Origin of the sequence: Prevotella pectinovora (genome assembly GCF_000834015.1) — a bacterium.
Classification (GTDB): domain Bacteria; phylum Bacteroidota; class Bacteroidia; order Bacteroidales; family Bacteroidaceae; genus Prevotella; species Prevotella pectinovora.
Window position 1 is genome coordinate 57,672 of sequence record NZ_JXQI01000010.1, and the last position, 46,989, is coordinate 104,660.

At 48.4% G+C, this 46,989-nt stretch carries 31 protein-coding genes, 2 tRNA genes and 3 pseudogenes (1 of these 36 cut by a window edge); 18 read left to right on the forward strand and 18 right to left on the reverse strand.

The window, feature by feature from the left end; all coding sequences use genetic code 11:
- The 4 genes from ST42_RS00940 to ST42_RS00955 form a co-directional block, all read left to right on the forward strand.
- On the forward strand, positions 1-347 hold the 3' portion of the coding sequence (locus tag ST42_RS00940; protein ID WP_044071909.1) for a hypothetical protein. It extends 184 nt beyond the left edge of the window; 347 of the gene's 531 nt are visible here — the last part of the coding sequence; its start codon lies beyond the left edge, outside the window; it ends in the stop codon at positions 345-347.
- Between the two features lie 447 nt (positions 348-794).
- On the forward strand, positions 795-1,382 hold the full coding sequence (locus tag ST42_RS00945) for a hypothetical protein (RefSeq protein WP_044071911.1): 588 nt from the start codon (positions 795-797) through the stop codon (positions 1,380-1,382).
- A 251-nt stretch (positions 1,383-1,633) separates the two neighbouring features.
- A complete protein-coding gene (locus tag ST42_RS00950; RefSeq protein WP_231556849.1) occupies positions 1,634-1,963 on the forward strand; it encodes a DUF6804 family protein in 330 nt (109 codons plus the stop codon).
- Positions 1,964-2,280: 317 nt separating this feature from the next.
- Positions 2,281-4,248, forward strand: a complete 1,968-nt coding sequence (locus ST42_RS00955) for a tetratricopeptide repeat protein (RefSeq protein ID WP_044071913.1) — start codon at positions 2,281-2,283, stop codon at positions 4,246-4,248.
- Between the two features lie 156 nt (positions 4,249-4,404).
- Here ST42_RS00955 and ST42_RS00960 read toward each other — a convergent pair whose 3' ends face one another.
- Positions 4,405-5,088, reverse strand: coding sequence for a hypothetical protein (locus ST42_RS00960; RefSeq protein ID WP_044071915.1), 684 nt, complete (start codon positions 5,086-5,088; stop codon positions 4,405-4,407).
- A gap of 771 nt (positions 5,089-5,859) precedes the next feature.
- Between ST42_RS00960 and ruvA the strand changes: the two genes are divergently transcribed.
- From ruvA to recA, 4 genes and pseudogenes are all read left to right on the forward strand, one after another.
- Positions 5,860-6,465 (forward strand): Holliday junction branch migration protein RuvA, encoded by a 606-nt coding sequence (ruvA, locus tag ST42_RS00970; protein ID WP_044071918.1) that lies wholly within the window; start codon positions 5,860-5,862, stop codon positions 6,463-6,465.
- Positions 6,466-6,684: 219 nt separating this feature from the next.
- Positions 6,685-14,067 (forward strand): annotated as a pseudogene (gene sov / locus ST42_RS00975) (T9SS outer membrane translocon Sov/SprA); the annotation flags it as partial.
- A gap of 42 nt (positions 14,068-14,109) precedes the next feature.
- Positions 14,110-15,582, forward strand: coding sequence for an alkaline phosphatase family protein (locus tag ST42_RS00980; RefSeq protein ID WP_044071921.1), 1,473 nt, complete (start codon positions 14,110-14,112; stop codon positions 15,580-15,582).
- Between the two features lie 164 nt (positions 15,583-15,746).
- Positions 15,747-16,772, forward strand: a complete 1,026-nt coding sequence (gene recA / locus ST42_RS00985; RefSeq protein ID WP_022315813.1) for a recombinase RecA — start codon at positions 15,747-15,749, stop codon at positions 16,770-16,772.
- Positions 16,773-16,898: 126 nt separating this feature from the next.
- Here recA and ST42_RS00990 read toward each other — a convergent pair whose 3' ends face one another.
- The 3 genes from ST42_RS00990 to ST42_RS01005 all read right to left on the reverse strand — a co-directional run bounded on the left by ST42_RS00990 (position 16,899) and on the right by ST42_RS01005 (position 22,128).
- The gene (locus ST42_RS00990) at positions 16,899-18,152 is read right to left on the reverse strand and encodes a pectate lyase family protein (protein ID WP_044071922.1); all 1,254 of its coding nucleotides are present in this window, start codon (positions 18,150-18,152) and stop codon (positions 16,899-16,901) included.
- 46 nt (positions 18,153-18,198) lie between these two features.
- The gene (locus ST42_RS00995; RefSeq protein WP_022315811.1) at positions 18,199-19,557 is read right to left on the reverse strand and encodes an NAD(P)-dependent oxidoreductase; all 1,359 of its coding nucleotides are present in this window, start codon (positions 19,555-19,557) and stop codon (positions 18,199-18,201) included.
- Positions 19,558-20,715: 1,158 nt separating this feature from the next.
- Complete coding sequence (locus tag ST42_RS01005) at positions 20,716-22,128, reverse strand: glycoside hydrolase family 28 protein (RefSeq protein WP_044071923.1); 1,413 nt, start codon at positions 22,126-22,128, stop codon at positions 20,716-20,718.
- A 558-nt stretch (positions 22,129-22,686) separates the two neighbouring features.
- Between ST42_RS01005 and ST42_RS01010 the strand changes: the two genes are divergently transcribed.
- The 4 genes and pseudogenes from ST42_RS01010 (at position 22,687) to ST42_RS13950 (ending at position 27,603) form a co-directional block, all read left to right on the forward strand.
- The gene (locus ST42_RS01010) at positions 22,687-23,319 is read left to right on the forward strand and encodes an HD family phosphohydrolase (protein WP_044065960.1); all 633 of its coding nucleotides are present in this window, start codon (positions 22,687-22,689) and stop codon (positions 23,317-23,319) included.
- Positions 23,320-23,462: 143 nt separating this feature from the next.
- The gene (locus ST42_RS01015) at positions 23,463-26,075 is read left to right on the forward strand and encodes a transglutaminase-like domain-containing protein (RefSeq protein WP_044071942.1); all 2,613 of its coding nucleotides are present in this window, start codon (positions 23,463-23,465) and stop codon (positions 26,073-26,075) included.
- A 36-nt stretch (positions 26,076-26,111) separates the two neighbouring features.
- A pseudogene (locus ST42_RS13355) lies at positions 26,112-27,021 on the forward strand (ATP-binding protein).
- A gap of 402 nt (positions 27,022-27,423) precedes the next feature.
- Positions 27,424-27,603, forward strand: coding sequence for a hypothetical protein (locus tag ST42_RS13950; RefSeq protein WP_197068895.1), 180 nt, complete (start codon positions 27,424-27,426; stop codon positions 27,601-27,603).
- A 669-nt stretch (positions 27,604-28,272) separates the two neighbouring features.
- Here the strand turns inward: ST42_RS13950 and ST42_RS01025 are convergent.
- From ST42_RS01025 to rsfS, 3 genes are all read right to left on the reverse strand, one after another.
- A complete protein-coding gene (locus ST42_RS01025; RefSeq protein ID WP_022317176.1) occupies positions 28,273-29,157 on the reverse strand; it encodes a phosphatidate cytidylyltransferase in 885 nt (294 codons plus the stop codon).
- Positions 29,158-29,162: 5 nt separating this feature from the next.
- Entirely contained in the window at positions 29,163-31,214 is a 2,052-nt protein-coding gene (gene ftsH / locus ST42_RS01030) for an ATP-dependent zinc metalloprotease FtsH (protein WP_044071943.1), read from the reverse strand.
- 96 nt (positions 31,215-31,310) lie between these two features.
- A complete protein-coding gene (rsfS, locus tag ST42_RS01035) occupies positions 31,311-31,676 on the reverse strand; it encodes a ribosome silencing factor (RefSeq protein ID WP_022317174.1) in 366 nt (121 codons plus the stop codon).
- 279 nt (positions 31,677-31,955) lie between these two features.
- On the opposite strand from rsfS, the gene ST42_RS01040 reads away from it, so the two are divergent.
- Positions 31,956-32,026 (forward strand) — tRNA-Gln (locus ST42_RS01040).
- Positions 32,027-32,108: 82 nt separating this feature from the next.
- The gene (locus ST42_RS01045) at positions 32,109-33,245 is read left to right on the forward strand and encodes a CobW family GTP-binding protein (protein ID WP_044071924.1); all 1,137 of its coding nucleotides are present in this window, start codon (positions 32,109-32,111) and stop codon (positions 33,243-33,245) included.
- A 186-nt stretch (positions 33,246-33,431) separates the two neighbouring features.
- Here ST42_RS01045 and ST42_RS01050 read toward each other — a convergent pair whose 3' ends face one another.
- Positions 33,432-35,987, reverse strand: a complete 2,556-nt coding sequence (locus ST42_RS01050; RefSeq protein ID WP_044071926.1) for an endonuclease MutS2 — start codon at positions 35,985-35,987, stop codon at positions 33,432-33,434.
- A 119-nt stretch (positions 35,988-36,106) separates the two neighbouring features.
- On the opposite strand from ST42_RS01050, the gene ST42_RS01055 reads away from it, so the two are divergent.
- The 4 genes and pseudogenes from ST42_RS01055 to ST42_RS13955 form a co-directional block, all read left to right on the forward strand.
- Positions 36,107-36,191: transfer RNA gene (locus tag ST42_RS01055), tRNA-Ser, on the forward strand.
- 337 nt (positions 36,192-36,528) lie between these two features.
- Complete coding sequence (locus tag ST42_RS01060; protein ID WP_042519240.1) at positions 36,529-37,047, forward strand: LITAF-like zinc ribbon domain-containing protein; 519 nt, start codon at positions 36,529-36,531, stop codon at positions 37,045-37,047.
- 413 nt (positions 37,048-37,460) lie between these two features.
- The gene (locus ST42_RS01065; protein WP_042519242.1) at positions 37,461-38,228 is read left to right on the forward strand and encodes a type IV toxin-antitoxin system AbiEi family antitoxin domain-containing protein; all 768 of its coding nucleotides are present in this window, start codon (positions 37,461-37,463) and stop codon (positions 38,226-38,228) included.
- Positions 38,218-38,340, forward strand: a pseudogene (locus tag ST42_RS13955) (nucleotidyl transferase AbiEii/AbiGii toxin family protein); the annotation flags it as partial. The gene ST42_RS01065 and the pseudogene ST42_RS13955, both read left to right, overlap by 11 nt.
- Before the next feature lie 395 nt (positions 38,341-38,735).
- On the opposite strand, the gene ST42_RS01070 reads toward ST42_RS13955, so the two are convergent.
- From ST42_RS01070 to ST42_RS01115, 10 genes are all read right to left on the reverse strand, one after another.
- Positions 38,736-39,935, reverse strand: a complete 1,200-nt coding sequence (locus ST42_RS01070; protein ID WP_231556850.1) for a WG repeat-containing protein — start codon at positions 39,933-39,935, stop codon at positions 38,736-38,738.
- A complete protein-coding gene (locus tag ST42_RS01075) occupies positions 39,932-40,657 on the reverse strand; it encodes a vWA domain-containing protein (protein WP_156132512.1) in 726 nt (241 codons plus the stop codon). The genes ST42_RS01070 and ST42_RS01075 overlap by 4 nt, the downstream gene beginning before the upstream one ends.
- Before the next feature lie 21 nt (positions 40,658-40,678).
- Positions 40,679-41,074: a YbjN domain-containing protein gene (locus ST42_RS01080; RefSeq protein WP_042519244.1), complete on the reverse strand. Its 396-nt coding sequence runs from the start codon at positions 41,072-41,074 to the stop codon at positions 40,679-40,681.
- Between the two features lie 12 nt (positions 41,075-41,086).
- Positions 41,087-41,509, reverse strand: coding sequence for a hypothetical protein (locus ST42_RS01085; protein ID WP_042519246.1), 423 nt, complete (start codon positions 41,507-41,509; stop codon positions 41,087-41,089).
- Positions 41,510-41,539: 30 nt separating this feature from the next.
- Complete coding sequence (locus ST42_RS01090; protein ID WP_158214712.1) at positions 41,540-42,526, reverse strand: AAA family ATPase; 987 nt, start codon at positions 42,524-42,526, stop codon at positions 41,540-41,542.
- Positions 42,527-42,695: 169 nt separating this feature from the next.
- Positions 42,696-43,178: an arsenate reductase/protein-tyrosine-phosphatase family protein gene (locus ST42_RS01095; RefSeq protein ID WP_052485486.1), complete on the reverse strand. Its 483-nt coding sequence runs from the start codon at positions 43,176-43,178 to the stop codon at positions 42,696-42,698.
- The gene (locus ST42_RS01100) at positions 43,175-44,332 is read right to left on the reverse strand and encodes an ADP-ribosylglycohydrolase family protein (protein ID WP_231556851.1); all 1,158 of its coding nucleotides are present in this window, start codon (positions 44,330-44,332) and stop codon (positions 43,175-43,177) included. The genes ST42_RS01095 and ST42_RS01100 overlap by 4 nt, the downstream gene beginning before the upstream one ends.
- A gap of 221 nt (positions 44,333-44,553) precedes the next feature.
- Positions 44,554-44,967 (reverse strand): protein-tyrosine phosphatase family protein, encoded by a 414-nt coding sequence (locus ST42_RS01105; protein ID WP_042519247.1) that lies wholly within the window; start codon positions 44,965-44,967, stop codon positions 44,554-44,556.
- 19 nt (positions 44,968-44,986) lie between these two features.
- Entirely contained in the window at positions 44,987-45,931 is a 945-nt protein-coding gene (locus ST42_RS01110; protein ID WP_042519251.1) for a hypothetical protein, read from the reverse strand.
- Positions 45,928-46,776 (reverse strand): hypothetical protein, encoded by an 849-nt coding sequence (locus tag ST42_RS01115; protein WP_044071931.1) that lies wholly within the window; start codon positions 46,774-46,776, stop codon positions 45,928-45,930. Before ST42_RS01115 ends, ST42_RS01110 begins: the two co-directional genes overlap by 4 nt.
- Between the last annotated feature and the right edge of the window lie 213 nt (positions 46,777-46,989).

Here is a 46,989-nt window from a genome sequence, read left to right on the forward strand (position 1 = left end):
CTGTTGTGGGGAAACTTATGGCAGTATTCAGTGGAGATGATTTTCAAATCAGACTTGCAATATTGATAATATTTTTTATAATTGTCATTGCCGTGGTTATCTTGGGAGGGTTGACATCCACGCTGATAAAGGTTGTGAGCGGATCCAGAGTGATGACCATACTGTCGGGGACAGTACTTCTCTTCAGTTTCATCAATATGGTCAGCGTCTTGTTCTTCGAAGATAATTATAATCCAGACCTGCGTGGTTTCTGGTATAATGCCTTGTCCGTATGTCTGCTCGTCATTCTGTTCCTCATTGATTGCTATATCATATATTTCTGTTGGAACGATGAGGAATATGATTAGGAATCGGACAATTCTGAATAACTCAAACAGATAAAATGTTTATTGGTTATGTGTAGATTTATTAGGTATATAGTCTTATATATATTAGTTTCATGCCTCGTAGGATGGCTGTTATGTAATATAGACCCAGACAAGACTTACACTTGGTATTCTGGTATCTGGCACGGTATGTTCTTCATTTCAAACTTTATCCGGAGCTGGTTTACAGATGCTTTGTATAAAGCAGAGTCTTACACTGCGACATATAATGTGTTCTGGTGGATCTTTACAGGCCTTTCTGTGTTCTCTTTTTTCTTTGGCGACGATGCCAGAAGAAGATCATTATGATGCGGTTTGTGGAATTCCGTCATGCTTCACAAAAAGTGTGATGAATGGAATAATAAAGAGAAATAATTGGGGTTATTATAAAAAAAGTGATTGGTTATGGCAGTGAGTTCAGGAAATGAAATGAAGAATGGACTTCAGCGTTGGAACATTGTCCGGCAACGGGGTGTGTTTGTAGGTGCGTTTATGCTTGTGCTTGCCGTGTTCATTATGGCAGGCACGTCGAGAGCAGACAGAATGAGACCTGCGCCCATAAAGAAGTCAAAGACGCAGAACAATGATGTACGTCGGCAACGCACAGATGGTAACATAGTGTTTTGTGTGCCGAAAGGATTCAGCTGCAAAGACAGTGTGTTTGCGGGTTGCAGGTTGTTTTTGCTTTTAGGCGAATCCGAAACTGAAGTTACGTTAAACAGTGGCTTTGACAGTGATGACTCGCCCGAACACATTAATTCCATCTACAGGGATTTGGGTGGTGAAGAAATGGAAGGATATGAGTCTGCTGTCGTTGCAGATGTAACGAAGTCGGACAAGAGGGTCACCAAGTGTATAAGGGTGAGGAAATACACAGGTCAAGGCATTGTCGTGTATTGGAGATTTGCCGTATTGTTTGACAAGGCAACTGGAAAGATGTGTCTTGTCTCGGCATACGACAAGGGAAAAGGTGACTATCTGGAACCCTTGCTTGAGTCGGTGCGCTTCAATCCGTGACGGGGGATGCAGAGGGCTTTCCCCTTAATATAAAGATGTCGTTGTGTAATTGTTACGCAAAAGAAAGTTAAATGGATAATGCTTTGCGTATATTTTACACATGTATCTTTGCTGCTATGAAAATCCTTCCTATATTTGCATCGGAAATTCTAATGAGCAAAGAATATGAAGAATCTGTTGATGTCAGCCGCTATCGGCGATCAATAAAAGGAATTTGGAATATTGTGGAGTGATAGGATAACCAGTTTTCAATGAATAAATTTAAACTGACATACAATATGAAACAACTCAACATCATCCTTGCAGTTCTGTTGCTGCTCTGTCTGTTCAAGATGCCTTACGGCTATTATACGCTGATGAGGCTGGCGGCAACGGTGGGGTTCGCCTATATGGCGTACAGGTATTATGAAATGAAGAAGGAGGCACTGGTGTGGACCTTCGGTGCATTGGCCCTGCTGTTCCAGCCATTGGTAAAGATAGCGTTGGGCAGGGACGTATGGAATATCGTGGATGTCGCTGTGGCGGTCCTGCTGATAGTGCTCACCTTTGCGGTAAATAAAAAGACGATTGAAAAAAACTGATTCTTGATACTGAACCGAAAATGCGCAATGACTTAATGCCTAAGTCACGCTTAAGTTCCTCGGCTTTAGACGATATCAGCAATATGTATTCTTTTGTTGTTTTCATCGGATGGAATATATAACCTGACGCAAAGTTAATTATTGTATGGTAAAAGACAAGGAAAACAATGACAAACTCTATCAGTCACCTTGTTTTTATCATATAGAAGCAGAAAACTAAATCACCAAATCTTTTCGCAGCAATACAAATTATGATTACATTTGCATAAACACTATTGACTACCGACTAAATTCAATACATTTTGTTATACAGCTATATGGAAAAAAACAAGCCTCCCCTCACTCCAGAGGAGGAGAAAGCGAAGGAGGAGCGTGCAAAAAAGGAACGCCGCAACGAGATTATCCTGACGGCAATAATCCACACCCTGCTGCTGCCCGTTTTGCTGGTGATAGCAATCCTTATGCTTATCTATCTCGGCATAGTGACGGGTTGGGAGAAAATACAGGAATGGAAGGAGAACGGGTGGAAATTCCGGAATAGAGATGCCGAGGAAGAATGGCCGCCACGCCGGAAGCTCATCTCGCATACAGAGATAGAATGCAGGAACGAGTTGCCTGTGCTGTTCGACAAATACTATGTGGTATATGTGGAGACGGAATACAACGAGCCTCTCAACTCCTTCATCAGAAACAATATAGAATATATCCGCAAGGAATTCTCAGAGAAATACTACCATTTCGTTTATATTCCCGAACTGAAAAACATTTCTGACGAAGACCTTGCCTATGCTTTCCCTCTCGACGCAGCATTGATGACCGACGAGATGAGAGACGGCATACGCGGCATCACCACCGAACAGTTCACCCGGATGTTCGCCCCTCTAATCGGTATGGACCTTACCGGCGGCAAGGCGGGGCTGTTGAGCCTTGGCTGTTACAATGGAGACTTTGGATGCGGATTATATGATGACGTCAATTATTCAAAATCCACCTTCTTCTATATAGACCTGCAGACCTGTTGTCCCGATAAAATCAAGGAGGCGTTCGAGGAATATTTCAGGTTCTACTGCGGAGAAAAACATGCCCCGTTCAGTGTGCGCCCAAGGGATGAATACCCTCTCGACGACAGGCAGGAATCCGAATTACACGGAAATCAGAGCGACGCTTCAGACTATTCTTTTTATTACGACCAAAAGAAAATGCAAGATGTAGCCGAAGAAATCAGAGAGAGGGTTGAGATACTGAAGCAGGGAGGATATATCGAACTCCTGCTGCATACGCTTGGCGAAGACCTCATGAAGCAGATAAACGACTCACGGAAGACTGCCACTCCGCTGATGCACATCACCGTATCCGACGACCTGCGGATATTCATTCCTGAACTTGACAACCGCGAGGTGAAGATGCCGTCCCTCGCCCGTGCCCTGTATGTGTTCTATCTCCGTCACAAGGAGGGAGTGGAATTCAAGTTCCTCTCAGAGTTCACCGAGGAGATCTTCTCGCTCTACCGTCTCGCCAGCAACCGCCTTGACGATGCCCGGTTGCGTGCCACGGTGGACAGTCTCGTTAATCCCATAGACAATAAGATAAACGAATGTACGAGCAGAATCAAATCGGCGTTCCTCAGAGTGATGGACGAATATGCGGCGCGCAACTACTATCTGCAGATGCGCAACAGGGAATTCACGAGGGAAGATTCCAAAGACAAGAATCTGTTGAGGCTATACAGAGACTACGCTAAATACATCTCTCTGCCGCGTAGTCTGGTCAGCTATTCCGCCGCCGTCATGCGGGTGCCCGTAGTCAAGGGCAGCAATACCCAAGAGCGGTGTCTCAGAGAAGAAGAGTTCTGGCGTAGAAATCATAGAATGCGCGATGCTGTCAGTGATGTTGAAAAATTCAATAAAAAGAAATACTTGAGCAGGAAAAAACGCGAGACAGAGAAGCAGCGCCTGCGCCAGAAAGTGGTGGAGGCATCTATGGCTGTGCTCGAAATGGAACCGAAGAATTTTCTCGCCCATTTCAATCTCGGCGATATGTATTGCAATGCCGTAGACTATGAAAAGTCTATCCGCGAGAACACTTTGATTATCGAGCATGACGCCTACACATGGAACGCCTCGTATATCAACCGCGCCCAGGCTTATCTCTACGCTGGAGAATACGACAAGGGACTTGCCGACATCGACAGCTATTTCAAGTCTCTGCGCCGATGGAAGGAGGCTGATAAGGAAGCGGAGAGAATCAGAAAACTGCTGCTTGCCAAGAAGAAACCGCTCTTGTAAGCCCCAACTGCCAAATGGCCGAGTGGGGAGTGAAGATGTCAAATGAAAAAGTGATACTTTCCTGTAAAGCGTCCAGGAAAGTATCACTAAAAAATCATCGATGCGTCGGAGCATCGCCGCGTTTTGCTTTATCCGCAAAACATCACATTATCCTTCTTATCTAATCACCTTTACTGATTTCTTTGTTCCGTCTGCAAATTTTGTGGTCATGATGTAGATGCCGGTTGAAGGAGACTTCACCTTGCGTCCGCAGAGATCGGTGTATTCCATGCTCTTGGCATTCGCTGCCTCGGTAGCGCTGATGCCGTCGAGTTCTCCGTATCTCACGATGTTAGACCTGTATACCGTATCACCGTCCTTGTAGAGAGCCTGCACTCCGAAGCTCGTGTAGTCAGACTTGTAGAAATACATAGAGCGCTTGTTGCCATAGCAGAAGATGTCCCATTTGTCGCTGTAGCCGTAAGGCATGTCGGTAATCTCGTCTTCCGGCAGTTTGGTGTATTCGCTCTTGCGGAAAGTGAAGAGGTCGTTGTCGAAGTATATGTTGTAGTATAGTTTGGCAGGGTCGAGGTCGCCGCCGTCGGCAGAGTATGTCATCAGGTATTTCGTCACCTCAGCGTCGGCAGGAGGTGTGGCTATTGTCATTGTCTCAGGACTCATCTGGTTGATATGGTCGCCGAATCCCGTCCATGCACCCGTCTCGTCGCCCACAGCCATATACACCTTTGCCGTGTCCACACGTATCAGCGAGTCGTTGCGCAATACATATTTAATGGTCTGCGAGGTTTCGTCGGGAGTCATCGTCAGTCCCTCCTGTCCGTCCACGTCCACTTCTTCCATTTATGTTGATCGATATGAGTAAAAGTTGCCAATATCGCTGATTTTCAGTAAAACCAGGAATTTCCAAAAAAACTGTCAGACCATCTGGTTTTTGATTGTAACATTCTGACAAACAGACAATTGGCTGCCTGACGATTGTCAGGCAATTGTCTGGATGGTTTGCTGATGAGAGGAATTGTCAGATGTGAGGTATTGCATGCGTTGGCAGAAGTCTGAAAACAGGAATGTGAGTATTACAACATTAACTTATTGGGCAGACCTCTGACAGAAATTCTGCCCATCCGGGGCAAGCACGTTGCCCATGATGGGAAAGCAGCGTGCCCCAGTTGGGCAAGCGTCGTGCCCATTTATGGACATATAACCATTTGTGTTCAAGTGTATTCATTCGTCATTGAAATTCGTGTAGAAAAATGTAGTGCTGCTTTAAAAGTTCGTGTAGAAAAGTGTGGTATTGTTGCAAAAGTTCGTGTAGAAAAGTGTATCTTTGCATTGTTTTTATGTTATGAAAGCATTTTGAATTATCAACGGAATCTAAAAAAAACTATGCGATATGGAAAGATAATTTCCATGTCGCCTTACAGAGAACAGGACTGGATGAAGAATATCCCATTATATGCAGTGGAGGAGAGCTTCTGACTCATGTCTTTGAAGCGCATTTTGAAGTAATCGTCATTGTCAGGTTCGCATAATAATTAATATTGGACACCTCTTTATACAATAATAATGGGAGAAGAGCGTTATAAAGTCGTATATACACCACATTTTTGATTTATGATAGAATACGTTAGAGGCGAGCTTGCCGAGCTCACGCCAGCCTATGCTGTTGTTGAGGCTCATGGAGTGGGCTACGGACTGAGCATTTCGCTTAACACCTATAGCGGCATACAGAACAAGAAGGAAGTGAAACTGTATGTCGTCGAGAGCATACGAGAGGATGCGTATGCCCTCTTCGGATTTTCCACCAAGCAAGAGCGGGAGATGTTCCTGCTCCTCATCACTGTGTCGGGAGTAGGAGCCAACACCGCCCGCATGATTCTCTCCGCCATGTCGCCGACAGAACTGTGCAACGTCATCTCTTCGGGCAACGAGAAGATGCTGAAGACCGTGAAAGGTATCGGACTGCGTACGGCACAGCGCATCATAGTTGACCTGAGAGACAAGATTGCCGTGGAAGGAATAGCAGACCAGATGCCGGCAGCAGGTGTTGCGGCGGCATCTGCCATGAACAACGAGGTGAGAGACGAGGCTATAGGCGCCCTCACCATGCTCGGCTTCTCGCCGGCACCGTCGGCAAAGGTGGTTTCGGCAATCCTTACAGACAATCCACAGCTGCCTGTAGAACAGGTCGTGAAATTGGCACTCAAGCAGATAAAGTAAATGACAAACATAAAGAAATTCCTTGGCATCATCATCGTGCTGGTGAGCATCAACGTGCTCGCTCTCAATGTCGTGCCGCAACTTCAGGACGACCGCACGCGCCAGCAGGCCCAGCAGAAAGACAAGCGCAAAGGGCCAGCCACGCTGAAGCGAGGCGGAAAGGCGTCTGCCGACTCCCTGAAGAAAGAACTCTCGGGACTCTCGCTCCTCACTATAGAAGACGACTCCATTCCTGACTCGCTGCTCCATCCCAGATGGAAGGTGCAGCGCAGCGTTCCTGTGACCATCGACGATGTGGACAAACGCACCGCCGACCTCAGTTTTCCGGAGAACATCAAGCAAGACGTGGTATACAACGACACCCTCGACCGCTATTTCATCGGTTCGAGAATGGGTGGCGGCTATCTCTCCACGCCAATCATCATGACTCCCGACGAATACCGCAAATGGAGCGAGAGGCAGGAGATGAACCGCTTCTTCCGTGGCAAGAACGACGAGATAGTGAAGGCTAAGGGAAAAGAGAAATTCTCGTTCTCCGACATGCACTTCAGTCTCGGACCGGCAGAGAAGATCTTCGGACCCGGCGGCGTGCGCATCAAGACGCAGGGAACGGCAGAGCTGAAGCTCGGAGCCACGATGAAAGAAATCGACAATCCGTCGCTCCCTATCCGCAACCGCAAGACAACGACGATGAACTTCGACGAGAAGATAAACCTCAACGTGAACGGTAAGGTGGGCGACAAGGTGAACATGAACCTCAACTACAACACCGATGCCACCTTCGACTTCGACTCGCAGAACCTCAAACTCAAATATGAAGGCAAGGAAGACGAGATAATAAAACTCGTGGAGGCAGGCAACGTGTCGTTCCCGAGCAACTCCTCGCTCGTCAAGGGAGCATCCTCGCTTTTCGGTATCAGAACCGACATGCAGTTCGGCAAACTCAAGCTGCAGACAGTAATCTCTCAGAAGAAGTCGTCGAGCAAGAGCGTGTCGTCGAAAGGCGGAGTGCAGCTCACACCATTCGAAATCGATGCTTCAGACTATGAGGAGAACCGACACTTCTTCCTCTCGCGCTATTTCCGCGAGAAGTATGACGCGGCAATGAAGACCCTGCCCAACCTCACCACCGGAATCACCATAAACCGTGTGGAGATATGGGTGACAAACAAGCAGGGAAATACCACCAATACCCGTAACATCGTGGCACTCACCGACCTCGGTGAAAACACACGGGTGAGCAACCCTATGTGGGGACTCACCGGTTCGCCGGTTCCGTCGAACAACGCCAACAGTGAGTATTCTACAATCGTGAACTCCTACTCCGCAGCGCGAGACATCGACCAGACGAGCACCGTGCTCGACGGTATCCCTGGCTTCGTGGGAGGCGCCGACTATGAGAAGCTGCAGAGCGCCCGTCTGCTCAGCTCCTCAGAATACTCCGTCAACCAAGCCCTCGGATACGTGTCGCTCAAGTCCTCACTGCAGACCGACCAGGTGCTCGCCGTGGCATACGAATATACTGCCGGCGGACAGACATACCAGGTGGGAGAGTTTGCGTCAGACATGAAAGATGTGCAGCAGGCAATCTTCGTGAAGGCGCTCAAGAACACCAGCAACAATCCAAGACAGGGAAACTGGGACCTCATGATGAAGAACGTGTATTATCTCGCCTCGTCGGTAGAGAAAGACAAGTTCAGACTCGACGTGAAATACCAGAGCGACACCACGGGAGTCTATCTCTCGTATATTCCGGAGCAGCAGGTGAAAGACCTCACCATGATAAAGCTGCTTGGCGCCGACCGACTCGACAACAACAACAAGGTGCACAGCAACGGATACTTCGACTTTGTTGAAGGATACACCGTGAGCAACGGACGAGTGTTCTTCCCGGAGGCAGAGCCGTTCGGAAGATACCTCTATAACCAGCTCGTGGCAAAGGGCGTCTCTCCTGAGAAAGCTGCAAAATACAGTTATACAGAACTTTACGATTCCACCAAGACCGTAGCCAAGCAGATTGCCGAGAAAGACAAATACAGACTCACGGGACAGTTCCGTGGCACCTCGGCAAACGTCATCTCCCTCGGAGCATACAACGTGCCGCAGGGCTCTGTAGTCGTTACGGCAGGTGGCGTGACCCTCTCCGAAGGTTCAGACTATAGCGTGGACTATTCGGCAGGAGAGGTGACAATCCTCAACCAGAGCATCATCGACGCCGGAACGGCAGTCAACGTGTCGCTCGAGAGCAATACCGACTACGCACAGCAACGGAAGACGATGCTCGGACTGAACTGGGAATACGACTTCACCAAGAACTTCCAGCTCAGCGGTACCTTCCAGCACCTGTCTGAACAGGCGCTCACCACAAAGGTGTCGATGGGATCGGAACCGCTCAACAACACCCTCTGGGGTCTCAACATCAACTGGAAGAAGGAGAGCCAGTGGCTCACCAACGTGCTCGACAAGATACCGTTCCTCCACTGCACCCAGCCGTCGCAGATATCCTTCACGGGAGAGTTTGCCCAGCTCATCGCAGGACAGGCAAGCGGCACACAAGACAACGCCTCGTATATCGACGACTTCGAGAACACGAAGAACACCATCGACGTGAGTACACCGTCGTCGTGGATAATATCAAGCGTGCCGACCATGTTCCCCAACTACAACGACAAGACGACGTTGCAGAGCGGTTTCCAGCGTGCCCTGCTCGCATGGTATAACATCGACCCTCTGTTCACCCGCCGTAGCAGTTCGCTCACACCGGGACACATCAAGAGCGACCTCCATCAGCTCTCAAACCACTACGTCAGAGAGGTGTATGTCAGGGAGCTGTTCCCAAACCGCGACCAGAGCAGCTACAACGGCGCAACGGCAACATTGCCGATACTCAACCTCGCCTTCTATCCGTCAGAGCGCGGACCTTATAACTTCAACCCCAACCTGAACAGCGACGGTACGCTGCCCGTGCCGGCTGTAAACTGGGGTGGTATGATGAGGCGTCTCGACACCAGCGACTTCGAGACGGCAAACATCGAATACATTGAGTTCTGGATGCTCGACCCATTCATCTATTCCAACAAGCAGCCAGACGCCGCACAGTATGGTGGCGACTTCTACATCAACCTCGGAGAGGTGAGTGAGGACGTGCTGCGCGACGGAAAGAAATTCTATGAGAGCGGTATGCCGGTAGACGGCTCGAGCAGCTTCACCACTACACAGTGGGGAAAGATTCCAACACAGTCCACCGTGACATATTCCTTCGCCACATCAGCCGGCGCAAGGGCAAAGCAGGATGTGGGATTCAACGGACTGACCGACGATGAGGAGCAGAACTTCGCTCCATACCGCACATTCCTCGATGCCGTGCAGGCAAGAGTGACCGGAGCGGCACGCGACTCGATATTGGCAGACCCGGCAAACGACAACTACCACTACTTCCGCGGATCTGACTACGACAAGGCACGCACGCCTATCCTCGCACGCTACAAGCGCATCAACAATCCGCAGGGCAACTCGCCTGACAGCGACTCAAGGAGCGAGAGCTACGACACGTCATACAAGACTACCCCCGACGTGGAGGACATCAACCAGGACTATACGCTGAACGAATACGAGAAATATTATCAGTATCGTGTGAGCATCCGTCCTCAAGACCTCGTGGTGGGACAGAACTACATCGTGGACAAGCGTGAGACATCAGTGAAACTGCGCAACGATACCACGGAAACAGTGACGTGGTATCAGTTCCGCATACCTGTTGACGACTACGAACGCAACGTAGGCGGAATAACAGACTTCACCTCCATACGATTCATGCGTATGTTCCTCACCGACTTCCAGAAGCCTATCGTTTTGAGATTCGGAAGCCTCGACCTCGTGAGGGGAGAGTGGCGTATCTATGAGCAGTCGCTCAGTACCGGCAGCGAGTCGGGCAAGATGGCAGTCAGCGCCGTGAACATCGAGGAGAACAACGACCGAGTGCCGGTGAACTACGTGTTGCCTCCTGGCATCCGTCGAGAGCAAGACCCTACGCAGCCTCAGCTCACAGAGAGCAACGAGCAGTCGCTCGACATACAGGTGACAAACCTCTCTAACGGTGAGGCAAAGGCAGTATACAAGAACACGAACCTCGACCTCAGACAGTATAAGCGTCTGCAGATGTTCGTGCATGCCAACGCCTTCGAACAGAACTCTACAAACCTGCAGGACAACCAGTTGGCAGTGTTCGTGAGATTCGGTTCCGACTACAAGAGCAACTACTACGAATATGAGATTCCGCTGAAGCTCACCGCTCCAGGACATTACGACCGTTACTCCGGTGCCGACTGCAAACTCGTGTGGCCGGAGGAGAATATGCTCGATATCCCCCTGAGCGCTTTCACCCAGCTCAAGAAAGACCGCAACAAGGCGAAAGCCATCGGACAGGCTTCTTACAGCTATCCGTTCACGGCATACGACAGCGACAAACCGAACAACAAGATTACCATCGTTGGTAACCCTACGCTCGGCGAGGTGAGAACGATGATCATCGGTGTGAGAAACCTTGCTTCCGAACAGAAGTCAGGAGAAATCTGGGTGAATGAGCTCAGACTGAAGGAATACAACAACTCCGGCGGATGGGCGGCACAGGGCAACCTCAACGTGCAGCTCTCTGATGTGGGTAGCGTTAACGTGCAGGGAAAATATGTCACCGAAGGATTCGGCGGACTCGAAGACGGTGTGGCACAGAGAGCGCAGGACAACTACAAGTCGTATAGCGTGACCACGAACTTTGAGCTCGGAAAGTTCTTCCCCGACAAGGCTAAGGTCTCTATACCTCTTTATTACTCCGTGACCAAAGAGGAGACACGACCCAAGTATAACCCGCTCGACACGGATATGCTCCTCGACGACGCTCTCGACGCGATGGAGAAGCATGAGAAAGACTCGATAGAAAGCATCGCCGTGACGAAGACCACGAATACCAACTTCTCACTGTCCAACATGAAGGTGGGCATAGCCACGAAGAAGCATCCAATGCCTTACGACCCGGCAAACTTCTCGTTCAGCTACAGCCACAGCCACAGGCATACAAGCGGCGAGACTACGATTTATGAGAACGAGGACAACTGGCGCGGTTCGATGAACTACAGCTACACGCCGGTATACAAGGCATTCGAACCGTTCAAGAAAATCAAGAGCCGCAGCAAATGGTATGACATACTGAAGCGCTTCGGTCTGAACTGGTTGCCGCAGAACATCACCTTCAACACCGAGATGCTCAGAAACTATTATGAGCTGCAGGAGAGGGATATGGAGAGTCTGGAGAACAGTGAGCTGCCTTTGACATTCAGCGAGCAGTTCCTCTGGAACAGGGAATTCTCCATACGTTGGGACCTCACCAAGAACCTCCACATGAGTTTCAACAGTGCCACTCATGCAGAAATCGAGGAACCATACACTCCTGTAAACAAAGACCTCTATCCAGACCAGTATACGGCTTGGAAAGACTCCGTGTGGACAAGTATCAAGCACTTCGGCCGTCCGCTCGACTACAACCAGAACTTCACGGCGTCGTATCAGGTGCCGATAAACCTTATCCCTGTCTTCGACTGGATTACTGCCGACGCCAACTACAACGCAACGTATAACTGGACGAGAGGAACGGACCAGGAAGACGGACAGTCGCTCGGAAACGTGATATCCAACAACAGGACGCTGAACATCAACGGAGCATTGAACTTCGAGAAACTCTATAACCACATCCCGTTCCTGAAGAAGGCTAACGAGAGGTTCAACAAGCGCACCAACAATGCTACGAAGAAGAAGCGTGACGGAGCTAAATCGCCTAAGGAGGCCAATGAGGCAAGGAGAAATCTCAAGGAAGCGAAGGAACTGCCGAAGAACAAGAAGTCTTTTGAAAAGGAGATAACGCTCCTGCCGGATACCACAATGACCGTGAACCACGGCAAGAAGAGCAAGCGACTCATCGTGTCGGCAAAGACAAAAGACGGAAAGATGATTAAGCTGAAGTATAAGACCATCGACAACAACAAGATAAAAATCACGTCGAAGGTGGACTCTGCCACAACGGTGAAGCTGCTCGTCACGCCAAAGGAACCGCTCGAAGACAAGAGCTGGTATAAGACCATGCAGGTGGTGGCAAGAGGACTGATGCTCGTCAGAAACTTCAACCTGTCGTACCGCAACCAGTATGGCCTGTCGCTTCCGGGCTTCCTGCCGGAGGTGGGCAACGTGTTCGGACAGCGCCGCGGCGACATCATGTCGCCAGGACTCGACTTCGCCTTCGGATTCGTTGACGACTCCTATGTGCAGAAGAGTGCAGAGCGTGGATGGCTGCTGATGGCAGACAGTGTGGCAACGCCGGCTACATCATCGAAGACCGAGGACCTGCAGCTGAGGATGACGCTCGAACCGGTGAAGGACCTGAAGATAGACCTCAACGCATCGCGCACGATGACTACGGCGAAGAGCGTGCAGTATATGTATCAGGGAATGCCGACAACGCAGAGCGGTACGTTCACGATGACTACGATAAGTCTTGGATCTGCCTTCGAGAGCATGGGCGACGCCAACAACGGATACCACTCGGCATCGTTCGAGAAGTTCTGCAACTCGCTTGAGGGCTTCCGCCAGAGAGTGGAGAACCAGTATCAGAATGCCGTATATCCGGCAGGTTCCACATTGGCAGGCAATACCTTCAATCCGGAGAACGGAACAGTGAGCAAATACAGTGCTGACGTGATGATTCCTGCCTTCCTCTCGACATATACCAGCATGGGCGGAAAATCTCTCGACATCTTCCCTACGCTGTCGAGACTCCTGCCAAACTGGAGTGTGAGATACAGCGGACTCGTCAGACTGCCATGGTTCAGCGAGGTGTTCAAGAGCTTCAATATCAACCATGCCTACAAGAGCGTGTATGCAGTAGGCTCCTACAGTTCGTTCAGCACCTATCAGGAGTTTATGAACGGTCTCGGATTCGTCACCGACGCCACTACCGGCAACCCTACGCCAAGCAGCATGTTCAACGTGTCTACGGTGAGCATCAACGAGTCGTTCTCGCCATTGCTCGGTGTTGACATGACGTTCCACAACAACCTCACGGCAAAGCTGGAATACAGGCAGACACGAGTGCTGAGCCTCAGTATGACGAGTGTGCAGCTCAACGAGTCGTCGAGCAACGACTGGGTGATAGGAATGGGATACAAGGTGAACAACTTCGACTTCTTCGGACTCCTTGGCAACGGCAACAAGGCGCGCAAGGTGAAGGGAAAGAAGACGGGCACCGACGAGAAGAATAGCAACAATAACTCCCGAAACAACAGGAGCGGTTTCAATACCGACCTCAACCTGCGTCTCGACCTCTCGTTCCGTAAGCAGGCCGCTATATGCAGAGACATCGCCTCGATGACAAGTTCGGCAAGCAGTGGAAACTCAGCGTTCAAACTCTCGTTTGCCGCCGACTATACACTGTCGCGTCTGCTGACGATGAGTTTCTACTACGACCGTCAGACTAACACGCCGCTGCTCTCAAGCAGCAGCTATCCGACGACGACACAGGACTTCGGACTTAGTCTGAAGTTCTCGCTGACGAGATAAAATGAATATGTAAATAGTGAAAACAACTTTAATAGCAATAATATGAAGAAACTATTTTTATCAGCTGTTCTTATCATGGCAGCCTTGGCGACATTCGCCCAGAGCAGACCGAAACTTATAGTAGGAATCGTTGTAGACCAGATGCGTTGGGACTATCTCCACCGCTATTACGACCTCTATGGAGAAGGCGGATTCAAGCGGATCATGAACGAAGGCTTCGACTGTGAGAACACGATGATAAACTACATCCCAGCCATCACTGCCGTAGGACACACCTCTATATATACAGGTTCTGTACCGGCAATCCACGGCATACAGGGAAACTCATTTCTCATCAACGGCAAGTTCACCTATTGCACCGCCGATACCACAGTGGCTGGCGTAGGCACTAAGACAAAAGCCGGACAGATGTCGCCTCGCAACATGTTCTGCACCACTATCGGCGACGAGCTCAAGGTGGCAACGGATTTCAAGTCGCGTGTCATCGGGGTGGCGATAAAAGACCGTGCCGCCATCCTTCCCGCCGGTCATGCCGCTGACGCCGCCTACTGGATTGACGGCAAGCAGAGCAAGTTCGTGTCGAGCACATATTATATGAAGCAGCTTCCGGCATGGGTGGAGAAATACAACAAGACGGTGAGCAAATATACCGAAGACCAGATAAACCTCTCGCCAGCGGGAAACGAGGTGACGATGGATATGGCAAAGAACGTCATCACCAATGAGAAACTCGGACAGCAGGGCGAAACCGACATGATATGCATCAGCTTCTCGTCGACAGACAAGATAGGACACAAGTATGGTACCCACTGCCAGCTGATACAAGACCAGTTCGTTGACCTCGACAAGCGTCTTGCCGACTTCATGAAATATCTCGACACCACTATCGGCAAGGGAGAATATCTGCTCTTCCTGACTGCCGACCACGGAGCGGCAAACGGCATATTGATGAACCAGGAGCATGGCATCCCCTCTGGTGGCTTCTCTTACAAAAAGGAAATCAAGGAGCTGAACGCTTATTTCAGACAGAAATATGGTGTGGACGCAGACTTCACACGCTATATCATGGCATACAACGTGGCGCTCGACCATGATGCCATCGAGAAGGCAGGACTGGAGCTGAGCAAGGTGAAGAAGGATGTCATCGACTATTTCATGAAGAAAGACTATGTGGCTTATGCCGTGGATATGGAGCATGTAGCTGATGCCACAGTGCCGCCATACATCAAGGAGAAGATGCTCAACGGCTACAATGCCAAGCGTAATGGCGATGTGCAGCTGATTCTGCAGCCGGGATGGTATGATGTATATGGCGACAAGATAGAGGCAGGCACCACACACTCCGCATGGAATCCCTATGATGCCCACATCCCGTTCCTCATGATGGGGTGGGGAGTGAAGCATGGCAAGACAAGCCATCCTACCTACATCACCGATATCGCTGCCACCATCTGCAACCTCGTGCATATCCAGATGCCAAACGGTTGTATCGGCAATGCCGTAGAGATGAAATAACCCCCAAACGATCTGATGCCCCATTTGGGTGTAAGGGGAAAGCTCTGCTGGCGGTGACTTTTTGTGGAATGCCACATTTTAATGACTACTTTTTGTGTAGACAGAAATTTAATGACTATATTTGCATGACGTAAATATGCAATACTATAAATATAAATAAGAAAATGGCAAAGACAGACGAAAATATGGCGGCAGCACAGGAGGGCAAGTTGAAAGCCCTGCAGGCTGCCATGGCAAAGATAGAGAAAGACTTCGGAAAGGGGTCGATAATGAAGCTTGGCGACGAGAAGATAGAGAACGTGGAGGTTATACCTACGGGAAGTATCGCCCTGAATGCAGCCCTTGGCGTAGGCGGTTATCCTAAAGGACGAATAATCGAAATCTACGGTCCGGAAAGCAGCGGTAAGACTACCCTCGCCATCCATGCCATTGCAGAATGCCAGAAGGCCGGCGGCATTGCGGCTTTCATCGATGCAGAGCATGCCTTCGACCGCTTCTATGCCGAGAAACTCGGTGTGGACATCGACAACCTGTGGATTTCGCAGCCTGACAATGGCGAGCAGGCTCTTGAGATTGCCGACCAGCTTATCCGTTCTTCTGCAATAGACATCCTCGTGGTTGACTCCGTGGCTGCCTTGACTCCAAAGAAGGAGATAGAGGGCGATATGGGCGACAACAATGTGGGTCTGCAGGCACGACTGATGAGCCAGGCTCTCAGAAAGCTCACCTCTACCATCAGCAAGACAAACACCACTTGTATTTTCATCAACCAGTTGAGAGAGAAGATCGGCGTGATGTTCGGCAACCCTGAGACTACTACCGGTGGTAACGCCCTGAAGTTCTATGCCAGTGTGCGCCTCGACATCCGTCGCGTCACGGCAATCAAGGACGGTGACCAGGTTATCGGAAACATGACCCGTGTGAAGGTGGTGAAGAACAAGGTGGCTCCTCCATTCCGCAAGGCTGAGTTTGAGATAATGTTTGGTGAGGGCATCTCTAAGGTCGGCGAGATTCTCGACCTCGGTGTGGAATACGGCATCATACAGAAGAGCGGCTCTTGGTTCTCATACAATGGCAGCCGTCTGGCTCAGGGCCGCGATGCCAGCAAGGCTCTGCTCAGAGATAATCCTGAACTGTGTGATGAACTCGAGGCACAGATTATGGAGAAACTCAACGACAGGAAGGAATAAGCCCCAACAGTTGAAAATGGTCTGATGACCGTTTGGGGGTGAGACCGGGTATAAAAAGACTGGAGATTATGTCAATTGATTATGGCATAATCTCCAGTCTTTTTGTCTTGGATAATATCTGGTTCGTTATTTTCTTATCTTCCTGTTCACCGTCCTTCCGTCGGCATACTGTATCTTCACGATGTTGATGCCGGGCTGGGGGGAGCTCATTTCCATGCCGCTCATATTATAGTATGTGATGCTCGTTGGCAGTTCGCTGTTTGTGGTTTCCACGGCATCAATGCCGTCGGTCATTGATGTAATGTCGAGAGTGGCGCCGGCACCATTCTCTTCGTTTGCCACCACTTCCTGCACCAGACTGCTGTCGTATGCCTTCAGCGTATAGTGGTCGGATGGGATGAAATATTCCGCACTGCCAGATTTGCTCTGGAAGTCATTTGCGTTCAGGTTTCCCACTGTGGTGATGTTGTAGTCCTTCTTGCTTCCGCTTGTGGCGTAGTTCTTCCATGGTGTCTTTTTTGCGGCTGCGCTTATGAAAGCGTTGTTCTCCACATAGAGGTTCGACTTGTAGCCGTAGCCGATGCAGTAGTGGGCATTGGAGCTTGAGTAGAGGCAGTTCTGTATGTGCACCTGTCCGTATCTCACTCTCGGCATGCGCTCCGAGCATCCCTCGTCCCACCAGCAGTTGGCGAATGTGGTGCGCAGGTGTCCGTTGTCTTCAGAGCGGCTGTCGCTGTTTCCCCAGAGGTCACAGTTGCGGTGGTCGTCTGCTCCGCCGCTGCCTCCTGCCCATGGCTCAATGAAATAGCGGAAGCGGCACCATGTGACGCAGATGTTGTCGGAACCGTTCACACAGTCGAAGTTGCCGTCCACACCATCCTGGAAGTCACAGTGGTCCACCCAGATATATGTGGAACCGGCAATGGTGAGGTTGTCGTTGCCGTCGATGTCGTAGGCTCCGGCGCTCTTGAAGGTGAGGTTGCGCAAGATGATGTTCTTGCATGATGAGAGTTGCAGGATGCCCGTCTCGCTCCCTTTCGACGAATGTTTGGGATTTACGAGAGCCGAACCTTTCATTCCGATAACCGTCTTGTTCTGTGCGCTCTTCACGCTGTTCAGTCCGGAGAACTCTATTTCGCCCTCTACATATATAATCTTCTTGTCGGTACCCTTCAGGGCGTTCATCAGTTCAGACTTGGTTCTCACCGTCACTTTCGTTCCGCCTTCTCCGCCGGTGACATTACCGCCGACTGTAGCCCATCCCAATGGGGCATTCTGGTCATAAGCCGACATGTTGTCTGTCCAATCGGCATTTGCCGAGACAGTGCCCATTGTCATCATCGTGGCAATAAGGAAGCGTGAGATAATGGATTTGTTCATCTTTTTGCAGTTTTGTTTTATTGATAGTTTGTCTTGTCGTTTGTCTTTATTTGTTGTCGCCGGTCTTCTTCAGCTCATCATCCATGTTGATGGCTTCAAGCAGCTTTATGGCGTCTACATACTGCGCTATGCCCTCTGCCACCTGTTTGGCATCGTGCATGGCGAGCACTACGGTAGACGGACGGTTCACCACGTCGCCGCCGGCAAACACGCCCTTGCGTGTCGTCATTCCGTATGGCTTCTCTCGTGTGAGCACATATCCGCGGTCGTCCACGTCGATGCCGGTCGTCGTTGACACGATGCGGCTTGCCGGTGCCGATCCCACTGCCATTATCACGAGGTCTGCCTTCTCTGTGCGGCGCTCGCCGGCCTTGGTTTCTATCACCACCTCGTTCAGTGTGCCGTTGTCGTCGTGAATTTCCACGATGCTCGAATCCCAGTTGAACTTCACACCCTCTTCCACGGCCTCGTCGTATTCCGACCTCAGGGCGCTCATGTCGTTTATGGTGCGGTGGTAAACCACCTGCACGTCGCTTGCTCCCATGCGCACGGCAGTTCTGGCGGCATCCATCGCCGTGTTTCCACATCCGATCACGAACACCTTGTTGCCTTCCTTCACCACCACTTCGTCGCGGCTCAGGTTGCCCTCGTTGTAGAGGCTCACGCGGCGCAGGAACCATATCGCCTGGCGCACACCCTCAAGGTTGCATCCCGGTATATCCAGTTTCTTGGGCTTGCCCGTTCCTGTTCCCATGAATATGGCGTCGAATCCCATCTCGAACAGTTTGTCCACGTTGAGACCGTCTTTTCCTACGGTAGTATTGCAGTGGAACACCACTCCGAGTTCTTCAGTCTTCTTTATTTCCCGGCGCACGATATCCTTCGGCAGTCTGTATTCCGGAATTCCGAACATCAGCACTCCTCCCGGTTCCTGCTCCATCTCGAATATCTCCACGTTGAATCCCTGTCTCGCCAGGTCGCCGGCGATAGTCAATCCGGCAGGTCCCGAACCGATTACCGCCACCTTTCCACGAGTCTTGGGTAGCAGTTTCTCTCTGATGAGTCCCATGTCTCCGTCGAAGTCGGCGATGAATCTCTCCAGTTTTCCCACGCGTATTCCCTTGCCCTTCTTGTTGAGCACGCAGTGTCCCTCGCATTGTTTCTCGTGGGGGCACACGCGTCCGCATACGGCAGGCAGGTTACTCTTGCTGTTTATTATGTCCATGGCGTTGCCGAGGTTACCCATCGACAGTTCATGAATCCAGTTTGGTATGTCGTGACTTATGGGGCATCCCTTTTTGCATTGTGGCACCTTGCAGTTCAGACAGCGCTTTGCCTCTTCTATGGCGTCATGCATGGTGTAGCCTTCATTCACTTCCTGGAATAATTTGTTTTCCTGTTCCATCTTTTTTTTAAAATTCTTTTGAGCCGCAGCTTATCTTATGCAAAGATAACGCAAGGCGAATGCATAATGAAAAAAATGTATTTATTTCTTATGCTGAGGTGCAGCTTATCTTATGCAAAGATAACGCAAACCGAATGCATAATGAAAAAAATGTATTTATTTCTTATGCTGAGGTGCAGCTTATCTTATGCAAAGATAACGCTTATTTCTCAAAGCGATGCATTTTATATGGATTATGTAATGATTTCATTTATAACAATAAAAATCGGGACAGCTGATTTTTCTGGTCGGTGGCAAGAGATAATTACATCCTAACATAATATATCGTTATATTATCTAATAAAGTGTCATAGTATCATTTTGTGCCTCACTTTAGGTATTATAGTGCATGCTGTCAATGAATTACGTTAATGATACTTTTCTGATTGTTTTACATAAAAGTATCATTGAAGTATCATTGAAGTATCATCGGGATGCCTTGATGGAATGAAATTATATGTTTTTTTGATACTGTCCGGTATTGCTTTTGCAAGCTATATAAGGTCAGACACTTCTCTGGTTTGCCATTTGTTTCGCAAAAAGTCAAAAAGTCAAATCACAATCTTTGGCAAGGAGAACAAAAATACTGGAATTGGGCACGGTGCTTGCCCAAGTGGGGCACGGTGCTTGCCCCTAATGAGTAACGTGCTTGCCCCTGGTGGGCATAAAAACTGCCAGACGACTGTCCCGTAAGTTCATGTTGTAGCATACCGAACCTTACCGCTGCAAAGATAACAAAGTAATGAATTATGTAATGATAACACTGCCATAACTACCTCTTAAAACATAGTTATGGCGGACTTATAAACGATAATACCGCCATAACTATCCTTTTTTATATAGTTATGGCGGTGCTATCGCTAATGCATTCAATCTTTCCACGCAAAGAATTTTTGGAAAAGTGTTGAAAAATGTATGGTTTTACTTTGGAAAAGTGTAGGAAAAGAGGCATTTTTACCTTGGAAAAGTGTAGGAATTGCTCTGCTCCTGGAGTGGAAGGAAGGGGAGGGGAAGTAAAATAATGATAATATTGCTCTCGTATACCAACATACATAAAAAACTCCCACACCTCAACAGTTGCGGGAGTCTTTTTATCTCAAATCAGTTCGTTATCGTTGTTCAGAATGTGGCGAACTTGCAGTTCGTCAGTTTCACGTCGGCGCCGGCTTCTATGTCCTTGTCCTTCTTGTTGTAGAAGAATGTGGAGTTGTCTATTGTTATGCCTTTCAGACAACTGTAGCCTGGCAGTCCGTGGGCGCTGACGGCAGTTTCGCAACCGCGGCACACCACGTTGCTGATATGTATGTCGCTCCATTCCGGCACGCATTCAGCGTTCTGTGGAACAGTGACCTTGCCGTTGTCCTCTTTCACGCTGTATTTCTTGTCGGCATAAGTGCATTCAAAGATTATTGCCTCGTCCTTGATGTCAGTCATCACGATGTCGCTTACGTAGATGTTCTCCGTCTTACCGCCTCTGCCGATGCCGCTCTTGAAGCGCAGTCCGGTATCAGTGCCTGAGAAGCGGTTCTTGCGCACCACGATGTTCTTCATGCCGTTTGAGAATTCCGATCCTATCACGAATCCTCCGTGTGCATGATACACCGTGTTGTTCTCTATCAGAATGTTCTCGCATGGTCCGTCGGGAGCAGCCTTCTTTCCTGCTCCTCCCTTCATGCAGATACCGTCGTCGCCGGCATCGATGGTGTTGTTCACTATCAATACGTTCTTGCAGCAGCTGATATCGAGGGCGTCACCGTTCTGTGCGTTCCATGGGCAGCGGATGGTCACTCCGTCCACCACCACGTTTGTGCATCGGGTAGGGATGAGGTGGAACTTTGGCGAATTCTGTATCGTCACTCCGCTCACCAGCACTCTGTCGCAGTCTGTCAGTCTTATGAGGTGTGTTCTCAAGCTCTCCTGTGCCTGTGGCGTGTCGGCGATGTTGCCGAAATGCTTCAGGTTGAACGGAAACCACAGTTTGCCGCCGTCGGTCTGTGTGCCGCCCATCTCGTTATACTGCTTCCATTCCACATCGCTCACCTTCGAACGCTTCACCGGGCGCCATACGGCACCGTTGCCGTCGATGATTCCCTCTCCTGTGATACTGATGTTCTTGCGCTTGCTGGCACTGATGAGTGGTGAGCATTTCTTGTCTCTCACTCCGTCTTTGGTCTTGAAATGCTGCGTGCGGTCTGGTGTGGCGAGAATTATGGCGTTCTTCTCGAGATGAAGGTCTATGTTGTCCTTCAGCGAGATAAGTCCGGTGAGCCATATTCCTTGCGGCACGATAAGGTGTCCGCCGCCTTTTTTGTCGAGAGCCTTGATGGCCTTTTCAAATGCCGCAGTGTTTAGCGTCAGTCCGTCGCCCACGGCTCCGAAATCCGTCAGGTTCACGCTGTAGTCGGGGATGGTTGCCAGCACTGGCTGCTCCATCTTCACCGGCAGGTTCTGGTAGTATTTGCCATAATCGTTGGCAAACGCCGCGGTGAGGCTTGTCAGCATCGCCACGACAACCATAAGAGTCTTTTTCATTTCGTTTTGTTTCTTTGATTAGTTAGTAAAATCTCTATCCTGATTCGTATTAACCCCAGCGGTCATCAGACCGTTTATTGTGTCATCTCATGACTGCTTGTGGCTAAAACCATTCGTTTGTGCTACAAAAGTACGTATTACAAGGATGTACCCCAAATCCCCTGTAGTATTTTAATTTAAATTATTGAAGTTTCGCAAGTTTTCAACCCAAATCGGTCGTTAGGGCTTGCCTGGATTTTGTTTTTTTAGAAGAGTGGATTTTGTTTGGCTTTTAATGAGTAATAGCGAGCTATTGCGAATTAAAAACGAGCAAAAGACACCTTATAAAAAGCAAAAGACTGCAAGCAGTCATTAGCTAATTTTATAACGGCCTAATGGCCGTTTTGGGTTCAACACGCATGTATATCTTGCCCTTCTTCTTGGCTCGCCATGTGTATACCTCCTTTTCTCCTACCCAAATCTTCCATCAGTTTGATTTTCTTGAGGTAAAAATGTGTGATAAAGGTTATTTATGACTATATTTGCGTCTTGAAAAGAAAACACGATAAAAAAGTAGACATGAAAATAGATATTTCAGAATGCAAGGAGGAGTTCCTCCAGCTGCTTCGCTCCACGGAGCGAGAGGGAGTGGAAGACCTGATAGACAACCTGGAAGAGCAAGGCTTCTTCACCGCACCGGCATCCGCCGGCCATCATCTCAATGTGGAGGGAGGTCTTGTCAGGCATTCTCTCAACACCTGCAAGGCGGCGCTCGCCATCTGGGAGGGGATGAAGACTCTGGAGCCATCGCTCGCCACCGAGGTGAAACGCGAAAGCATAATCATCGCTTCGCTCCTGCACGACGTTTGCAAGAGCGACATCTACAAACGCTCAGTGAAGAAGCGCAAGAACGCACTCGGACAGTGGGAAGACACCGAGGGCTACAAGGTGACATACAAGAATTTCCCTATGGGCCACGGCGAGAAATCGCTCGTGATGATACTGCTCGGCGGCATCGACCTCTACGACGACGAGATGCTTGCCATACGCTGGCACATGGGAGCCTGGGGACTCAACCAGAACAGTTTTGAAGACGTGAGAAGCTTCGATACCGCACAGAAGCTCTATCCCCTCGTGCCAATCATCCACGCTGCCGACGGTATGGCGGCAAACGTGATGGAGCGCACCGGAGAAGAAATCGACGACATGTAACCCCCTTGCTTCTCCTGCAATAATCCAATACTAACCTGTTGATAAAAAACACTGATAATATGAAACATACACTATATACCACGGCACTCCTCGCCTGTATGGCGGCAGCGAATATGCCGGCAATGATCTCAGCTTCCGACAATATGGCGGTTGAGACGGCAATGGCTCAAGAGAAAACACAGCAGCATTTCCTCACCGATGCAGCCTATCGGCAAAAGGTGGAAGAGGATTTCCAGAAACGCAAAGCCATTATTGGCGGAAATTTCTGCAATGTGGCGAAACTCTCGGCCACTCAGGCAGAACTCGAGGCATTGCAGTTTCTCTATGCCTATATGCCGCTCGCCGACATTACCGACCATACCGTCGAATATTATCTCGCCAATGTGAGGGCGAGCAACAAGGCACGGCAGCAGATGGCATGGGGCAAGAATGTGCCCGAACTGCTGTTCCGCCACTTCGTGCTGCCGGTGAGAGTGAACAACGAGGAACTCGACGACGCACGCAGCGTGTTTTACGACGAACTGAAAGACCGCATCGCCGGACTGTCGATGCGGGACGCTATATTGGAGATAAACCACTGGTGTCATGAGAAGGTGACCTACCAACCCTCCGACCCACGCACCTCCTCACCACTCGCCACCGTGAGATCGGCCTACGGCAGATGCGGCGAGGAGAGCACTCTGCTCGTGGCAGCGCTCAGGGCGATGGGCATACCGGCACGACAGGTATACACGCCACGCTGGGCACATACCGACGACAACCACGCATGGGTGGAAGCATGGGCAGACGGCAAATGGTATTTCCTCGGAGCCTGCGAACCGGAACCGGTGCTCGATCTCGGATGGTTCAACGCTCCTGCATCCAGGGCCTTGCTGATGCACACCAGAGTGTTCGGATATTACGACGGACCGGAGGAGGTGCTCCTGCGCACTCCCTGCAACACGGAGATAAACCTCATCGGAAACTATGGCGAGACGGCAAACGTGGATTTCACCATCGTTGATGAGAACGGTGTGCCGGTTAGCGGAGCCCGTGTGGACTTCTGCATTTACAACTATGCCGAATACTGTCCGGTAGTGGCGAAATTCACCGACGCCGCCGGTCATACGAGTCTCACGGCTGGCAAGGGCGACATGATGGTGTGGGCGTCAAAAGACGGCAAGTATGGCTTCGCCAAAGTGGCGTTTGCCACAGACAAGGCGCTGCGCATCAGTCTCAGCCATAACGTGGCGGTGAGAGAACAGAGCGAGGCGACGGATTCGTTCGACATCGTGCCACCGCCAGAGAAAGCCAACGTGCCGTTCGTCTCGCCAGAGCAGAGGGCAGAGAACAACCGCCGCTTTGAATACGAAGACTCGCTGCGCCATGCCTATCTCGCCACATTCTATACACACGAGAGTGCTGTCAACGCCTTGAAGGGAAAGGTGGTGGGAGCCAGCGCCGAAGGACTGCAGCGACTGGCTACATTCCTCGAGAAATCGAGCGGCAACCATCAGGTGATTCTCGATTTCATCACCAAGAATGCCGTGTCGGCAGAGAAGACGCAGAGGGTGACAGACCTTCTCGCCACGCTCAGCGACAAAGACCTGCGCGACATTAGGATGGCTATCCTCGACGACAGCTATGCCGCCGGCACACAGCTCTCGCCCAGAGTGGAGAACGAGATGATAACCCGTACGTTCAAGGCGGAATTCCGCTCGATGTTCTCCGACAAGGAAAGGCGGAAATTCCAGAAGAATCCTCTGGAACTCGTGAAATGGATAAAGAAGAACATCAGGATGAACCCCGACAAGAAGTCGCCGATGATAGCGCAGACTCCGATGGGGGCATACGATTATAAGATTACCGACAGGCGCTCGCGCAACATCCTCTTCGTGGATATGGCGCGCAGCTTCGACATCGAGGCACGTGTAGACCCCGTTACCGGCAAGACGCAATACAAGGCTGAAGGCAAGTGGGCGGACGTGAACTTCGAGAAGGTGGTGAAGCAGGTGGCGCCACAGGGCACTCTGATGCTCCGTTATGAGAAGAATGCCATCGTTGACGACCCTAAGTATTTCAGTCATTTCACCATCAGCCGCATCAATGCCAACGGCACCACATCGCTGCTCGAATATCCGGAAGAAGGCACCACCTGGGGCTCCACGTTCAAGGATGGCGTGAGTCTCGATGCCGGTCAGTATCTGCTCGTTACGGGTATGCGCCTCGCCAGCGGAGCCGTGAAGTCGGAGGCCAGACTTTTCTCCGTGGAGGAGGGCAAGACCACTGACCTGGACCTGAAGATACGCACATCGCCGACCGACGTCTCCGTGATTGGGTCGTTCAATTCCGAAGCCAAGTTCCAGACGCTCGACGGCAGGGAAGTGACATTCCTCTCGCAGACGGGCAGAGGGTATTTCATCACCGGACTGATCGGCGTGGGACAAGAGCCTACCAACCATGCGCTGAAAGACATCGCCAAGGTGGCGGCGGAATTCGACAAGTGGGGCAGACCTCTCGTGCTGCTCTTCGAGGATGAGGCTGCCGCAAAGAAGTTCAATGCCAAGGAATTCCCCGGTCTGCCCAAGAACATCATCTTCGGTATAGATGCCGGTGGCGCCGTGCGTCAGGAAATATCCGAGAACATGAAACTCTCAAACAAGTCGCTCTCGCCAATCTTCTTCATCTCCGACACGTTCAACCGCGTGGTGTTCCTCAAGCAGGGATACACCATCTCGCTCGGCGAACAGATGGAGCAGGTGATAAGAACTCTGTGATAAAAAGTTTGATAAATAATCAATAATAGGAATAACATGATATCAAAGGAAGAAGTACGTGAGCTGTTGACAAGCACTGAGACATATAGAATTGAGCGTACTGTTTCAACGGGAGATATGGATAAGTTCCAAGAAGCAATATGTGCCTTCTCGAATGATTTACCTAATTCTAAAAAGAATGGGTATCTGATTATTGGTGCATATGATAATGGAAATTTATCTGGATTGAAGGTTGATGATGATTTGCTAAAGAAGATTTCGGCCATACGTTCAAATGGTAATATATTGCCCCTTCCTATTATGTCGGTTGAAAGATTTGAATATGAGGATGGAGAATTACTTGTGGCTGAAGTTTCGCCATCATTGGTCCCTCCTGTACGATATCGTGGTAGGACATATGCATAGAGATTACCAATCCAATATGCCAATACGACTTTATCAATATGAAGATCGAATTGAAATTCTTAATGCTGGAGGCCTGTATGGCGAGGCTCGTCCTGAGAACTTCCCAACGGTAAATGATTATCGTAATCCTATTGTTGCAGAAGCTATGCGTGGATTGAAGTATGTTAACATGTTCAATCGTGGAATTCAACGTGTAAAGAATCTCTTGCAAGAGAATGGTAATCCAGAACCAGAGTTCAATGTGGACAAGATTACAGCTTTTGAGGTAGTCGTGAGGCCTTCCTTATCACTTAACTTGGTCACTGATGAAAAAAACGTGACTAAGTCAGTGACTAAGTTGAATGACACGCTTAATGATGTAATTGAATTTTGTTATACTCCTCGAAGTATGACTGAAATAATGGAGCATCTTGGCCTTAAACACAGATACAATGTTAAGCATCGCTATATTGATCCACTTATAGAGGGTGGTTTTTTGGTTATGACTATTCCTGAAAAGCCTAATAGCCGAAGCCAAAAGTACAAACGGGTATTGACTTAGTCACTTAACTTGGTCACTGACGAGTGACCAAGTTGATATTATAGAGTATGAATAATTTGTCGCGCGATAATTAAACCAACAACATACAAAGATATGATTGAGATTTTGAAATATTTCCTTTTGGAATCCCTTCCAAAGGAAAACAAGAGAAGTTTGCTGCCGTATATAAACAGGCCGATAAATCAAGAAGAAACTTCGTTCGATTCTGTGGATCAAGTATAGCATCAAGGATAATGATGTTTTTGAAAAGGCATACCAATATATTGAAATGTATTTCCGCAATGCCCTTGTTCGTACCAACTACCGCAATCCTTCAAAAGGTATAGAACCCACAAGTCATTCCTTGCAAAGTTCTTCCGGAATTTGATGTTGGGCGAACATCATGAACTGAAGAACCGCTATATGCTGATTGGTTATAGTGATGTGGATGACACCCATACAAGTCCCCATACAAGCTTTGATGAAACAGTATCTGCGTTATCTGAAAAATATAAAGCGGTTAATCATTGCGATTGGCACAGTGAAGGACTGGAGGTATATAATCGATTAAACTTCAAACCGTTTGATGACCGTTTTAGGTGAAATATACAAGACTGAAAATTCTCCCCCTGGCGTGGGGAATGAAACCCCACATTAGGGGGGACTGTTCCCCACGCCGTGGGGGATTTTAGACATATATTCTTGTCGGCGTAATTATTTGGCTGATTCATCTGACAAAGCCGTTTTTTCACCGTCACCAGGTATAACAATGACAAGCCCATTGGCGGAGTTAATTGTGCATTATATTAATTCCGCCAATGGGTTAAACCCAAAACGGTCATTAGGCCGTTTATTGTATTTTATATTTACTGCTTGCAGTCTTTTGTTTTTTATAAGGCGTCTTTTGCTTGTTTTTAATTCGTAATAGCTCGCTATTACTCATTAAACCCAAAACGGTCATTAGTCCGTTCAATGTATAATTTTAATAACTGCTTGCAGTCTTTTGCTTTTTATAAGGCGTCTTTTGCTTGTTTTTAATTCGCAATAGCTCGCTATTACTCATTAAAAGCCAAACAAAATCCACTCTTCTAAAAAAGCAAAATACAAGCAAGCCCTAATGACCGATTTGGGTTAAAAGCCAAACAAAATCCACTCTTCTAAAAGAACAAAATCCAGGCAAGCCCTAATGACCGATTTGGGTTAAGCGAAGGCTTTCTCAAAAAAAAAGGTATGCCGATTCGGCATACCCTCTCTGAATATTTTGTTGAATTGTCATGCGCTTATCAGCGTCAGCGTGTAAAGATATACCACTGCGGCAGGCATCGCCATGAGCGAAGAGTCGAAGCGGTCGAGCATTCCACCATGGCCAGGCAGTATGTTGCCGCTGTCTTTGATGCCGAGGGTGCGCTTGAAAAGCGACTCCACGAGGTCGCCCCATGTGCCGAACACCACGATGACGAGCCCCAGACCCATCCACTGGATGAGCGACAGTCCCAGTTCGCTCTCTATATGCGGGAAGAAATGGTATACCACGGCAGCTGCCACCAATACGAGCAGTGCTCCGCCGATGGAACCCTCCCATGTCTTTCCGGGAGAGATGCGCGGGAAGAGTTTGTGTTTGCCGAACAGCGAACCGCTGCAGTATGCTCCCGTGTCGTTGGTCCAGAGGAAGATGAATACGCAGAGCGGCACGATGTAGTTGTATACCGTCTGTCCGTTTGCCGCTCCATTGAATGCCAGCACATTGATGGTGGAGAAAGGCAGTGCGATATACATCTGTCCGAGCATGGTGTGGGCCCAGTCCTCTATGGCGTTGTCGTTGCCGGTGTATAGTTCACTGATGAAGAGATACACGATGGTGAGGAGATAGGGGATGAACACAGCCCCCGTGTCGACGATTCCGCTGCAGAAACCTCCTACGGCGAAGAAGAAATACACTCCCGCCACGGTGCTTATGAAACGGTTTACCTGCACGTTCTCCTTTTCGTTCACCAGTCCTGTGTATTCCCATAGCGACAGTCCGGTGACGAGTGCAAACAGGAATTCCATTGCAAACGCATCAAGGAAACACACCACTACTGCGGTGACGAAAAACACACCCGTGATGCTGCGTACTATCAGATTGCTCAATTTGCTGTTCTTCTTTTCTTCTGTCATGATGCTTATTGGTTTTGGTCGTCGGTGGATGATGGGGTGGTGGAGTTCCCGGTGTCATCCGTGTTTTTGGCTTCCTCAGAACTCTTGGTGTTCTCTGTGGCAGGAGAGCTTTCCGCCTTGCTGTTGGTCTCTTCGAGAATCTCCTGTGAGCGGCTCACCCATTGACGTTTGCCGAATATCTTCTCCACATCCTCGGCGAAGATCACCTCGCGCTCTATGAGAAGCTGGGCGAGCTGGTTGTGGCCCTCCTTGTGTTCCGTGAGGATAGCCTTGGCCCTGTCATACTGTTCGGCGATCATTCTTATAGCCTCGTCGTCGATAGCCTTAGCCGTGGTCTCGGAATATGGCTTCTGGAAGTTATATTCGTTGTTGTTGTAATAGCTGATGTTAGGCAGGTTGGTGCCCATTCCGGCATAGGCAATCATGCCGTAGATGCTCTTGGTGACACGCTCCAGGTCGTTGATGGCACCGGTGGAGATGTGTCCGGTGAAGAGCTCCTCTGCCGCACGTCCGCCGAGCAGCGAACAGATTTCGTCGAGCATTGCCTCCTTGGTGGTGATCTGTCGTTCCTCCGGCATATACCATGCAGCGCCGAGAGCTCTGCCTCGTGGCACGATGGATACCTTGACCAGCGGGTTGGCATGTTCGGTGAACCATGATATCGTGGCGTGGCCTGCCTCGTGGATGGCTATCGAGCGTTTCTCAGAGGCGGTCATCACCTTGGTCTTCTTCTCCAGTCCGCCGATGATGCGGTCTACGGCGTCGAGGAAGTCCTGCTTCTCCACGCTCTTCTTGCCGTGGCGCGCTGCTATGAGAGCCGCCTCGTTGCAGACATTGGCAATGTCGGCACCCGAGAATCCCGGAGTCTGGCGTGCCAGCATCTCCACATCCACGCTGGCATCCCTCTTGATAGGACGGAGATGCACCTCGAATATCGCCTTGCGCTCGTTCAGGTCTGGCAGGTCAACGCTGATCTGTCTGTCGAAACGACCGGCTCTGAGCAATGCCTTGTCGAGCATGTCGGCACGATTTGTGGCAGCCAGCACTATGATTCCGCTGTTGGTGCCGAAACCGTCCATCTCGGTGAGCAATGCGTTGAGGGTGCTCTCCCGCTCGTCGTTGCTGCCCATCGACGGGTTCTGGCTGCGCGCACGTCCCACGGCATCGATTTCGTCGATGAATATGATGCAGGGAGCCTTCTCCTTGGCCTGGCGGAAGAGGTCGCGGACGCGGCTTGCGCCGACACCTACGAACATCTCCACGAAGTCGGAACCGCTCATGGAGAAGAATGGTACGCCGGCCTCGCCGGCCACTGCCTTGGCAAGCAGCGTCTTACCGGTTCCCGGAGGACCGATGAGGAGGGCGCCGGTGGGTATCTTGCCGCCCAGCTCGGTGTATTTCTTCGGATTCTTCAGAAAGTCTACGATTTCCTGCACCTCCTGCTTGGCGCCTTCCTGTCCGGCTACGTCCTTGAAGGTTATAGGGTTCTCGTTTTTCTCCTTGTCGTAAACTTTCGCCTTGCTCTTGCCTACACCGAGGATGCCGGGGCCTCCGCCGCCACCCATCCTGCGCATCAGGAATATCCAGATGGCAAAGAAGAGGATGATAGGTCCTACGGCCTGCAGGATATACATCAGTATGCTGCCCTGGTCGCTCTCATAGCTCAGTCCGCCCTTGAATACGCCCTGCGCACGGGCTGCATCGATAAAGCCCTCCAGTTTGTCCACACTGCCATACTGTACCTCCACGAACGGGTTGGGGCCCATCTGTTTGGTGCCGGCATTGAACACCGTGCGGATGTAGTTCGGCTTTACGAACATCTTGAGCTTGCCGTTGTCTTTGTTCACGACGATGCTCTCGGCATAGCCCTTAGCCACATAAGTCTGGAAGTCGGAGTAGGCCAGCTGTTTGCCGGCGCTGCCACCGGTGGAGTTGCCTCCCATGATGAAGGCAATTATCAGTCCGATGATGCAGAGACCGTAAATCCAACCCATGTTGAACTTGGGCATCTTGTTGTTGTTTTTATTGTTGTTGCTGAAATTATTGTTCGGATTCATGTCAGTAGTATTGAATTTCCACCTTATATAATATATAGAGCAGCGAGGCATTTCCTGATGCGGAGACCCGTCGTCACTCTTCAGTCCTGCTTGTTGTCAGTCTGCGTCGATGTCGGGAACTACCGTTATCTTGGCATCCTCCCAGAGGTCTTCCAGATTGTAGTATTCGCGCACTTCTGGCAGGAAGATATGCACCATCACGTCTGAATAGTCCATTGCCACCCACTGCGCGTTTGTCAGTCCGGCAATCTTTACCGGCTTCTCTCCAGCCTCTATGCGTGCCGTCTCCTCCACTGAGTCGGTGATAGCGTCGATCTGTGTCGGTGAGTTGCCCTGGCAGATCACGAAATAGTCGCATATCGTTCCAGCTATACCTCTGAGGTCGGCAACTACGATATTTGAACCTTTCTTCTCTTGAATACCTTTTACGATTGTCTCTACAAGCTTGTTCTTCTTTTCCATCAAATTTTAATAGGATTATTTTTGTTTTCTAATTCATTTTTTGTCGACACCATGCGGCAACACCGCTTTCTGATGCGAAATACCGCTCGTCTTATATATATATAATGTGCCAACAGCATACAAAGGTAAGCCGATTTATCCGAATTAAGCAAGAATATGGTGTTATTTTGGATTTTTTTATAAAAAAGTTGCCGAAATTGTTTGTAGTTCAAAAAAAAGTAGTACCTTTGCAATCGCAATCGGGAAGTTAATAACAAACGATTGAAAAAACAAAAGCATTGGGATATGGTGTAATGGTAACACTACAGATTCTGGTCCTGTCATTCTTGGTTCGAGTCCGAGTATCCCAACAACAGAGAGACATCCTCACCAAGGGGATGTCTTTTTTGTTATTGTATATGATCGTTCTAATTATTTAATGATATATTGATTATGAATATGAAAGAAACACCTGTGCTTCTGCTTACCGGATATCTGGGAAGCGGAAAGACTACATTGCTCAACAGAATACTCGCCAATGAGGAGGGCTTGAAATTTGCAGTGATAGTGAACGATATCGGTGAGGTGAACATCGACGCCGACCTTATACAGCAGGGAGGCATCGTGGGCGAGGGAGACGACAGTTTGGTGGCTCTGCAGAACGGCTGCATATGCTGCACGCTGAAGATGGACCTCGTGCAGCAGATCAGCGACATCGTGGCGCAGCACCGCTTCGACTATATAGTAATCGAGGCGAGCGGCATCTGCGAACCGGCGCCAATAGCCCAGACCATCAGCGTATATCCGAGGATGTATCCGGAGATGGCGAAGGATGGCATGGCGAAGCTCGACGCCATCGTGACGGTGTGTGATGCCCTGCGACTGCGCGATGAATTCAATGAGGGCACCGACCTGACGAGGATGAACATCGATGATGATGACCTGGAGAGTCTGGTGATCCAGCAGGTGGAGTTCTGTAATATCATACTGCTCAACAAGGCATCGGAGGTGACTGCCGAAGAACTGGAACATGTGAAGGCGATACTGCGCCAGATTCAGCCGAAGGCGGAGATCATACCATGCGACTATGGCGATGTGGACCTGAAGAAGATTATAAACACCGGACTGTTCGACTTCGAAAAGGTGGCTACGTCGGCACGCTGGATAGAGGCTGTGGAGGCTGACGAGGATGATCTGGAGAACGAAGAGGAGGGCGAAGCACTGGAATACGGCATCGGCACCTTTGTTTATCGCCGTCGTCGTCCGTTCTCCTTGACAGAGTTCGACCAGTTCATTGCGCGCAAGTTCCCGAAGAGCGTGATTCGCTGCAAGGGAATATGCTATTTCGAGAGCGAGAAAGACCAGTGTTATCTCTTTGAGCAGGCTGGCAGCCAGGTGTCGCTGACCAATGCCGGACAGTGGTATGCGTCGATGCCGGAGGATGAGTTTGCCGAGTTCAGCAAGAACAATCCCGGCGTGTTGAAAGACTGGGATGAAGAATATGGCGACCGCATGCAGAAACTTGTGTTCATCGGACAGAATATGGACCGCGAGGAGATAGAAAAAGAATTGGACAAGTGTCTGGTATAGAAAGGGGATTACTAATACTCTTATGAAAGGACAAAATCCAAACAGTCTCTAATGACCGATTTGGTATAAAACAAACCCATCCTGGGCTTCATTATTGAAAGGCCAGGATGGGTTTGTTGCTGATCGGTATTTGAAAGATTGCCGAACTCCTTTCAAGTACTATATAAAGATTAGTGCGTCTGCGGCTTAACCGAGGTCTACTACCGTTATTCCGGCACCTCCAAACTGCACATGCTCGTCTTTGTATGATGTAACGGCAGGTACGGTGGCGAGATACTGTCGGATAAGCTGGCGCAGGATTCCCGTTCCGGTGCCGTGGAGGATGCGTACTCTCGACATGCCGACGAGGGTGGCATCGTCGATGAAATACATCACGGCATTGAGGGCTTCGTCGCCTCGCATGCCACGCACGTCGAGGTCTTGCTTGAAGTTGAGCTTCTTCTCGTCGATAGTCTCGCGGGTCTGTCTGCCTACGGTCATGAACGGGCGAGGTTCTTCGCGCTTGGGAGCCGTGGCGTGTTCCAGCTTCTTCAGAGAGGTGGTGGATCGCAGGTCGCCGAATATCACGGTGGCGTTCTTGCCCTGTACGCTCTCTATCTTGCCCACGGATGTGGTGCCCTTTATCCTCACAGTGTCGCCTTCCTTCAGCGGAGCGCTGACGGTGGACAGGGTGGTGGTGGCAGACGTGTTGTCTTTGTCCTGTCCTGAAGATGACGGGTCGCCCTTCTTGCGGTTCTTCTTGTTTTCCTTCCTTCTGAGAATCTGCGCCATCTTGCGTGCTATCTTGTCGTCTTCTGCCTGCTTGTCCATATCGGAGATGCCCTCCTTGAAGTCTTTCAGACTGTCGCGAAGCTTCTTTGTCTCTTCCTTCTCAGCCTGCTTCTCACGGATTTCGCGGATGACGTTCTCGATTTTCTTGTTGCTCTCCTTAAACAGTTCCTCGGCCCTTTCCTTGGCTTTGGCGAGCACCTCCTTGCGGCTCTTTGCCAGATCGCTGATTTCAGACTCGTATTTAGCTATCGTCTGCTCCATCTGCTTCTCGCGCTGATGGATGGTCTGGCGTTTGCTCTCCCAGTAGCGCTTGTCGCGCACGATGTCTTGCAGATATTTGTCGCTCTGTATGTAGTCGGAGCCTACTATCTCGCTGGCGTCGTGGATCACCTGTTCGGGCAGTCCTATCTTGCGGGCTATCTCAATGGCGAACGAACTTCCCGGCTGACCTATCTGCAGTTGGAACAGAGCCTGCATCTGATGGCGGTCGTAGAGCATCGCGCCATTGACCACACCCTCGTGGCTGTCAGCGAAATGCTTCAGGTTCTGATAGTGGGTGGTGATGACGCCATAGGCTCTCTTTATGCAAAACTGCTTGAGCACCGCTTCTGCTATGGCACCGCCGATCTGCGGTTCAGTACCGGTTCCGAACTCGTCGATGAGAATCAGGGTGCGGTCGTTGGCGCTCTTCATCATGTTCTTCATGTTCGTAAGATGGCTCGAATACGTACTCAGGTCGTCCTCGATGCTCTGTTCGTCACCGATGTCTATGAGGATGTTCTGGAATATTCCCGTTTGTGAACGCTCGCTCATCGGTACCGACAGTCCGCATTGCAGCATATACTGCACCAGTCCTACGGTCTTCAGACATACTGACTTTCCGCCGGCGTTAGGTCCGGAGATTATCAGCATTCTCTTGTTGCGTGTCAGCGTGATTTCCAGCGGCACCACCTTCTTGCCCTGCTTCTGCAGCGAGAGACGAAGCAGCGGGTGTGTGGCTCCTATCCAGTCGATATGCGGATATTTGCCCACCTCCGGTTCTATGCCGCCAATCAGTTTGGCGAGCTCCGTCTTGGCCCGCAGCATGTCGACCTGAGCCAGCAGCTTGTAGGAGTCGAGAATCTGGGGCACATGCGGACGTATCACCTTTGCCATCTCCGTCAGGATGCGTATCACCTCGCGGCGCTCTTCGGCTTCGAGTTCGCGGACGCGGTTGTTTGCCTCTACCACTTCGGTAGGCTCTATGAAGAGAGTCTTTCCTGAGGCCGACTCGTCGTGCACGATACCTTTTATCTTGCGCTTCATCGTGGGTACTACAGGTATTACCAGACGGCCGTCGCGCATCGCTGGCGTGACATCCTTCTCTATCAGACCTTCGCTCTGTGCCGATCTCAGTATGCTATATAATGTACGCGAGATGCTGCCCTCCACCTTTGCCAGTTCCCTGCGGATGTTGAGCAGTTCCGGCGATGCCGTATCGCGTATCTTTCCGAATTTATCCAATATCTGGTCTATACGCTGCAGAATCTGCGGAAACGTCACCACGCCTTCGGCAAGCTCGTGAAGGGCAGGGTAGGGGTATACGGGGTCTTTGCGCCATCCGTCATCCGTTGCCGCAACGGCAGCGTCTTCGTCCGTGCGGTTCAGATACGTCACGATGTCGTTCACCGTTCCCAGCGACCGGCGCAGGTCGAACAGTTCGTCCTCCTCCATGTGAGTGCCTTCCAGTCGGAGGCGTGCCACCGACTGTCTCACGTCGAAGAAGTAGTTGAGAGGGAAATTCTCCTCTTCCTCCTGTAGCCGGCGAAACTCCCTGACTCTCGACAGCTGGGTGTTTATTGCCTTCACGTTGTCCATGAAGGTAATCTTGTCCACTTCTTCTTTGCCGAGAGAGCTCAGACAGCGTTCTCGCAGCAGAGTCCTTATCTCGTTGAATCCGATCTTGTCTTCGAATGTTTTGGGGTAAATCATGGTGCAAAATTAGCAAAAACATCTTTTTTATGAAAAAAGTTGCGATAAAATTTGCAGATATAAATATAATTCCATACCTTTGCACTCGCTTTAAGACACTAAGCAAGTTCTTCAAGTAAGGAGAGATGGCAGAGTGGTCGAATGCACCGGTCTTGAAAACCGGCGTACTGAGAGGTACCGGGGGTTCGAATCCCTCTCTCTCCGCAACAGAGTCCTGTAAATCGCAAGATTTACAGGACTTTTTCTTTTGGTATGCTCGGCACGAGCATTGTCTAACGGGTGGAAGTCCCGAGTAAAGGGGGCAGCGGATTCCATTATTGAATAATTAGGTAAGTTTTTTTTGAATCTTAATGTACACCTCAAGTTCATCTTTCATGACTATCTTTTCAGAAGTTACCACCAATAAGGGTGGTAACTTTTTGCTATCTCATCAACTGAAATCAAACATGAATCTAACTAGTTGAAGAACCTAAAAAAAGTTAATTTGCTTGCGAATTACAGATAATTTCGTAAATTTGTCAATAATAAAAACAACCGAAATATGGACAAGAACGAAGAAACCATTAGCTTAACGAAGTGCGACAACTCTATTCAGGCTGATGAAATCGTTTCTAAGCTGGCCAACGCTGGTATAGCTTCATCGCTCCACGACGAGCTCAACGACCCCGCTTATGGCGCTTACGGACCTAATCCCGGGATTGAGGTGAGGGTGTTCAAGAAGGACTTGGAGCGAGCCAAGAGCATATTGAAGGAGATAACCGAAAAGCGAGAGAAGCAACTGCCATGGTGCCCTAATTGCGGCAGTCAGAATGTCGTAGCGTTAGGCAAGGTAAGGCCCAAGCTGTCTAAGTGGGCGGTCATCATCGGCGTTCTCTTTGTTGTCATCGGAATCGTCTGCATTATCCTACCATTCTGTGTGAAGTCTCTAGAGTCAGCTACGGTTAGCTTTCTTATTATATCACTGATCTCATTGGCGGTTGGCGTTGTCCTAGTCATACCCCAGCGAGAGCGCAAAAATTACAAATGCAACGAATGCGGGACTGAATTCTATAAGGAATAATTTTTAGACCCAATAATAATGTGGCAATCCAACAACTTATCTGCAAAAAGATATAAACCACTTACCTAATAAATCTCTGAACTTATGAGAAAGAAGACAGATATTATTAGGTAAGTTTTTTGAATCTAAATGTACACCTCAAGTTCATCTTTCATGACTATCTTTTCAGAAGTTACCACCAATAAGGGTGGTAACTTACCACCTTTATAAACATTTTTAGTATTTGGGGCATTATAAGGCATATGAGTAAAATTTGAAGAGAATTTGTGATGAAGGTGGCAAGTTTTTTGGTTGATTATATGGATTTTTTTATCCCATAGCTTTATTTCGGAGCGATATTCTAAGCTAAATGTTTGCAAGGGTAAATAAAAGCACATAACTTTGTGGTTAAATATTTAGCACTGTATTAAACTATGAGTATAATATACGGGACGAAAATAAACCAACTGCTTGCCAATACTTCACCGACAGGACTATTGTTTGCTGATTGGATGAAAAAAGAAGGCTATTCAGGTCAACTGCAAAAGAGATACCGAGACTCTGGATGGTTGACTGCGATGTGCAAAGGTGTGATGTATCGCACAGGCAGTCGTTTGAGTGCTTATGATGCCATTGCTTCATATAACAAACAAATGGGAGGCCAGCTTAGGGTGGCTGCCATGTCCGCATTGGAATATGCAGGTTTCAACCAGTACGTTCCGAGGGGAAAGCCTGTGCTGATGGTGGTTGCACCAACTTGCAAAATGCCATTGTGGATGCAGAACGATATGTATGACGCTACCTTTCGAATGTTTCACACAAATGCTTTCTCGTATATAGAGACAATAGAAAGAGTTACGGACAGTGGCACGTTATATGTTTCTTCTCCAGAACAAGCGTTCTTGGAGAGTCTAATCTTGGCTCCAAAATCATACAACTATATGGATTTATACTATGTGATGGAGCAACTGACCACCCTACGTTCTGATGTTGTACAGCACTTGTTGGAAACTTTGGACAACAACAGAGTAAAGAGGATGTTTCTGTATATGGCTGAAAAGGCAGGTCATTTTTGGTTCGAAGAACTGCATCCCGAAAAGATAGATGTCGGGACTGGGAAAATCCAAGCTGCTACCAATGGTACATTTAATCGTAAATATAACATGACTATTCCAAAAGATTTAGAAGAATATGAGGGATAAGTACAAGAAGCAGGTCGCATTATTGATAAGAATTATGCCGTCTGTATATCGTATCAAGGAATTTGCCGTGCATGGTGGAACAGCCATTAATCTGTTCCGCAAGAATTTGCCATGGTAGCCCTGATTGGAGTCTGTGTAGTGCCGGTGATTTGTCCAAATATCCTTCTGTCCATTGAAAATTGCTCAATATCAGAAATCTGAAGGAGCATAACATTCAAAAATATGAGCAGGGAATTAAAAAGTTGAAAGACTTCTTATTTCCCAAATAGATTGAGTTATCGAGGCTGAGTCAAAACTAATAAAATGTGAAGAAAAGGCTAAACGTAGGAGGTGCGGGCATTCCTGCCCGCACCACTGCAGACAGCCGTAACTAACTGACTTTCTTGCTGCAATGCCGCAGGCAAGAATGCCCGCGGCTCCTACAGTTTGCATTGCAGTTTATGCATATTTCATCATTTTATTACTTTTGAACACACCCTCCTCCGTTGGTGAGCATACGAGTTAATATTACTTAACCTTTTGACCCTTGCCATTGATGATAACACCTCTACATTCTGAGTCCTTGCAGAGGTAGAGGTCATAGCCTATGGCTTTGATGCTACTATATACAGGAGGTGTGATAATCTTACCTTCTGGAGACATCAGACCGTGCCAATCATATTCTGTCTCGTACTGTTTGCAGCGAGCGACTGCATGTATAGGAGATGGCACAGAATTCATTTCTTCACTTGTCACGTTGCCTTCATCGTCATAGTTCTTTGTTGACTCATAACGCAACTCGTTGGTCTCGTATGTCAACTGCTCCACATTGTAGATATAGAAGTCATTGATGAGCTTGCCCTGCAAGGTATATCTGCGAATGATATGGTCAGGAGTAATCTCGGTTATCATTTCATCCAATATACTGTATTTAGCTTCGGCGAATGGAAAAACAGTACCCATAGAAGCGTTCAACACACTTTGCTTTTTGCCCTGAGTGACAATCCAGAAAGTATCGACAGGCTCTATTGCATCATACTTGGCAGTCAACACCCAGTTTCCCTGCTTGTCAATCAAACCTACAGTGTTGAGGTCGCTATTTGCAATAACACAATGATTGTTGTGAAACACATAGCCGTCATACTCTGGATTGTATGGAGTCTTGAGGTCTATGGCTACTTTTCCTTTCGCATCGATGAACTTCAGCCATCCATTATCATCGACACAAGCCAGACCGTCGGAAAATATCCACGCATGGGCATACTGAGGTTTGATAGCTACCTCACCAGTCAGAAGGCTTAGATAACCACGTTTGTCTCCACTCTTGTAGCAAGCCAGCGTGTCCCTGCCCAACGGCTTGAATAGCCAGTCAATATCTGTAACAGTTTTATTGCCGTCAGCATTCTTTACATAGCCAGGGTTGTCATACAAATGGAAGTAGGTGACTCCTCTGGAGAGTTTCATGGTATCATAAACACATTCTTTAGCTCTGCACTTCCAAGGGAGTTCCTCATAGAACGCATGACAAACACTATACACCACAGCAGCGGTCAACATCACCATAATGACAGCAAAGGACGAACCGACAACACGGCGTATGAACTTGCCATACTTGGAGTCGTCGTTCATGCCAAATATTGTCGTAAACCAGTTGGCTATACTGGCAAGGATGGCGGTGAATCCGTGCCAGAACAATACGAAAGCTCGTTTCATGGATGTCGATTTCATTTGTTTTCCTCCTCATCAAAGGCTTCATCAGCCATGTTTGCATATAGGTTGCGGCGCTCTGATTCTGATGCCGGAGCCGCACAACAACCTTTCATTTCTGCTGTTTTCCACTTTGCCAGACGACCGAAGAGATTCATACGGGTGCTACTGTCTTTCTGCATCGAAGCACGTGTTCCCTCATTGCTGTAGTCAAAGTTTCGGGCATTGCGGATAGACATTGACATGGCCACCTCTACAGAGTCTTGGTTGGCTCCCATATAAGTAAATGTCCATCCTTCGCCACGTAGCCGTTCCACAAGTTCCTTAATGGTCTTGCCGTTATACTCGCGAGAGGCATTCTCCATACCGTCCGTGATGATGGTAACGACCACCAAAGCATCCTTCATGCCCTGTACATGCTTGTGCATACCAGTTAGCGTCATGCCCATAGCGTCATAGAGTGGGGTTGTACAACATGGCTGGAAATCCTCTATATTCAGAGGCTTGGCTTCTGCCACAGGAGTTTTGTCATACAAATGCTTTGTCTCACAACTACAGAATGTCACCAATGACACGAAATGATCCTGAGTGTCGGCAAACTTCTCTTGCGCCTTTTTTATGCCAGCTAAGGTTTCGTTGAAGCCTTCAACGGCAGCTTGGCGTATACACTCCATCGAACCGCTACGGTCGAGGATGATTACATTGAAGACCTTGGTCTTCAGGATTTCATTCTTTACTTCCATTTCATTCATATATTATTGTTGTTAATCAAACGAACGCATAGTCTTGATGAAGGTTAATCGTACCATGCCAAGAATCTCTATCGCCTTGTCAAGGCAGGTCTTCAAGCTTTCTTCACCATTGTAATAGAATTCACAACTTGCCGAGACATTCTTCAAAGTCTGGTCAATATAAACCTTGGCGAGCTTGATTTCACGAGTTGTCTTGTTGCAGGCTGCGAGGACTTTTGTCTCTTCCCCTTCGTCAACCTCATACATTTGGGGGAATACGACAACAAGATAGTCTTCATCATCTGAATTTGCTCCCATCACATAGAATGTTTTCATCTGATAGCGGACAAATATGTCACCTTCATCATCAATCTGAGGCTTGAGCCCCAGAGACTGTAGTACTGAAACTACCATTTCATGTTTTGTCATAATACTTGTTGTTTAGTCGTTGTTATCGTTATCGGAACCTTCATCACTCTCGCCATTATCAATCTTTTCAATAGAGTCGCGGGCGAACATCAGAGCAGCGGCAAGGTGAAGGATCATATGACGAATCACCTCCTCCAGGTCTTCGTTGCCAAGAAGGTCACGTTCGTAGAAGATCCAAAGGCTATCGCCGAGGGTGTATGCCTTGACATATTTGAGGGTGGAGTTGATTTTCTCTTTTAATTCTTCATACTTTTCCTTGTTGTCCTTCTCCAAATCGTAAATGCTGGGCACCGAGATGTTGAGGAAATTCTCATCATCTTCGTTGTACATATAAAGGTAGTTGATGCCCTCGTAGTTGAAGGAAAACCCCAACGATTCAATATCTTCCAAGTTAAAGCCCAAGTTTTCAAAGGCTGCCAAAATCTTTTCTTTCATCTGATTTAATTTTTATGGTTATTACTATTGTTATCTAAAGCCTATGGTTACAGGTTTGAGTCCTTTGTCCTTTGGGGAGAACTCGCTCCTCACACGCTCATATTCCCGAAGTGACTTGATGCTAACAGAAGGACTTCTTGTCGCTATGATTTCTTCCAATACTTCTTGCGTGATACCTTGTTTCTTTCCGTCAGGGCTCTTGATGGTCTCGTTGAACTTCTTGCGAGCTGCCGACTTGACGATGTAGCTGATGTCAGAGCAGTTGTAGCCGTTGGTCAATTCAGAAAGATGGGTTGTGTCAATATCGCCTTCTGTGGGGAGTTTCGACAGTTCCAAGGCAAACAGACTCTTGCGTGCTTCTATGTCAGGCATGTCGATATACACCATTTCATCTATACGTCCGGTTCTCAGCACCGCCTTGTCTATGCGTTCTGGATGATTGGTAGCTGCGAGGACATAAACACCTTTGTCGGAGGCATTGTTGAGCATGCACAGAAACTCATTTACCTCGCTGTCATAATGTTGGTTGCCTTCCTCACCCGAACGTCGTGGCACCATAGCATCAAACTCATCAAAGAAGAGCAAGGTAGGAGCGTTCTTCTCTGCTTCCTTGAAAACCTCGCCAATCTTCTGCTGGGTTCCGTGAACCCAAGTGCAAGCCAAGTCATCGGGAACGATCTTCATGAAATTGATGCCGACCTCCTCTGCCATCTTCTCCGCAAAGAAGGTTTTTCCACATCCTGCCGGGCCGTAAAATAGCATGGACGGAGGCTTGATGCCATAGACTTCGGCACATTCTCGGTTTTGGAGTACGTTGATGAACCCTTCCGTCACTCTCTGCTTCAGTTCGTTCATGCCGGCAACATCACCGAAACCATTGCCTTTCTTCTTTAGTGGAGTGGGGTTCTGCTCTACTGCTTCTTTGGCAACCTTTCGGACCTGCTTTTCTGCTGTGTCGGAAGGTTTCTGTCCGCAGATGCGGCGCAACCAGTCTTTTTCTGTTTCTGTCGTATTCATGTACATTCCTCCTCGTTTCGTTAGTTGTACTTCTATAAAGAAAGATGGGTAGAACAAGCATCTTCTATCATCATTCTTTTGTTTGACTGAAAAAAATCCCTTTCATCATCGTATGATAGCCATCATAGTCTGATGAAAGGGACTGAAAGATTTTGTTATCCTGCAATCTTTACACCTTGTGAGTCGGTGGATTATCCCTCCACTGTTCAATCATCCGCTTGCATCCTTCCACAATATGCGAGGCCACACTCTGATACACGGCATCAGTTTGATAGTGCGGATCCATAACTGCGGTATCTGTACCAAATGCCTGTTTGTCGAACATGATAATCCTGTCCCAATTCGTATAGTCAAGCACTCTGGTAATGGCATTACGGTGTTCCGCATCAAAGATAACAATGCAGTCTGCCTCATGCAACTTCTCACGAGTAATGGGTGTGGTCATACCTTTCAGGTCATAGCCCAACTCTCTGGCAATTCGTACCATATTAGCGTCACGAGGGTTTTCACCCCAGTCCAATGTGCCACGAGAGAACACTTCAACATTATCCATCCCCTCTTGTTCGAGCATTGATTTGAGTACACACTCGGCAAATGGACTTCTGCAAGCATTGCCTGTGCAGACAAAGCAAATGGTATATTTCTTATTCATATTCTTTTGCTATTCTTTTTGTTGCTTTTTACATTTGTTGTCTCACCATTCCAAATGTCATCTGCAACATGCAAGATAACATCGTGGAGTTCAAGATTGTCCTTGAAAGACTGTTGGATTGCATCATAACCAACGACAACGCCAAGGATGTTGCCTGTCACGGCTCCTACAGAGTCGCTGTCGCCCCTATGGTTTACAGAGGCAATCATTGCCTGCTCAAAGTTGTTGAAATACTTGACGGTACAATATATTGCCATAGCCAAAGATTCATCACCCGTCCAACCTTCACCGATGGCCTCTATGTTTTCAACATCCGATGCAGACGAATCGACCAGATCGAGTGCCTTGTCGATCAAAGCTCGAAGTTCTGTGATATATGCAGTCTCATTTGGATAGAGAGCCAACAACATATCGTAACCATCTGACAAATATTTCTTGAAGTCATCCACTGTGGGACTGTCCTTCTGCATAATCCTGTATATAATGTGTGCCTCTAATGCTGATGGAAGCCAACCGAGAGGATGCTGGTGGGTTATCTCAGCTGCATCAGCCGCCAACATATCAACATCCTTTATGTTGGAGATACGTCCTTCAAGAGGCTCACCTTCGGGAGTGTCTCGCCACACAGCACAATAGAGTGCTACAGGTGCTGTACGCATGATACCGCCACAACCTTTACTATTGTTGTATGGGTCTTTACCTCTAAGAATACTTTGTAATGCTGTTATACAGGTATTGCCTGGAGCACGACGATTGTTGAGTTCAGGCAATTCGCCAATCCAGCAATCCTTACGACGACCAGATCTCTTGCCTATTTGTGTGTTATACCATTCAAGATATGCCTCGCAAATAGCATACTTTAGGGCTTTGCCCTGCGCTTTTGCATTCAGCAAGCCACAAGCTGTGAACAGTGTCATCTGAGTATCGTCAGAAATCAATGCCTTGCCGTTATTTTCTTCATCAGACAACCACCACTGGGTGGTGTCCAGTCTTGTGATGCCATTATCACCATACCTTTTCTGTATACCCATGTACGAGTTGATGAATTCCACAGGATAACCGAGCGCATCGCCAACGGCTCCTCCAACCAGCGAACCACGTATCTTATCTAATTGTTTGTTTCTATACATATCTATAAAACTTGTTCTATTCATAGTCATAAATTTTTTTACGTTATACTGTTTGTGTTATAGAGTGAGAAGAAGTAACTCTTTGTACAAGGTTACTCAGTGTTTCTCTTGCTTTGCTCGTTGATGACTTGCTTTCTTCGCTTAAACTCCTCAATGGGCATGGGCTCTTTGCCTTCTCTCTCCGTGAGCTTGTCATAGAAGGCATTAAGTACTCGCAATATCTTTGAGGTGCCGTGGCCGCTTTCTTACAGGTAGCCTTTCAGAGTCGGCGGCTCCTTTCCCTTGTCTGCACCATAGAACACCCAGTAGGTACTGAGAGCGATGTCTGTACGGTGCAGCCCCATGGCACAAGCGATATAGAAACCGCCTCGGTCGATGCGCTCACAAAACTCTGTAAACAACGACACCATACTTTCAACGACATCGGTACGGTTATCAACAGGATAGTAGAAATACTCCATACCGTACTCTTCACAAAGGTTCTGCATGCGTTGGTTCATGCCGTCATTACGAAGGTCAATGATCGTATGAACGCCTACGTCCTTTATAACTGGCCAGGCATAGCCCAGACTGCGTGATGACATCGTCTTTCCCCTTACACCTCCGTATGCAGGATGTATGTCGGGAATGTTGAGTGCAAGTATTCTGTTGATGTTCATAGTATTTTTGATACAACTTCTATTTATTCCTATTCATCAACCATTCTATCAGTTGGTTCACCTCCTTGCTCAGTATACAAAAAGTTGCAGGAAGTTTATGTGGACGAATGACAACCATACCGATGGTGTATTTGGGATTATCGGCAGGGAAACATCCAACAAACGTAAATTCATCAGAAGTTCTTTTATTGTCATCACTTTGCCGTATGTTGTACATACCTGCCAGTTTTACACCTTCTGGAGCAAGTCGATGTTGTATTCCATTTTTCTCAAAAATGCCAGTTGCAATCTTCTTGACATATCCTAAAGATGACTTTGGGTGGTATTTTTGATTGAAAGTCATAGCCAACTCTATGGCGTTACTCTTCGCTGTAGTATCACATGCTTGCCTCCATAAATCCGTTCCATTGGGCATGGTCGTGAAAGCCTTGTACATTCCGATTCTCGACTTCATCAGTAACGCCTTTTCAAACGTAGTTTCGCCATAACCACCTCTTCGCCAATTATGGTCACGTATTTTCAGACTATCACTGACTTCCAATATACCACATTCAGTATCGACTATTCTTCCTAAAGGCGTATTTGACTCCTCTAAACACCTTGCCGCTATAAAGGGTACAAAGATGTCTGTAGAACATACTTTCTTCTTGAATGGAACATATACCATATCACCACACCCTTCACACTCACCGTCCAACAGTTTCTCCAATGATGCCCAAGCTAATACTTCCGATGTTGGTGCGTCCAGGATTGCAATCTGTCCATAGACACCTTCTGTTTCCAACATCATGTTTCTATCCAATAGGTAATAGCATGAGTCTATAAGTTCTTTATCTGCTAACGGACAGATTTCAACACTATCGTTGAAATAGGAGACTTCTTTTCTCTGAGCATAGACTCCTACGTTACAGAATATTAGCATGAATAGTAATAAGGCTCTAACTGCTTGTTTTATTGTTTTCATTCCGTCTCTACATCTTTAGGTTGTACAATCAGTTCCAATCGTTTGATATCGTCTTCTGTCAGTTGGACATTCCCTCCATTTCTGTAATAGTCGAGCACTCTTTCTGCGCCATATCGGTCCAACACAGCATGTTCTTCTGCTTTCATGTAGTATTCTACAGCAAGTTGCTTGTTTGATTTGCCATTATCGTCAGGTTCATAATAGAGGTCGCCAAGAATCAGATAGGCGAGAGGTACACGATGAGCAATTATGCCAAGCTTTGTTGCATCTGCTCTCAGTCTGCCTTTCCAATCAGGTATGGTTAACAGCAGTTCAGCCAATGAACAACCTTGTTCAGCCGCATCCTTAACCATGTTCATTCCTGATATGGTATCACCTTTATCTATAGTTATAATTCCAAGAAGAGTTTTAGCTTCTGGAGAGGCATTATTGCATAGCACATGTTCCACGCTGTCTCTCCCTTCTTGAATATACGACTTATAGCCATCCATTAATAAAAATAGAGTTTTGTATTCATGTCCATCAGGTAAGCCGTAGATATAGTCATCCATGCGATTGATTGCTCCACGCCACTCAGCCATGTGAGCCATAGTAATCATTCCGAAGAAATCCTTTTTCACACCGATACCATCTCGATAACAATCTGCCAGTTTCAAATATGCCGAACCATCGCCCCAGCGAGCTTGATAGAGCAATGACATGACTGAGTCCTGCGGACTGACTGTCATGCTCTTCTGCTCTGTCAACTTCTGCGAACACAAAGTTTCCTCTATCACCATTTGCTCTGAGCAACTTGCAAGAAGCAACATTATTAATACGATCCATAAGAATCCCTTGAATCTCATATTCCAATACCCTAATCCGTGTCGGGCACAACTTCTAAGTTTGTTATTTGTTTGTTTATGAGATATAGAGTATAGAAGTAACTACGTCCTATCAAAAAGCCTCTAATCTTTCGAAATCCTTCTTGAAATCCGACATTCATATTCAATATCGGCGAAATATACAAGGCATAATGCTATGCTTCAGGCTCATATCGTACCGATTTGGCTATAAGC

Bases quoted from the DNA above. Each gene is read 5' to 3' on its own strand.
- ST42_RS01085 (WP_042519246.1), bottom strand. From the start codon at position 41,509: ATGAAAGAAAAGATTTTGGCAGCCTTTGAAAACTTGGGCTTTAACTTG.
- ST42_RS01080 (WP_042519244.1), bottom strand. From the start codon at position 41,074: ATGACAAAACATGAAATGGTAGTTTCAGTACTACAGTCTCTGGGGCTC.
- ST42_RS01025 (WP_022317176.1), bottom strand. From the start codon at position 29,157: ATGACAGAAGAAAAGAAGAACAGCAAATTGAGCAATCTGATAGTACGC.
- ST42_RS00945 (WP_044071911.1), top strand. From the start codon at position 795: ATGAAGAATGGACTTCAGCGTTGGAACATTGTCCGGCAACGGGGTGTG.
- ST42_RS01075 (WP_156132512.1), bottom strand. From the start codon at position 40,657: ATGGAAGTAAAGAATGAAATCCTGAAGACCAAGGTCTTCAATGTAATC.
- ST42_RS01050 (WP_044071926.1), bottom strand. From the start codon at position 35,987: ATGATTTACCCCAAAACATTCGAAGACAAGATCGGATTCAACGAGATA.
- ST42_RS01090 (WP_158214712.1), bottom strand. From the start codon at position 42,526: ATGAATACGACAGAAACAGAAAAAGACTGGTTGCGCCGCATCTGCGGA.
- ST42_RS01115 (WP_044071931.1), bottom strand. From the start codon at position 46,776: ATGAGATTCAAGGGATTCTTATGGATCGTATTAATAATGTTGCTTCTT.
- ST42_RS01010 (WP_044065960.1), top strand. From the start codon at position 22,687: ATGAAAATAGATATTTCAGAATGCAAGGAGGAGTTCCTCCAGCTGCTT.
- ST42_RS13950 (WP_197068895.1), top strand. From the start codon at position 27,424: ATGCTGATTGGTTATAGTGATGTGGATGACACCCATACAAGTCCCCAT.
- ST42_RS01100 (WP_231556851.1), bottom strand. From the start codon at position 44,332: ATGAATAGAACAAGTTTTATAGATATGTATAGAAACAAACAATTAGAT.
- ST42_RS00980 (WP_044071921.1), top strand. From the start codon at position 14,110: ATGAAGAAACTATTTTTATCAGCTGTTCTTATCATGGCAGCCTTGGCG.
- ST42_RS01105 (WP_042519247.1), bottom strand. From the start codon at position 44,967: ATGAACATCAACAGAATACTTGCACTCAACATTCCCGACATACATCCT.
- ST42_RS01015 (WP_044071942.1), top strand. From the start codon at position 23,463: ATGGCGGTTGAGACGGCAATGGCTCAAGAGAAAACACAGCAGCATTTC.
- ST42_RS00960 (WP_044071915.1), bottom strand. From the start codon at position 5,088: ATGGAAGAAGTGGACGTGGACGGACAGGAGGGACTGACGATGACTCCC.
- recA (WP_022315813.1), top strand. From the start codon at position 15,747: ATGGCAAAGACAGACGAAAATATGGCGGCAGCACAGGAGGGCAAGTTG.
- ST42_RS00990 (WP_044071922.1), bottom strand. From the start codon at position 18,152: ATGAACAAATCCATTATCTCACGCTTCCTTATTGCCACGATGATGACA.
- ST42_RS01110 (WP_042519251.1), bottom strand. From the start codon at position 45,931: ATGAAAACAATAAAACAAGCAGTTAGAGCCTTATTACTATTCATGCTA.
- ST42_RS01060 (WP_042519240.1), top strand. From the start codon at position 36,529: ATGGACAAGAACGAAGAAACCATTAGCTTAACGAAGTGCGACAACTCT.
- ST42_RS01065 (WP_042519242.1), top strand. From the start codon at position 37,461: ATGAGTATAATATACGGGACGAAAATAAACCAACTGCTTGCCAATACT.
- ST42_RS01005 (WP_044071923.1), bottom strand. From the start codon at position 22,128: ATGAAAAAGACTCTTATGGTTGTCGTGGCGATGCTGACAAGCCTCACC.
- ftsH (WP_044071943.1), bottom strand. From the start codon at position 31,214: ATGAATCCGAACAATAATTTCAGCAACAACAATAAAAACAACAACAAG.
- ST42_RS00955 (WP_044071913.1), top strand. From the start codon at position 2,281: ATGGAAAAAAACAAGCCTCCCCTCACTCCAGAGGAGGAGAAAGCGAAG.
- ST42_RS00995 (WP_022315811.1), bottom strand. From the start codon at position 19,557: ATGGAACAGGAAAACAAATTATTCCAGGAAGTGAATGAAGGCTACACC.
- ST42_RS01070 (WP_231556850.1), bottom strand. From the start codon at position 39,935: ATGAAATCGACATCCATGAAACGAGCTTTCGTATTGTTCTGGCACGGA.
- rsfS (WP_022317174.1), bottom strand. From the start codon at position 31,676: ATGGAAAAGAAGAACAAGCTTGTAGAGACAATCGTAAAAGGTATTCAA.
- ruvA (WP_044071918.1), top strand. From the start codon at position 5,860: ATGATAGAATACGTTAGAGGCGAGCTTGCCGAGCTCACGCCAGCCTAT.
- ST42_RS01095 (WP_052485486.1), bottom strand. From the start codon at position 43,178: ATGAATAAGAAATATACCATTTGCTTTGTCTGCACAGGCAATGCTTGC.
- ST42_RS01045 (WP_044071924.1), top strand. From the start codon at position 32,109: ATGAATATGAAAGAAACACCTGTGCTTCTGCTTACCGGATATCTGGGA.
- ST42_RS00950 (WP_231556849.1), top strand. From the start codon at position 1,634: ATGAATAAATTTAAACTGACATACAATATGAAACAACTCAACATCATC.